The following is a 54390-nucleotide window of genomic DNA, read 5'->3' on the forward strand; positions in this document are numbered from 1 at the left end:
GGTCGCCGACCTGCTCGACTACGAGCGCGCCACCCACGCCCGCGCGCCGTACGTGACGCTGCTGCAGAACCGGCTGGAGAAGCTCAACGCCGACCGGGGGTAGCGGGGCCGGCCGGGGCGCCCCCGACCGCATGGCACCCTCGGTCGCGTGACGAGCCCCTCCAGCGCCGAGTCGCCGTGGCCGGTGCGCACCGTCGCCCGCAAGGTGGCCGAGTGGATCGGCCGGCTCGGCGAGGTCTGGGTCGAGGGCCAGGTGGCGCAGCTGTCCCGCCGCGGCAACGCGGCGACGGTGTTCCTGACCCTGCGCGACCCGGCGGCCGACCTGTCGCTGCCGGTCACCTGCCACCGCGACGTCGCCGACCGGCCCGGCCTGGAGCTCACCGAGGGCGCCCGGGTCGTCGTCCGCGCCCGGCCGGACTACTACGTCGCCCGCGGCACCTTCTCGCTGCGGGCCACCGAGATCCGCGCGGTCGGCCTGGGTGAGCTGCTGGCCCGGATCGAGCGGATCCGCCGGCTGCTGGCCGCCGAGGGGCTGTTCGACACCGCCCGCAAGCGGCCGCTGCCGTTCGCGCCCGCCGTCGTCGGCGTGATCACCGGGCGGGACAGCGCGGCCGAGCGGGACGTCCTGGTCACCGCCCGGCGCCGCTGGCCGGCGGTCCGGTTCGCGATGCACAACTGCGCCGTGCAGGGCCCCACCGCCGCCGAGCAGGTGATCGCCGGGCTGCAGCGGCTGGACGCCGACCCCGCCGTCGAGGTGATCGTCATCGCCCGCGGCGGCGGCTCGGTCGAGGACCTGCTGCCGTTCTCCGACGAGGGGCTGGTGCGGGCGATCGCCGCCAGCCGCACCCCGGTGGTCACCGCGGTCGGCCACGAGACCGACACCACCCTGGTCGACCACGTCGCCGACGTCCGCGCGGCCACGCCGACCGACGCCGCGCACCGCATCGTGCCCGAGATCGGTGAGCAGTCGCGGCTGGTCCAGGGGCTGCGCGCCCGCGCCCGGCACCTGGTCGGCGCCCGGCTCGAGCAGCAGGAGCGGTGGCTGGAGCAGGTGCGCAGCCGCCCGGCGCTGGCCGAGCCGCAGCGGCTGCTGGCGGGGCGGGCCGACGACGTCGCGGCGCTGCGCACCCGCGCCACCCGCACCCTCACCCACCGGGTGGAGGTCGCCGAGCGGGACCTCGAGCACGCCCGCGCCCGGGTGGCCGCCCTCTCCCCCGCCGCCACCCTGCAGCGCGGCTACGCGGTGGTGCAGCGGGCCGACGGCGCGCTGGTGCGCGACCCCGCGGAGGTGGGCGACGACGAGCGCCTGCAGGTGCGGGTCGCCGGTGGCCGGCTGCCCGTCCGGGTCGACAGGCAGGATGGGAACCCGTGAGCACCGCCGAGAGCCCCGCACCGACCCCCGAGCCGACGCAGACCTACGAGCAAGCCCGCGAGGAGCTCGCCGACGTCGTCCGCCGGCTCGAGGCCGGGGGCCTCACGCTCGAGGAGTCGCTGGCGCTGTGGGAGCGCGGCGAGGCGCTGGCCGAGCTGTGCCAGCACTGGCTGGACCGCGCCCGCGAGCGCCTGGCCGCCGCCGCTCCCCAGGAGGAGGGTTCAGGACCCCGCTGAGACCGGCCGGACGGCGCCGGCCAGCGTCTCCAGCTCCCGGTCCGACGCCGAGCCGGTGACCAGCAGCGTGGCCGGCCCGTCGGCGCGGGTCAGCACCGTCTCGCCGCGCGCGCTGGTGCGCCGCTCCCACGCCGTCCCGCCGACGTCGACGCTGCCCTCGCCGGTGGCCCGGGCGAGCACGTCGGTCAGCGCACGGGCCTTGCGGTCGTCGCTGATCACGTAGCCGGCGAAGTCGCCGTCCGGGGTGACCCAGCCGATCTGCAGCGTGACCTGGTCACCGGGCTGCGCGGAGCCGGCGTCGGTCCGGACGCTGGTCGGCCGCCACTCGTCGTCCAGGCCCTGCGGGGCCAGCAGGGGGTACCCGGCGACCTGCGCCGCGGCGCGCACCGACGACTCGGTCTCCACCGTCTTGACCGGGTCCTGGTCGTTGTACTTGAACGCCGACCAGCCCACCAGGACCAGCGAGATGGCCACCAGCGGCACCAGCGACCAGACCATGTTGCGGTAGCTGAACTTGGCCATCCGGTCGACCGCCGGCGCGGGCGGCGGGGTGGCCGGGTCGGCGGCGGCGGTGGTGGCGGTGGTGCCGGCGGACGGGGCGGCGGCGGTCGCGGGCTGCTCGGGAGAGCGCTGACCGCTCGGGCCGGTTTCGGACATGCCCCTAGGATCGCAGCACCGCGCCACCACCCCGTCGACCAGCGCCGGTCGGCGTCGTCAGGAGGTCCCGTGTCACTGCCCGTCCCCGACGGCCCGCCGCCCGCGCGGCCCGCCTCCACCCTGCGCTCCGACCGGCCGGCTCCCGATCGCAACCTCGCGCTCGAGCTGGTCCGGGTCACCGAGGCCGCCGCGATGGCCGCCAGCCGGTGGGTCGGCCGCGGCGACAAGAACAGCGGGGACGGCGCCGCCGTCGACGCGATGCGCGCACTGATGGGCACCGTGCACATGCGCGGCGTCGTCGTCATCGGCGAGGGCGAGAAGGACGAGGCGCCGATGCTCTACAACGGCGAGCACGTCGGCGACGGCTGGGGCAACGACTACGACGTCGCCGTCGACCCGGTCGACGGGACGACGCTGCTGGCCAAGGGCATGCCCAACGCGATCGCGGTGATGGCCGTCGCCGACCGCGGCGCCATGTACGACCCGTCGGCGGTCTTCTACATGGAGAAGATCGCGACCGGCCCGGCCGCCGCCGGGGCCATCGACATCACCGCGCCGGTCGCCGAGAACGTCCGCCGGGTGGCGAAGGCCAAGGGCGGGTCCGTGGGCGAGGTCACCGTCTGCATCCTCGACCGGCCGCGCCACGAGCAGCTGGTGGCCGAGGTCCGGGAGGCCGGCGCCCGCATCCGGTTCATCAGCGACGGCGACGTGGCCGGCGCGATCGCCGCGGCCCGCGAGGGCACCGGCGTCGACCTGCTCATGGGCATCGGCGGCACCCCGGAGGGGATCATCGCGGCCTGCGCGCTCAAGTGCATGGGCGGTGCGCTGCAGGGGCGGCTGTGGCCCCGGGACGCGGCCGAGCGGCAGAAGGCCCTGGACGCCGGCCACGACCTGGACCGGGTGCTCGGCATCGACGACCTGGTCCGCGGCGACGTGTTCTTCGTCGCCACCGGCATCACCGACGGCGAGCTGCTGCGCGGCGTCCAGTACCGGGCCGGCGGCGCGACCACCCAGTCGCTGGTGATGCGCTCCCGCTCGGGGACCATCCGGTCGATCGAGAGCCTGCACTCGCTGGCCAAGCTCGGCCAGTACGCCGCTGTGCCGTTCGGCGACGACGAGGCCTGAGCCTCAGGGCAGCGACGGCGGGGCGGGCGGGGCCGGCGGCACGGGCGGCGGCACCCGCCCGGCCAGCCGGTCCAGCACCGCCCGCCAGCGGCTGGGCGACTCACCCGGCGCCAGGCTGCGCAGCTTGAGGTCGCCGAACACCGACCGGGCGGTGACCACCACCCGCGGCGTGCCGGCCAGCCGCGGCACCGCGGCGAGCTGGACCTTGCGGTCGCCGAACACCGTCCGGCCGGACAGCTCCGCGGCCACCCCCTCGCCGACGATCACCTCGACGTCGCCGAACACGCTGCTCAGCTGCAGCGCGACGACGTCGGCCGCCGTCCGCAGCCCGCGCAGGTCGATCCGCACGTCGCCGAACACGGTGGCGACCCGCTCGGGCACGCCGGTGCTCACCGCCAGCACGACGTCGCCGAAGACGGTGGTCAGCGGGCCGGTCGCGCCGTCGCCGACGAGCTCGGCCGCCGGCCGGCCGACGAGCTCGGGCCGGGGCAGGTCGGCGAGCAGCGCGTCGAGCTCGGCGGTCGTGCCGGCGGCGTAGGCGGCCTCGACACGCTCACCGAACTCGTCGAGGGTCAGCCGCCCCTCGCCGACCGCCGCCTGGAGGCGGCCGACGACCACCTCCCGCTCGGCGTCGGACGCGCGGACGACCGGGGTGGCGGGACGGTCGGGGTGGTCGGCGCTCACCCCCGCAGTCTGCCGGAACCGGACGCCGGGCGGCCCCACCCCCGGCGGTGTCCTGAGGCCGCGTCCTAGGGTCGCCCAAGCAGCACCGACACCACCGACACACCGGGAGCGCACCGTGGCCACCGAGGACTTTCGCGTCGAGCACGACTCCATGGGGGAGGTCCGCGTCCCGTCCTGGGCCAAGTGGCGGGCCCAGACCCAGCGCGCCGTCGAGAACTTCCCCATCTCCGGCACCCCGATCGAGCGGGAACTGATCGCCGCGCTCGCCTCGATCAAGGGCGCCGCCGCGACGGTGAACGCCTCGCTCGGGGTGCTGCCGCAGGAGACCGCCGACGCCATCGTCGCCGCCGCCGCCGAGGTCACCGCCGGCACCTGGGACGAGCACTTCCCGATCGACGTCTTCCAGACCGGGTCGGGCACCTCGAGCAACATGAACACCAACGAGGTCATCGCCACCCTGGCCACCGAGGCCGGCACGCCGGTCCACCCCAACGACCACGTCAACGCCTCGCAGTCGTCGAACGACGTGTTCCCCTCGGCCATCCACGTGGCCGCCACCCGGGCGATCGTCCGCGACCTGGTGCCCGCGCTGCAGCACCTCGAGGCGTCGCTGGAGCGCAAGGCCACCGAGTACGCCGAGGTGGTCAAGAGCGGCCGCACCCACCTGATGGACGCCACCCCGGTCACCCTCGGCCAGGAGTTCGGCGGCTACGCGGCCGCCGTCCGGTACGGCGTCGAGCGGCTGCAGGCCTCGCTCCCCCGCATCGGCGAGCTGCCGCTGGGCGGCACCGCCGTCGGCACCGGCATCAACACCCCGCCCGGCTTCGCCGCCGCCATCATCGACGCGCTCGCCGCCGAGCTGGACCTGCCGCTGTCCGAGGCGCGCAACCACTTCGAGGCGCAGAGCTCCCGGGACGCGCTGGTCGAGGCCTCCGGGCAGCTGAAGACCATCGCCGTCGGGCTGGTCAAGATCGCCAACGACCTGCGCTGGATGGGCTCCGGCCCGCGCACCGGCCTGGGCGAGATCCAGCTGCCCGACCTGCAGCCGGGCAGCTCGATCATGCCCGGCAAGGTGAACCCGGTGATCCCCGAGGCGGTCATCCAGGTGGGCGCCCAGGTCATCGGCAACGACGCGGCGGTCACCTACGCCGGCACGACGGGCGTCTTCGAGCTCAACGTGACCCTGCCGCTGATGGCCCGCAACGTGCTGGAGTCGATCCGGCTGCTGGCCAACGTCAGCCGGCTGCTGGCCGACCGCTGCGTCGACGGCATCGTGGCCAACGTCGAGCAGTGCCGCGAGTACGCGGAGTCCTCGCCGTCGATCGTCACGCCGCTGAACAAGTACATCGGCTACGAGGAGGCCGCGAAGGTCGCCAAGCAGTCGCTGGCCGAGCAGAAGACCATCCGCCAGGTCGTGGTGGAGCGGGGCTACGTCGAGCAGGGCAAGCTCACCGAGGAGCAGCTGGACGCCGCCCTCGACGTGCTCTCCATGACCCACCCCTGAGCGCACCGCCCCGGCCGCCGGTCTCCCGGCGGCCGGGGCGCACCGGTCAGGCCCGGCGGACCTTCTTCTGCCGGGAGCTGTGCAGCGGCCCGTCGGCCAGCACGACCTTCATCGGCACCTTGTAGCCGGCCAGCTGGTCCGCGCAGACCCGCCGGACCCGCTTCTTCACCTCGCCCACCGGCTCGGGCCGGGTCAGCAGGACCTTGGCCACGACGATCTGGCCGAGCAGGTGGTGGGCCTCGCCGTGCACGGCGACGTCCTGGACGTTGTCCACGCCGAGCACCACCCCTTCCACCTCGGCGGGGTAGACCTTCTGCCCGCCGACGTTGATCAGGTCGGTGACCCGGCCGAGGACCCGGAACCAGTCACCGTCGACCTCCACCTGGTCGTGGGTGTCGAACCAGCCGTCGGCGTCGAACTCCGAGGGCGCGTTCAGGTAGCCGACCATGGCGTAGTCGGACCTGATCCACAGCGTTCCGTCGACCACCCGGGTCTGGAAGCCCTCGCCTCCGAGGCGCATCCACAGCGATCCGTCGTCGCGGGACTCCGACCGCAGCACCCCGACCTCGGACAACCCGTAGGTCTGCTGCAGCACGACGTCCGGGAAGGCCTCCCGCACGCGGTCCAGCGTCGCCTGCGGCATGACCTCGGTGCCGTAGGTGATCCGGTCCAACGACGACAGGTCGTGCTGCCGGTGCACGTTCGACGCCATCAGCAGCGTCAGGAAGGACGGGGTGGTGGGCAGCAGCTGCACGCGGTGCCGCTCGATCGCGGCGCAGATCGCGGTGACCGACCGGTCGGCCACCGTCACCACGGTGCCCAGGCTGGAGGTGATGGCCAGCAGCGTGTTGATGCCGCCGAAGTGGTCCATCATCAGGAACGGGATGGCGACCACCGGCTTCCGCTGCCGACGGAACTTCTCGGCGACCCGGTCGAGGTCGTGCAGCATGCCCTTCGGCGTGCCCGTCGACCCCGACGAGAAGAGCACCAGGCCGGGCGCTCCCCGCTTCCGCAGCGCGGTCAGCAAGGGGTTGTCGCTGGGGAGGCCGCGGTGCCGGACCTCCAGCGAGGTCCCCGCGTCGTCCAGCCGGACCGACCACTCGCACCCGGAGACGCCCAGGGCCACCGACTCCTCGACCACCGAGGCCGGGGTCAGCGGGATGACGGTGCACCGGAGCCGGGCCAGCGCGAGGAGGGTGCAGAACGCCTCCGGCGAGTAGTCGCCGGTGAGGGCGACGGTGTCCCCGGCGCGGACGCCGGCCCCCGACAGCCGTTCCTCGAACGCGTCGATGAGCGCGAGGACCGCCCCGTAGGACACCGCCCGCCCCTCGTGGACGAACGCGGTGCCGTGCGGAGCGGTCCGGAACCGCTCGATCAGCCACTCCACGACGACCTCAGGCCCGCGCGGAGAGGAGGTCCCCCAGCACCAGCTTGATCAGCGGGTACGAGGTGATGGAGCCGGCGTCCTCGTCGGGGATCTGGACACCGAACTCCTCCTCGAGCGCGAGGACCAGCATCATGTGCCGCAGGGAGTCCCAGCTCTCCACGGTGTCCATGTCGGTGGCGGGCCCGACGGTGGCGGGGTCCACCTCCAGGACGGTGCCGAGGAGCTCCTGGAGTGCCTTCTCATCCAGCATGTGTCATCTCGATCCACTCGGGGACAGGGGTGGTGAAGTCGGCGGTGCCGACGGAGTAGGTGCGGGCGCCGTCCTCCGACGCCGTGTCCAGCCGCAGGCCCAGCCGGTCGTAGAACTCGGCGACCTGGGCGTTCTTCGCGGTGGGCAGGAAGGACGCGCGCAGCTCGCGCGCGCCGCGGCCCACCGCGTCGGCGACGACGAGCGGCCAGATCGCGGTCTCGATGCCACGGCCCAGCACGCGGCAGCTGAGGAAGAAGCTCTCGACGTCGGCCACGTCGGCGTCCCAGCGCACCACCACTGCGCCGGTCAGGCCGGCGCTGCCGAACCGGTCACCGACCACCAGCGAGTAGACGGTGTGCCGGTCGCTGCCCATCAGCCGCTCGACGTCCGCGACGCCGTACCGGCGGGTGGTCAGGTTGAACTGGTTCGACTTCTGCGACAGCTCGCTGACCCGGGGTGCGTCGGCCCGCTCGTCGCGCCGCAGCTCCACCGTCAGCTGCAGGGAGCGGAGGTAGGACTCGTGGTCCACCGCCTGCGCCTGCAGCGCCTGGGCCCGGGCGCGCCTGCGGTACTGCTCGGTCTTGTCCCGGCTCTCGTCGGTCACCCCGCCCGCGACGAGCAGCTCCGCCAGGCGTCCCAGCACCCGCGGGTAGTCCGACAGGACGGACGGGACCTGGACGGTCGTCACCATCGGGAGCTGCTGGCGCACGGCCTCGCACTCGAAGGACGAGTCGTCCAGGAAGGCGATGCTGTCGAGCCCCACGCCGAGCTCGGCCGCCAGCTCCCGGATGCTGGACGGCTTGTCGGCCCAGCCGACCTTCTTCACCACCAGGTCCTCGTCCCGGAGCACCATCCCCGGGTGCCCGGCGAACACCTCGTCGACGTCCTCGGGGTTGTTCTTGGTGACCAGGCACAGCACGACCCCCTGGCGCCGCAGGCCGGCGATCAGGTGCTGCACCCGCCAGAAGACGTTGCCGGGGTGGTCGTGGGGGTCCAGGGCGATCCCGTGCGGGCCGTCCTCCCCGAGGACCCCGCCCCAGAGCGTGCCGTCGCAGTCCAGCGCGAGGACCTTCAGGTAGTGGGCGCCGAACCCCCGGGCCGCGGCGGTCACCCGGCGCGCGAGCTCGTCGAGGTAGGTGCCGGTGTAGGGCGCCTTGGCCCGGAACCAGAACCGCGGGTCGAAGGCCGCCGCCCGGCCGACCGCGGCCAGCACGTCCTCGGTGTCGAGGAAGCGGGTGTTCGGGAACCGGGCCACCTCCTCCCGGAGGGCGGCGTTGAACCGGTCGACCGCGACGGCCACCACGTCCCGGCCGCTGACGTCCGCCGGTGCGCCGCTGCGGTGGAAGCCGCCGACGAAGACCGCGGCCATGCCGCCGGCCCGCTCGAGGGCCAGCCGGTACCGCAGGCGGACCCGGTCCTCCAGCGCGTCGACCGTCGACTCCGGGAGCCCGGGCAGCTGCGCCTCCAAGGAGGGCAGCAGGTCGTCGAAGAAGGGCAGCAGCACCAGGTGGTCGACGCCGTCGGCCACGAACCGCTCGACGTCCCCGATCGGGTCGTCGTGGTTGCCCTGGAACACCTCCAGCCGAGTCCCCGCCAGCAGGCCGTGCCGCCGCAGGTGGATGCCCAGCAGGTCGACGGTCACCGCCGCCGAGACGCCCAACCGGACCGTCCGCTGGGCGGGCTCCCGCTCCAGCACCGCGAGAGCACGCAGCAGCTGGGGCAGCGTGCTCGTGGGCGACTCCAGCGCGGCGCGCGCCTGGGTCACCGGACCGGCGTCGAGGAGCTCCGCGCTCATCGCATGACCATCCCGCCGTTGACGGCCACGGTGTCGCCGGTGACGAACCCCGCGTCGTCGGACACGAGGTAGGCCACGGCAGCAGCGACGTCGGTCGGTCGGGCGAGCCGGCGCAGGGGCGTCTGGCGGGCCACGATCAGCTGCGCCTTCTCGGGCACGTCACCGATCAGGGAGGTCTCGCACATGCCCGGCGCCACGCAGTTCACCGTGATGCCCCGCGGCCCGAGCTCGGCCGCCATGTACCGCGAGAAGACCTCGAGCGCTCCCTTCGCCATCGCGTAGCCGGTCCAGTGGACCGAGGGTGCGCCGTCGAGCACCTGGGAGGTGATGTTCACGATCCGGCCCCACCCGGTGTCGGCCATCGCCGGGACCACGGCCTGGGTGAGCGCGAAAGCGCTCCTCACCTGCACGTCCAGCTGCGCCTGGACGTCGGCCCAGCGAGTCGCGGCCAGCGGCTTCGGGTCGATCCGCGGCGAGGCGTTGTTGACCAGCACGCCCACCGGACCGAACTCACGCAGGGCGGCCCGGTGCAGCGCCTCGACCCCGGCGTCGTCAGCGATGTCCGCCTGCACGGCCACCGCGCCGACCTCCCCGCCGGACCGGATCTCCGCCGCCAGCTCGGTGGCGCGGTCCCCGCGGGTGCGGTAGTTGACCACCACGTGGTGGCCGTCCGCGGCGAGCCGCCGGCAGACAGCCCGGCCGATGCCGCCGGCGCCCCCCGTCACCACGGCCACCCGCGGGCCGGGGACCCCGGCTCGCGCCGGCTCCGGCGTCGCCACCACCAGGACCTTGACCTTGCCCCGGCCGCTCAGCACGACCTGCTGGTGCTGGTTGACGATGCGGGTGTCGAGCTCGAGCAGGCGGTCCCGGCCGTGCTTGGCCGCCACGGTCGCGCTGACGGTGAGCTCGTCGCCGAGCCGGACGGGGCGGAGGAACTCCAGGTCCTGGCTGACCCAGAGGGCGCCGGGGCCCGGCAGCTGGGTGCCGATGACCGTCGACAGGAAGGACGCCCCGAGCATCCCGTGCACCACGACGTCCTTGAACGCCGTCGTCTCCGCGTACGCCGGGTCCACGTGCAGGGGGTTGTCGTCCCCGGTCATGTCGACGAACCGGCGCACGTCGGCCTCGGTGATCGTCCTGACCAGCGACCGGGTGTCGCCCACCTGGATGGCGTCGAAGTCGGTGAACACGTCAGGCTCCCTGTCCGGTCGGCAGCTGCCAGCGCCACACCGAGGCGCCGAAGGTGAACCCGGCGCCGACGGCCGCCAGCACGACCGTGTCACCGTCGGCCAGCAGGCCGCGCTCGACGGCCTCGCTCAGCGCGATGGCCAGTGACGCGGAGCCGGTGTTCCCGACCCGGTCGACGTTGGTGTAGGTCTGCGACAGGTCGAAGCGCATCTTGCGCACGAGGTACTCGATGAGCCGCAGGTTGGCCTGGTGGAACAGCAGGAAGTCGACCGCGGCCGGTTCGATCCCGCTCTTCTCGCACGCCCGGCGGATCACCGGCGGGAGGTGGGTGATCGCCTGCTTCCAGGTGGCGATCCCGTTCATCTCCATGAGGTCGACGACCGGGTCGAAGGCCCGCCCGGGCGCGGTCCGGAAGGCCGAACCACCCCCGCGCATGCGGACGGCCTCGAAGTTCGAGCTGTCGGTGTGGAACGCCGATCCGCGGATGCCGGCGTCCGCGTCGCCGCTCCGGCTCAGCACGGCCGCCCCGGCCCCGTCGGCGAGGTAGATCGCGGTGTTGACGTCGCGCCGGTCGATGTAGCGGGAGAGGAACTCGACACCGATGACGACCGCGTGCCGCACCGTCGGGTCGACCATCATGCGGTCGGCCGCGATGGTCAGCCCGGTGACGAAACCGGTGCAGTTCGCCTGCACGTCGAACACCTGGGCGCCGGTGGCGCCCAGGTCCCGCTGCACCTGCGCCGACAGCGCCGGGAACACGTAGTCCCCGGAGAACGTGCAGCAGATGACCAGGTCGACCGCCGCCGGGTCGACGCCCGCCATGGCCAGCGCCCGCCGGGCCGCCTGGGCGGCGTAGTCGGCTGCGGAGTCGTCGGGACCGGCGATGTACCGCTGGGTGATGCCGGTCTTCTCGACGATCCACTCCGGGGTGACGTCGAGGTTGCGGCACAGCGTCTCGTTGTCCTCGGCCTGGGCCGGGAGGTGGTGCCCGACGCCGGAGATCACGACGGCCGGCAGCGCCCCGCTCACGGGGCGACCAGCCCGAGGAAGGCGGCCAGCGCCGCGTTGCCGGTGCGCACGGTCTCCCCGTCGGCCGGGTCGCCGTGGCCCGGGTAGACCGTCCGCTCCGCGGTCAGCTCCGGCCACAGGCCCAGGATCGTGCGGCGGAGGGCGTCCTGGTCCTCGCCGGGCAGGGAGTTGAGCCCCACCCCGCGGCGGTAGAGCGTGTCACCGGTGAACCACGCGGTGCCGAGCTCCAGGACGCAGGAACCCGGGGTGTGCCCGGGCGCGCGGCGGAACCGCAGCGGTTGACCGGCGAGGTCGGCGCAGAAGTCGTCGTCCACCCAGGTGACATCGGCAGCCTCGACCCGCTGCGGGATCCGCAGCGCCATCAGCAGGAAGTTGGACGACCGCACGGTCCGTGCATCTGCCCGGTGGACGAAGACCTCGCAGCCGTAGCGCTGCTGGAACCAGGCCGCTCCCCCGGTGTGGTCGAAGTGCCCGTGCGTGCAGAACACCTGGTGGGGCCGCAGCCCCCGCTCGGTGAGCTGGGCGTCGATGGCGGCCGGGTCCAGACCGGGGTCGACGAGGACGCCGCCACCGGGGACGTCCGCCTCGACGAACCAGGCGTTGGACGGGAAGACCCCGCTGGTGACCCGGAGCACCGCGCCACCGCCCCAGTTCCCGGCGACCGTGGCCACGTCAGTTCACCCCGCCCAGGTAGACGGTCTGCGCGGTGACGTACGAGCTGCGCTCGGAGACGAAGAAGTCCAGCACGTTGACGACGTCGGCCGGCTCGGCGAAGCGGGCGAGCGGAAGGCCGGCCACGACCTGGGCGATCTTGTCCTGCGGCAGCTGGGCGAGCATGTCGGTGGGGATGGCGGTGACACCGAGCGTGTTGCAGGTGATGCCCAGGGTCGCGAACTCCTTGGCCATCACGTTGGTCATGGTCGCCAGCCCGGCCTTGGTCGCCGCGTACACCGAGTCGCCGATCGGCTCGAGGCTGACCGCCATCGAGCTGATGTTGACGATGCGCCCCCACCGGCGCCGCCGCATGAGCTTGGCGGCCTCCCGGGAGACGAGGAAGGCGCCCAGGAGGTTGGTGTTCACCATCGCCTGGGCCGCCGCCGGCGGCATGATCATCGCGTACTGCGACGTGAGCACCGCCGCGTTGTTGACCACGATGTCCAGCGAGCCGGTGGCCTGCCGGAGCGCGGCGAACCCCGCCTGGACCGAGGCCGGGTCACCGACGTCCACCCGGACGTGCGTGTAGCCCGGGTCCTCGACGGTGGCCTCGCCGCGGGCGAAGCCGATGACCCGGCCGCCGTGGGCGAGCACGTGCTCGGTCAGCAGGCGCCCCAGTCCCCGTCGGCTGCCCGTGACCAGGGCCACCTTGCCCTCGTACCCGGACGGCGTGGCACCGGCCGGGCTGCTGGCGGCGGTCATGCCGGGTCCGCGAGCAGCTCCACCACGTAGGAGGTCAGCGCCTCGACGTCGGTGAAGGGCGAGACCTCGCGGCTCATGGCCCGGTCGTCGGTCAGCTGGACGGTGCGGCCGGACGCGCTGGAGACCGCCTCCTCGACGTCGACGATGACCGACACGAGAGCGAGCGAGTCCAGCTCGGCGTCGGCGCCGAAGAGCCGGGTCCGCGGTCCGGCCTCGATCCGGTCGGCCGGGTCACGCTCCTCGTTCAGGTTCTCCAGGGCCTCCAGGACGAGCTCCTGGACGGCGGCGTGGTCGAGCATGGTGGTTCCTCCGGTGGGTGGTTCAGCGGCTGCGGGCAGCCGCGATGAGCGCGTCCATGCGCGGCAGGGTCGTCGTCCGGTACTCCTCGGCCAGCAGGCCGAGGAACACGGCGTCCTGGAACTGGCCGTCCAGGAAGAGGTGGTTGCGGAGGAGGCCCTCCTCGCGCATGCCCATGAACTTCTGCCACTTGACCATCAGGGTGTTCCGGGCGGCGACGATGCCGCACACCCGGACCAGACCGAGGTCGTCGAAGGCCAGCCGGTAGACCAGCTTCATGGCCTCCACGGCGGCCGGGATGCCGTGGACGGCCTCCTCGTCGCCGATCAGGAAGCGGCCGGGTTCACCGCGCCGGTTGACCAGGTCGACGTCGACCAGCGAGACCATGCCGACGGGGTGGCCGTCGGTGCGCTGGATGACGAAGTTGTGCTCCGTGGCCGGGCGGGTCGCGATCCAGTCGGCCTGCTGCCCGACGGTGCGGGCGCCGGCGTTCAGGAAGCGCGCGCGGTCCGCGCTGCGCCAGCGGAAGGTCAGCTCCGCGTCGGTGACGGCGAGCGGGCGGAGGTCGACGAACTCCCCGCGGAGCACGGTGCGGTCGGCGGCTGAGGGCTGCGGCATCAGTTCAGCAGACGACGAACGCCGCGGCCTCGGGCACGGGCGCACCCGGTGACGGAGGACGGTAGGCGGCACCCACGAACGACTGCTCGAGGGTGAAGCCCGCCTCCTCCAGCTGCGCCCGGACGTCGTCGGCGGTCCGGTACAGGTAGATGTGGTCGGCGTGGGCGGCGTTGACCGCCGCGGTGATGAACGCCTTGCCGCCCGGCGCCAGCGCTGCGCGCAGGCCGCGCAGGAAGGTCACGGGGTCCTCCAGGTGCTCCAGCACCTCGACGCACACGAGCCACTGCGCAGCCGGCTCGGTCGGTGTCGCGGTGACGTCCCGGAGCTCGGTCCGGTACCGCTCCGCGACACCCAGCGCCGCGAGGTGGGCCTCGGTGAAGACCACCGACGACGGGCTGATGTCGATCCCGGTGCCCCGCACCTCCGGCAACCGGCGGAGCAGCAGCCCGGAGTAGAGGCCGGTGCCGATGCCGACCTCGACGAAGGACGACGCACCCGCGACCCGCATGGACGACACGAAGGCGCTGTCGAAGAACTGGACCTGGCGGTAGTGGTGCGGCCAGACGAAGTGCGAGAGCAGGAGGCCGGGGAGGTACTCCTGCAGCATGTGCTGCTCGTTGAAGTAGACCTCGCTGGCCGCCTGGTCGTACGTCTTGGCCCGGTAGCTGCCCGTCGCGACGAAGGCTGCCTGCAACCGCATCGACTGCATGGCGAACGCCGCGTACCCCTTGGCGGCCGCCTCGACCGCAGCAGCGGTCGGGAAGAGCGCACCGACGACGGTCTCGAACTCGTCGGCCCACGGCTCCCCGAAGAGCTCTGCGCAGCGGTCCACGACGTCGGCCGCGAAGCGGTGCCGGTCCCGGAGGGTGCCGGCCAGACCGGCGACGAGGGGGTGCCGGTCGGGGTCGAGTCGGAACGGGGTCACCGCGGCGGCTGGAGGAGCGAGTGGCACCCGGCCATTAGAGGCGAGGAGCCGGGCTGGTCGGGGAGGACGCGGTGTGGGACGTACGTGTCCGTCCCGCGACCGCGCACCGTGCGCACGTGTCCCACCCGCCACTGCCGGCCACCCGAGCCGGCCGCCGGCGACGTGCCGGCGGCCGGTGGGACTGCCGATGACGGAGGGGTGACTCTCACCGAGCGGCGCTCCCTCGGCCCCGGCCGGCGCGCGACGGACTGGAACCCGCACCCCGTGGGGCACGGGGCCGGCTGCCGCATCGTCGACCTGCCCAGGATCACCGACCCCCGGGGCAACCTGACGGCGATCGAGGGCGGCAACCAGGTGCCCTTCGACATCGCGCGGGTCTACTACCTCTACGACGTGCCCGGCGGCGAGTCCCGCGGCGGGCACGCGCACCGGGAGCTGCAGCAGCTGATCGTCGCCGCGTCCGGCAGCTTCGACGTCCTCGTGGACGACGGGACCGACACCGCGCGCTTCCACCTCAACCGCTCGTACCACGGCCTGCTCGTCCCCCGGCTGACCTGGCGCGAGCTGGGCAACTTCTCCTCCGGCAGCGTCTGCCTGGTGCTCGCGTCGCAGGCCTACGCGGAGGACGACTACTACCGCGACTACGACGACTTCCTGACCGCCCGCCGGGCCGCCGACGGGGTGGCCCGGTGACCGCCGCGGCCACCCGCGTGCGGGTGCCCTTCCTCGACCTGCGTGCCGCGCACGCCGAGGTGCGGGAGGAGCTGGCCGAGGCCGCGCTGCGCGTCATCGACAGCGAGCGCGTGCTGCTCGGCCCCGAGCTCGCGGCCTTCGAGGACCGCTGGGGCGCCACGACGGGTGCCGCCCACGCCGTCGGGGTCAACAGCGGGCTGGACGCGCTCGTCCTCGGGCTGCGGGCCCTGGGGGTCGGCCCAGGGGACGAGGTGCTCGTCCCGGCGCACACCTTCGTCGCCACCTGGCTGGCCGTGGCCCACGTCGGCGCCGTGCCGGTCCCGGTGGACAACGAGCCGGGCACGGGCGCCTGGTCGGCCGACGCCGTCGAGGCGGCCGTCGGGCCGCGGACCCGGGCCCTGCTCCCCGTGCACCTCTACGGGCACCCGGCCGACCTGGCGGGCCTGACGGCCGTCGCCGAGCGGTACGGCCTGGTCGTGCTCGACGATGCCGCGCAGGCACACGGCGCGCGGTACCGGGGTCGCCCGGTGGGCGGTCTGACGCACGCCACCGCCTGGAGCTTCTACCCCGGCAAGAACCTGGGGGCGCTGGGCGACGGCGGCGCCGTCACCACCCAGGATCCCGAGGTGGCCCAGCGGCTGCGGTCGCTGCGCAACTACGGGTCCACCCAGAAGTACGTCCACGACGAGATCGGCTGGAACAGCCGGCTCGACGAGCTGCAGGCCGCTCTGCTGTCGGTGAAGCTCCGCCGGCTCGCCGAGTGGAACGCCCGGCGGGCCGAGGTCGCCCGCCGGTACGACGCCGGGCTGGCCGGCACCGACCTCGTGCTGCCGGTCACCGATGCCGGGACCGAGCCGGTCTGGCACCTCTACGTGGTGCGCACGCCGGAGCGCGACGCGCTGCGCGACCACCTCGCCGCGGCCGGCGTCGAGACCCTCGTGCACTACCCCCTCCCGCCGCACCGCCAGCGGGCATTCGCGGGCACGCCGCTCGCCGCCGCTCACCTGCCCGTGGCCGACCAGCTCGCCGGCGAGGTGCTGAGCCTCCCGATGGGGCCGCACCTCACCCCCAGCGAGCAGGACGCCGTGATCGACGCCGTCAGGAGCTTCCGACCGTGACCGAGCCGCTCGTCAGCGTCCTCGTCCCCACCTACAACGGCGAGAAGCACCTGTCGGCGGCGCTGCGCTCCGCGGTGACCCAGAGCCACCGGCAGCTGGAGATCCTGGTCGCCGACGACGGCTCCACCGACCGCACGCCGGAGCTGCTCGTCAAGGCGGCGGCCGCCGACGACCGGATCCGCGTGATCCGCCACGAGACGAACGTCGGCGCGTACGAGAACCTGCGCGGCCTGCTGGCCGAGGCGCGCGGCGACTACGTGAAGTACCTGCTGCACGACGACGTCCTGGCCACCGACTGCGTGCGGGAGCTGGTCCGCGGGCTGCAGGGGGCGCCCGAGGCCTCGCTCGCCTTCTCCCGCCGGTCACTGATCGACCAGGACGGCCGGCCGGTGCCCGGTCACGAGTTCCCGGCGCTGCTGGACCGGCCCGGCCTGATCGACGGCCGGCAGCTCGGCGACACCGTGCTGGAGACCTGCACGAACGTCATCGGGGAGTTCACGACGGCGATGTGGCGCCGGGATGCCGTCGAGGCCGGCAGCGCCTGGAACGTCGACGAGCGCCGCATCGACGTCGTGACCGACGTCAAGGTGTGGCTGCAGCTGCTGGCCACGGGACCGGCCTTCTACACCCCGCGGACGCTCAGCCGATTCCGGGTGCACCCGGGCCAGAACACCTGGAACCCCTGGACCCTGGCCCGCGGCGAGCGGGACTGGGTCCGGATGATCGACTGGGGGACCCGCCTCGGGTTCCTCGCCGACCCCGCGCAGCGCCGCAGGGCCTACGTCACCCTGGTCAACCACGCGGCCGCCCGTCTCGCGGACCTGGTCGACGGCCCGGAGCACGGCCCCTCCCTGGAGGCCCTGCACCTGGGCACCGCGGCGCTGGTGGAGCTCGGCGCCGGCCGCAGCCCGGACGCGGGCGAGCCGCTGTGGCGGCGCGCCCACGAGCCGGCCTTCATCGGACGGCTCACCCAGCAGCTGGACGTCTGGTCCCGCACCTACCCGATCGCCCTGGCCGCTCCGGCCGTCGACGCCGCGGCGGTCGAGGCGGCGGTGGACGCGCTGCGCCAGGTGGTCGCGGGCGGCGTGGCCGAGAAGCTGGTGCTCGCCGTACCCGGTGACCGGCTGCAGCAGGCTGTCCCCCTCATCGAGCGGGCGCTCGCCCAGGGCCCGGACATCGACGTCGAACTCGTGCCCAGCGACACCCCGGCCGGGCTGCTGCGCGACCCGTGGCTCGCGGTGGCCCCCCGCGCGGACCGCTGGCACGGTGACCGCGCGACCGCCGTCTGGACCTACTGAGGCACCCGGATGAGGCGACTCGACCGCGAAGTCGCGCCCCTGCCCAGCCATCCGGTCGACGGGGGCAGTAGCGTCCGGGGTTGATGAGCGAGACAGCCAGCACCCCAGACGTGGCCCTGCGCTACCCCGGCGGCGAGCTCCCCCTGCGGGTCGTTCCTGCCACCGAGGGTGCCGAGGGCATCGACACCGGCAAGCTCCTGTCCACGACCGGCAAGGTCGCGCTGGACATCGGCTTCGTCAACACCGCCTCCTGCACCTCGGAGATCACCTACATCGACGGTGACGCCGGGATCCTGAGGTACCGCGGGTACCCGATCGACCAGCTGGCCGGCAAGGCCAGCTTCCTCGAGGTCTCCTACCTGCTGATCTACGGCGAGCTGCCGACGGCGGACCAGCTGGCGGCGTTCGACCAGCGGATCCGCCGGCACACGCTGCTGCACGAGGACCTCAAGGGGTTCTTCGGCGGCTTCCCGCGGGACGCGCACCCGATGCCGGTGCTGTCCTCGGCGGTCAGCGCGCTGTCGACCTTCTACCAGGACTCGCTGGACCCCTTCAACCAGGAGCAGGTCGAGCTCTCGACGGTCCGGCTGCTGGCCAAGCTGCCGACGATCGCGGCCTACGCGTACAAGAAGTCCGTCGGCCAGCCGATGCTGTACCCGGACAACTCGCTGGGCCTGGTCGAGAACTTCCTGCGGATGACCTTCGGGTTCCCGGCCGAGCCGTACGAGGCCGACCCGGAGCTGGTCAAGGCGCTGGACATGCTCTTCGTCCTGCACGCCGACCACGAGCAGAACTGCTCGACCTCCACGGTGCGCCTGGTGGGCAGCTCGCACGCCAACCTGTTCGCGTCGGTCTCCGCCGGCATCAACGCGCTGTTCGGCCCGCTGCACGGCGGCGCCAACCAGTCGGTGCTGGAGATGCTCGAGGCCATCAAGCGCGACGGCGGTGACATCGACCGCTTCGTCGCCCGGGTCAAGGACAAGGAGCCCGGCGTCAAGCTGATGGGCTTCGGCCACCGGGTCTACAAGAACTACGACCCGCGCGCGGCGATCGTGAAGCAGACCGCCGACACCGTGCTCGACAAGCTCGGCGGCAACAACGAGCTGCTCGACCTGGCCCGCCAGCTCGAGGAGATCGCGCTGTCGGACGACTACTTCGTGCAGCGCAAGCTCTACCCGAACGTCGACTTCTACACCGGGCTGATCTACCGGGCGATGGGCTTCCCCACCCGGATGTTCACGGTGCTGTTCGCGCTCGGCCGGCTCCCCGGCTGGATCGCCCAGTGGCGCGAGATGATCGCCGACCCGACGACCAAGATCGGCCGCCCGCGGCAGGTCTACACCGGCGAGGCCGAGCGCTCCTTCGTGGAGATCGGCGACCGCTGACCCGCTGGACAGCAGTGGCCCAGGACCCCCGCGGTCCTGGGCCACTGGCGTTCCCGGGCCCCGTCACCCCCGCACCCCTGCTCCTCACCCCCCGGGGTGAGGGCCACCCCCCGATGGGGTGGCGGCTCTTCACCCCCTCCCGGGGCAGGTCGATGGGATCGGGACACCGTTCCGCCCGGACCGGTGCCCGGACCCAGGGGGAACGACCGTGCCCGCACCGACCGCGCAGCCCGCTGCGCCGCGGTCCCGGGCGCAGTCCCCCACCGGCCGGCCCGCCGCCCCGGCCCGCCGCCCGGCCGCGGGCGCGCGCACGACCGCCCCCCGGGTCACCGCACCGCGCACCACCGCCGCGCCGCGCCCGGGGACGACGCGGACGACCACGACCCGGACTGCGACGACCCGGACGACGACGACCCGGACGGCGACGGCGCGGACGTCGACCGGCCGCCCGCCCGGCACCCGGCCCCGCCCCGCCGCCCGCCGCCGGCCCGCCCGGCGGCAGCGCACCCCGCTGCGGGTGCCGCTGCTCCGGTTCGCCCGCCGCGCCGGGATCGTCCTCGGCGCGGTGCTCACCGTCTCGGCCGTGCTGGCAGTGCTCGTGCAGCCGCCCACCGGCGCCGTCTCCTCCCCCGCGGCCACCGACCTCACCGCCCGCGCGCAGGCCGCCGCGACCGCGCTCGCCACGGACGCCGCCCGCTACCGCGCCGCCCTCGACGCCGCGGCCCGCTTCGACACCCAGGTCCGCACCGCCCGCGAGTCCGGCGACCGGGCCGCCGAGACGGCCGCCACGCAACGGCAGGCCGTCGGGGCGTACGCGTCGGCCGCCTACCGCCGCAGCGCCGCCCAGCGGTTCCCGGTCGGCACGCTGTCGGTGCGCTCCCCCGGCACCGCCCCCGAGGCGCTGCACCAGCAGGCCGTCGCCGACGAGCTGACCCAGCGGCAGGACGCCGCCGTCGCCCGCGCCGCCGCGGCCGCCGTCGAGGCCGCGTCCTACACCGACGCCGCCGAGACCGCCGCGACCCACGCCGCCGAGTCGCGGCAGCGGGCCGCCGCCCTGCTCACCGGCATCCGCGACCGGGTGGCCGGCCTCGACCCGGCCGTCGTCACCCGCTGGGCCCAGCTCGGCGGCGCCGGGCAGGTGTCCGCCGCGCAGCAGGCCGCGAACACCGCCGCCCTGGCCGGCTGGCAGGGCTACCTGGCCCAGCTCGCCGACGCCGGCATCACCCCGCCGCCCGCGGCCGCGCTGGCCGACCTCACCGCGCTGCCCACCGGGCTGGCGCCGCTGCGCACCGCGGCCGGCTCCGCCGTGCCGGGCGTCGCTGCGGCCTACGTCGCCGGGCAGACCCTCACCGTGCTGCCGGCGGAGACGGTGGTGGCCGTGAGCGCCGCCTTCGCGCAGCTGGGCAAGGCCTACGTGGCCGGCCAGACCGGTCCGACCGCCTACGACTGCGCCGGCCTGACCGCCGACGTCTTCACCCAGGCCGGTGTCGGGCTGCCCCGCACTCTCGCCGGTCAGTGGCAGGCCGGCACCCCGGTGTCCGCCGGCGAGCTGCAGGTCGGCGACCTGGTGTTCAGCACCGAGGCCGGCACCGGGCTGGACGACGTCGGCCTGTACCTGGGCGGCACGGCCGTGCTCGCCGCGTCGGCCGGCCAGTACCAGGTGGCCGTGCGGCAGGTGGCCGACCTGGGCACCGCCGTCCGGGTCACCACACCCCCGGCCTCCCCCGCGCCGGTCCCGCCCGGCAGCCAGCAGGCCGACTGCGGCGCTCCCCCGCCGCCGGCCACCCCGGTGGTCACGAAGAACGGCGCCTGGGGCGGGTACCGCAACGGCCGGATCCCGGTCGAGGACCTGTGCCGCCTCGGTGGCGGGCAGTGGCTGCGCTGCGACGCCGCGGCGGCCTACACCGCGATGTCCGACGCCTACCGGCAGGCCTTCGGCACCCCGCTGTGCATCACCGACTCCTACCGCTCGTACGCCGCCCAGGTCGACGCGCACAAGCGGAAGCCGCGGATCACGGCGGTGCCGGGCACGTCCAACCACGGGTGGGGCCTGGCGGTCGACCTGTGCGGCGGCATCAACGCCTTCGGCACCCCGCAGACGGCGTGGATGGCCGCGAACGCCGGGCAGTTCGGCTGGGTGCACCCCGGCTGGGCGCAGCTGACCGGGCAGAACCCGGAGCCGTGGCACTGGGAGTTCGGCTCCCTCGACTGACGGTCAGACCCAGCCGAGGTCGGGGAGCGCCGTCCACGGGAGCGTCCGGCAGGGCTCGGTGCCCTCGGCGGCGAGCCGCCGGGCGACCCCGGCGTCGGCGCAGGCGACCGGCCGCCGGGGCGTGACCACCACGTGCACGTCGCGCAGCCGGAGGCCCGCCCCGGCCATCTCGCGGAGCAGCTCCTCCGGGCGCACGAGCACGGCGGTGTCCAGGCCCGGGGTGTCCGGGTGCGTCCAGACGCCGACCGGCCCGGTGACCCGCAGCCGGCCGGGCACGGTGAACGACCTGCCCAGCGCCGCCGAGCGGGTCCGGTGCACCAGGGCGGTGGTCGCCGCGGCGGTCGGCCGCCACGGCACGGTCAGCCCGTCCCGGACGACGACGACCTGCCAGCCGAGCTCGGTGTGCCGGCGGTCGGCCCAGTCGAGGACGGCGATCCCGGCCTCGGCGGCCGCGGCGTCGGGCACCGGGCGGTGGGCCAGCCACGAGGTCAGCGCGGCGGTGACGGCGTCGGGGGTGGCCGCGACGTGCGCCCGGGTCATCTCCAGCGCCAGCTCGGCCAGCAGCACCCGGGTGGACCGGCCGCCCTCCTCGAGCACCAGCAGCGGGCCGCGGCCGGCGTCCTCGAGGCCCAGCTGCAGCCCGGCGGGGACCGGCCCGAGCTGCTCGACGGCGTCCCGGACGTCGCCGACCCGGACCTCGGTGCGGACCAGCCGCTGGAGCAGCCCCGCCGGGGCGCCGAAGCGTCCCTCGCTCACGCGCTCCGCCCGCCGGTCAGCGCGGTCCGCGCCTGCGGGGCGAGGTCGGCCAGCGAGAGGACGCTGGCCAGCTCGACCGCCGACAGCCGGACCGGGACGACGTCGGCGCCCCAGCCGGTGGCCCGGCGCACCCGCGCGACCGGCGCAGGCCAGACGACCTCGCGCGCGGCGGCGACGTGCAGCTCGGTGAGGACGTCGCCCAGGTGGATGGCGGCGACCGGGTGGACCGGCGCGCCGTCGAGCGCCGCCTGCACGGCCCGCTCGACCTCGGCGCGGTCGGGGCCGCTGAGCCAGTGCGGTACGAGCACGGCCTGGGTCGGGTCGTCCATCGCCGCGGTCACCGGGTGGCCCCGCCGGCCGGCTGCGAGCCGGCCGGGACGCGTCCCGCGCGGTGGCGGAGGGGGGCGACGACGATCACGTCCGAGATATCGGCAGGCAGCAGGCCCGGTGGACCCGGCGCGGGCACAGAATCCCTGGGTGCGCGCTGCGGGCCGGCGCGCCCGGGGAACGCGACGACCCGCCGGGCCCGGAACGGGCCCGACGGGTCGGGTCGACGTGCTGCCGCCGGGTCAGCCGGCGAGCTCGGTGAGGCGCTCCTTGAGGGCACGCTCGGCGCGGTCGGCGTGCACGTTCATGTTGCGCACCGAGGTGCCCAGGTCCGCCGACAGCTGGGTCTTGGTCTGGCCGCCCCAGGTGGTCAGGTACCAGGTCGCCCAGCCCAGCACGTTCGGCTGCGCGGCCCGCTGGTCGCGGCGGGCGGTGGGGTCGGGCGCGCAGGCGGCGGTGAGGGCGTGGGACAGCAGGGTCTGCTCGGCCTCGCCCATGATCTCGTCGGGCACCTCGGCGCTGTCGGGGAGCACGAACTCCACGGTCTCGGTCCCGCCGTCCAGCGACTGCAGGTTGCGCAGCCCGTTGAGGGTGGCGACGGTCTGCGAGTTGCGGCGCAGGGTGGCCACGCTCTGCCCCATGTAGGCGGCGAGCTCCTTCTCGCTGGGCCGGCGCTGGTGCTCGGCGGTGAAGGCCGCGATCGCCTTCTGCTGCTTGTTCTCGGTGTCGGCGGCGGTGCGCCCGTAGGCGTTGCGACCCAGGTCGTGCACCCACTTCGACAGCTGGGTGGCGAGGAAGGCGCCGAACGGCACGCCCTTGCCCTCGTCGTACTGCGCGACGGCCTTGAGCACCCACTCGGCGACCTGCTGGTCGATGTCGTCGTTGTCGGGCAGGTGCAGCCGGATCGTGCTCATGTTGCGCTGCAGCCGCTTGAGGCTGACCCGGCAGTAGTGCCGGCAGAGGTCGGAGAGGAAGGCCGCCGGCAGGTCGCGCGGCGAGCGGCGGCGGACGTCGGTCTCCGGCCGGAGGCCCACGGTCGCGTACCCGTGCTCGGCGCACCAGCCGCGCACCGCGGCGGCGAGCGCGTCCGCGGTCCCGGGCGCCCCGTCGACCCGGTACAGGCCGTCGCCCTCGTCGTAGGTGACGGTGACGTCGCCGGGCAGGGCGGCGCGGAAGCCGGCCAGCGGCAGCTCCCGGTCGGTGCGGAAGTGCACCCGGTCGCGGGGGGTGATGGGGGCCAGAGCCCAGCCGTCGGCCTCCGGGATGCCCCCGAAGACGAGGGGCTCGCGGATGCGGGTCGGCTCGGCGGTCTGGCCGTTGGTGCGGTCGGACACCGGGTCCTCCTGAGGGGAAGTGCAGGTGGGCGAGGTGGGTGGTGGCGGCGACGGGGTCGCCGGAGGACCGGCGCGCAGGACGGCCGGCATCGGCCGGCGGGGCCGGCGGCGCGGGAGGGTGGAGCGGGTCGCGTTACGCGGGGACGGGCACGTCGCCGCGGCGCGGCGCGGGCACGAGAACCCCGGCGGCGAGCGGAGCGGACGCGTCGACCGGCTGGCGGGGGCTGGGGATCCGCGGCTGCGGCGCGCGGGGGGACGGCGCGGCGAACGCGGCGAGCACCCCGGCGGCGGCGCCGCGCTCGGCCTCGGCCGGCTCGGCGACGTAGACCGGCATGTGGTCGTAGAGCTGGGTGAACAGCCCGTCGACGAAGGCGTAGGCGGCCTGCGCCTCGGCGGAGAACTTGGCGATCTGGTCGCGCGGGCCGAGCTCGACGCCGACGGTCACCCGGACCACCCGGTCGTCCTTGCTCAGGCCGGTGAGGGCGAAGCTCACGCCGGGGTGCTGGGCGGCCAGCGCGGAGAGCGCGGCCAGGCACCGGCGGGTCGCCGAGCGGCGCGGCCGCAGCTGCACGTGGACGACGACGGTGTCGGCGGCGGCCGGCTCGAAGCGGCCGCCACCGAGACCACCGTCGGCGTCCAGGTCGGCGACGTCGACGTCGTCGAACAGCCGCAGGTCGACCGCGTCGGCCGCGACCGGCTCGGTGACGACCGAGCGGTCAGCCGTGCGGACGGACCGGGCGTTGACTGCGGTGCGTGCCATCGTGCTCTCCCCCTGAAACGTGCGGTGTGGGGGAAATCTTGGGCAGCAGCCGCAATGTCGACGGCAGGACTCGCCGTCCTGTGACTAGTGAGGCGGACGGGTTTCGCAGATGTTGAGGCGAATCGCCCACATCTTTGTAGATGTCTTTTACGCGGACCGGTCCGTCCCAGGAGTGAAGGCGGAGAGGGCACCGAGCGCGTCCGCGGCGACCTCCGCCGCGAGGGCGCGCGCCTCCGCGATCTGGCGGTAGACCTCCTCGCGGTGGATGGTCACCTCGCGGGGGGCCTTGAAGCCCAGCCGCACCGTCCCGCCGCGGACCTCCACGACGTAGACCTCGATGTCCTCACCGATCCGGATGCTCTCGCCGACGCTGCGGGTGAGAGTGAGCATGGGTTACCCCTCCTGGGTGTTGGTCGCCATCCGTGGCACCCCGCCGTCGGCGGGACACGGGGGGCACCGGTTCCCCGGTGCACACCCCGTGGTGGTTCTCGGCAGGTCCGGGCGCCGACCGGAGCACCCGGGACCCGCCGTCAGCGCAGGAAGTCCAGCAGGGTCGGCTGCAGGGCCTGGGCGGTGGCCTGCAGCGCGGCCTGGTAGCCGGTCTTCTGCATGTTCAGCTCCATGATGGTCTTCGGCATGTCGATGTCCTCGACGTCGGTCTGCCGGGCGGTGAGGCTCAGCTGCCGGGACTGGTTGATCGTGCCGGCCTTCTCGATGCGCGCCTGCCGGGCACCGAGGTCGGCCACGGCGTCGCTCATCCGGGAGAAGGCGGCGTCCAGCGCGTCCAGGTCCGCGGTCAGCGAGGTCGCGTCGCCCGCCGCGACGTGCGTGGCGATGTCGCCGACCACGTCGAACAGGTTCGAGCCGTTCGGGCCGAAGGCTTCCGGCCCGGTCACGTCGACCCGCACCTGCTCGACGTCGGAGACCTGCCGGGTCACCGGGTACACCGGCACGGTGGCCGTCCCGCCCACGCCGACGTAGCCCCCGGCGGCGTCGTAGGCCGTCCGGCCGGCCGTCACGCCGCCGAAGATCGGCCGTCCCTGCACGACGGTGTTCGCCTGGCCGAGCAGGCTCTCCCGCAGCTGCCGCACCTCGGCCGCGATCGCGCCCTGGGACTCGCTCGACAGCGCGCCGGTGTTGAGCGCCTGGACCGTGAGGTCCCGGATGCGCTGGGTCTGCGTCATCATGTTCTGCAGCGCGGTGTCCGCGGAGTCCAGGAACGTCGTCGCGTCGGAGATGTTGCGGGCCTGCTGGTCGGTGCTGGCGAGGTCGGCGCGCGTCAGCATCGCGGCGTTGGTCCCGGTCGGCGAGTCCGAGGGCCGGCTGATCTTCTTGCCCGAGGTGAGCTGCTCCTGCAGCCGGTTCACCGCCGACAGGTTGGCGTTCAGCCCCTGCAGGCTGGTCAGGCTGATCGCGCGCTGGGTGATCCGCATCATCGTCAGCCCACCATGCCGATCAGGGTCTGCAGGGTCTGGTCGATGGCCGAGACCATCTTCGCCGCGGCCGCGTAGGCGTGCTGGTACTTGAGCATGTTGGTCATCTCCTCGTCGATCGAGACGCCGGAGACCGACTCCCGGGAGGCGTCCACCTGCGTGCTGATGACGGACTGCGTCTTGAGGTTGCTGGTCGCGACCGAGGCCTCGACGCCCAGGCCGACGATCATCTTGCGGTAGGTCGCGTCGGCCCCCGCGGGGTCGAGCCGGAGCTGGTAGATCGCGCCGGCGTTCAGCCGGTCGGAGGAGACCGCACCGCCGGTCGCCGTCGACGACAGCCCGGCCGCGGCCAGCTTGCCCGGGTCGGTGACGGCGACCTGGATGTTCTTCGCGGTGATCGGGCCGGCGCCGGTGCTCGGCACGAACAGCGGTCCCCCCGCCGCCCCGGACGCGTCGAACCCCGCCTGGTGGAGCGGGTTGACCTGCCCGGCCAGCTGCGCGGCGATGCCGTCCAGCGCGGCGCGGAAGCGCGGGATGAGGTCGGTCATGGTGACCAGGTCGCCCTCGGCGGTCCCGCTGGGGCGGATCTGCGTGCCACCCGGGGAGGTGACGATCCGCGGCGGGTCGCCCGCCACGGTCGCCGAGGTGGCCGCGCCCTGCAGGGTCAGCTGGATCGTCGAGGTCCCGTCGACCAGCGTGGCGCCGGGCACCGACACGGTCAGCGTGCCGTCGTCCCGCAGCGCCGAGGTCGCCCCGACCTGCTCGGACAGCTTCATGACCAGCGCGTCGCGCCGGTCCGCGAGCTCGTTGACCGGCAGGCCGCCCGAGAGGCCGCGCTTGATCGCCTGGTTGAGGTCGGCGATCGACGTGGCCGCCGCGTTGACGTCGGCGACCAGGGTGCCGAGGCTGTCCCGGGTCTGCTGCCACTGCTGGTCGAGCGTCCGGTCGGTGGTGTGCAGGCTGTCCACCACGGTGCGGGTCCGCTCCAGCACCTGGGCCCGCGCCCCGGAGCCCTGCTGGTCGGTCTCCTTCGCCAGGTCCGCCCAGCCGGCCCACATGGTGTCCAGCTGCGACTGCAGCCCGGTGTCACCCGGCTCGCGGAACGCGTCCTCGATCTGGCCGAGCGCGTCCTGGGTGACCGTCAGGCTGGCGGCCGCCGCGTGCTCGTTCTGCGCCCGCCCCTCCAGGAACCTGTCGCGGATGCGGATCACGGTGTCGGCCGAGACGCCGCCGCCGACCTTGTCGCCGACGGAGAAGACGGCCGGCACCGTCGAACCGCCCACCGACTGCAGCTCCGCGCGCTGGCGGCTGTAGCCGTCGGTGTTCACGTTGGCGATGTTCTGCCCGGTGACGTCCAGGCCGCGCTGCTGGGCGAACAGCGCCGAGGTGGCGGCGTTCAGCCCGGAGAACGTGCTCACTGGTGCTGCTCTCCCGTTCCGGGGGTGCGCGTCACAGCGCACCGTCCAAGGTCACCGAGCGGTAGGCGTTGCCCGCCGCCCGGCCGCTGTGGGTGTACGTGCCCGCCGACGGGGTGCGCGCGGTCAGCAGCGCGTCGCCGATGGCCGCCAGGCCGCCCTCGATCAGCTCGCGGTTGGCGTCGGACAGCCCGCGCAGCTCGCTGACCAGGGTCAGCAGCGCCTCGTGGTGCTTGCCGTACAGGTCCGACCACGGCGCCGGCGCCGAGTCGGCGAGCTGGCGCAGCGAGGGGTTGGCGTCCAGCCCCAGCCGGGTGGCGATCTGCTCCGTGGCCGCTGCCCGCTCCACCTCGAGGGTGCGCAGCTGCTCGAGCACCACCTCGATCTCGTGGGCGATGCGCGCCAGCCAGCGCGTCTTGCCGGTGAGGATCAGGTACTGCTTCTCCTCGGCCTTGAACAGGAGCAGGTCGAGCAGCTCCTGCTCCCGCCACAGCAGGGTCGACAGGTGCTGGTGGTCCATGTCCCGGCCCCCTTCCCTCGTCGTCTCGCTCGCTCGCACCGGCCGGTCGGCGGTGTCCGTCGCTGTCGGCTTCGGCAGCCGCGGGCGGCCGGTCAAGCCGAGATCGCTCAAGTCGTCGGAGATTCCTGCCGATGGCGGGTCCCGTGCCGCCCGCAACCCGCCGAGAAGAACTGCTGTGAGACCTGTTGCCCGTACCGCGGGAACCCAGCGCCTCTCCTCCGACGTCGACGCGCTGGTCACCACCCACCTGCCGTTGGCCCAGTTCGCCGTGAACGCGGTGGCCTCGCGGATCTCCCTGCCGCCGCACGTGAGCCGGGACGACCTGCTGTCCTGCGCGCACGTCGCGCTGGTGGAGGTGGCCGGCCGGTACTCCCCCGACGCCGGCGCCACCTTCGCGACCTACGCGCTGCCCCGCCTGCAGGGCGCCGTCCTGGACGAGCTGCGCTCCGGTGACTGGGCCAGCCGCTCGGTCCGGGCCGCCGCCCGGCGCACCGACGCCGCGGCCGACGCGCTGACCATCAGCCTCGGCCGCCCGCCGACCCGCGAAGAGCTGGCCGAGAGCCTGGGCGTGCCCCGCAGCGAGCTGGACTCGCTGCAGGTCGACGTGCACCGGGCGGTGATGGTCAGCATCGACGCCGAGACCGGCACCGACGGCGGCTCGATCGACCTCCCGGACACCGGCGAGTCGCCCGAGCGCGCCCTGCTGCGCGGGGAGCGGGCCCGCCACCTGCACGAGGCGATCCGGGCGCTGCCCGACCGGCTCGACGAGGTGGTGGAGCGGAACTTCTTCGGCAACGAGTCGCTGACCGAGATCGCCGAGGACCTCGGGGTCACGCTGTCCCGGGTCTCGCAGATGCGGGCCCGGGCGCTGACCCTGCTGCACGCGGCGATGAGCGAGGTCTGGGACGGCCGCGCGGTGCCCGCCGAGGGCGGCGTCCGGGCCCGCAACCAGCAGCGCGCCTACGTCGAGCGGGTGTCGGCACGGCAGGCGGTCGCCCGGACGGCGCCGGCCCCGGCGGCCGTCGTGCCGGCACCGCGCGGCCGCGCCCGCGGGGCGTGGCACCTGGCCGGCCCGGACCCCGCGCGGGGCACCCACGCCCAACCCGCCTGAGGGACCGGCGGAAAAGTTCTGCGGTTCGGGTCAAGGAACCACCTCGACCGGCCGTTACCGAGAGAGCAACACCCCGCAGCACGGATGCAGCGGGCGACCAGCACCAGCCCATAACCACGGAGGAACACAGTGGGTCTCAGCGTCAACACCAACGTCGCGGCACTGAACGCGTACCGCAACCTCAGCAGCACCCAGAACAGCATGAACAAGTCGCTGGAGAAGCTGTCCAGCGGCTTCCGCATCAACCGGGCCGCCGACGACGCCGCCGGCCTGGCGATCTCCGAGGGCCTGCGCTCGCAGATCGGTGGCCTGAAGGTCGCCGTCCGCAACTCGCAGGACGGCATCTCGGTCGTCCAGACCGCGGAAGGCGCCCTCACCGAGACGCACTCCATCCTGCAGCGCATGCGTGACCTCGCGGTGCAGGCCGCCAACGACGGTGCCCTGAAGGACACCGACAAGGCCAAGGCGGACAAGGAGTTCCAGCAGCTCTCCAAGGAGCTGGACGACATCTCGGGCAAGACGACCTTCAACGGCACCAAGCTGCTGGACGGCAGCGCCTCGGCCAAGGCCTTCCAGGTCGGCTCGAACGCCGGTGAGACCTTGACCGTCAACATCGGCAACATGGGCGCCAGCGCCCTGGGCGCCAGCGGCGCGATCGGCACGGCGTCCGGCGCCAGCGCCGCCATCACCGCCCTGGACACCGCGATCGGCAAGGTCTCCGACCAGCGCGCCGACCTCGGTGCGGTGCAGAACCGGCTCGAGCACAAGATCAACAACCTGAACGCCACGGTGGAGAACCTCACCTCCTCGGAGTCGCGGATCCGCGACACCGACATGGCCGAGGAGATGAGCAACTTCACCCGGACGCAGGTCCTCAGCCAGGCCGGCACCGCGATGCTGGCCCAGGCGAACCAGTCCACGCAGGGCATCCTCAAGCTGCTGGGCTGATCTCCGCCGCTCCGCTGAGCACCACCCGGTGAGGGGGGAGGCCCCGGCCTCCCCCCTCACTGCGTCACCGCCCCCGACCCGAGACCGGAGAGATCGACATGGCAGGCATGAGCGTGAGCTCCGGGCTCATCTCGGGGATCAACTACGACGACATGATCACCCAGCTGATGAAGATCGAGGCGAACCCGCAGACGCTGCTGAAGGGCCGGCTGTCCGCCGCCCAGAAGGACGCGGCCGCCTTCCGCGACATCAACACCTCGTTCGCCGGGCTCCTGACGGCCGCGCAGGCCCTGACCGCCGACGCCGGCATCGCCTCGGCGCGCAGCGCCACCAGCAGCAGCACCGCGGTCACCGCGAGCGCCGGCACCACCGCGGTGCCCGGCAGCTCCGTGACCTTCACCGTCGACAAGCTCGCCACCGCCCAGACCTCGGTCAGCACGGCCACCTGGAGCTCGCGCACCGCCGACGTGCGCACCCAGCAGCCCGGCTGGCCGCTGACCGTGCTCGACGAGAACGGCGCCACCGTCGGCTCGATCGACGTGCCGGCCGGCGCGACCCTCAACGACGCCGCCGACGCCATCAACAAGAGCGGCTTCGGGCTGAGCGCGACCGTGCTCCAGCTGAGCCCGACTCAGTTCAAGCTGCAGGTCGGCAGCACCACCACGGGCGCGGACAGCAAGTTCCGGCTGCAGGCCCCGGGTGAGGACGCCACCACCGCCGGCTCCGCGTTCGCCACCACCGACCCCACCGACGCGCAGATCACCATCGGCGGCTCGCTGGTGGCGACCTCGCCGTCCAACACCTTCAGCGAACTCGCGACCGGCCTGTCGGTCACCGTCTCGGCCACGAGCGCGACCCCCTCCACGGTCACGGTCGGCACGGACACCAAGGCGGTCACCGACAAGGTGCAGGCGCTGGTGACCGCGGCCAACGCCGTGCTGGACAAGATCGGTCAGTACACCGACACGACCGCGGGCAGCACCGCCGTCCTCAAGGGGAACTTCGACCTGACGAACCTGGCCAACCAGGTGCTGCAGACCGTCTCCACCGCCGTGACCGGCGGCGGCGCGACCAGCGGCACCAACGGCTCGGTGTCCTCGGCCGGCATCCAGCTCACCCGGGAGGGCCGGCTCGCCTTCGACGCGTCGGTGTTCCAGGCCAAGCTGGCCGCCGACCCGGCCGTGGTGCAGCGGCTGCTGGGCGGGTCCGTGGACGCCGGCACCGACGGCAGGACCGGCAGCGTCGACGACGCGGTCGCCACCGACGGCCTGGCCGCCCGGCTGCAGGTGCTCGCCCAGCGGGCCAGCGACAGCACCTCCGGCCTGCTGACCTCGCTCGCCAAGGGCCAGGACAGCATCGGCAGCGACCTGCAGGACCAGATCGACTCCTGGGACCTCCGGTTGCAGCTGCGCAAGGACTCCCTCACCGCCCAGTTCAGCGCCATGGAGACGGTGCTGGGCACCCTGCAGAGCCAGGGCAACTGGCTGGCCGGCCAGATCAACTCGCTGCCCAGCTGGTCCTCCTCCAAGTCCTGACCGAACAGCCACCGCAGGAGATCTTCCCCATGACTGCTCCCTCGCTCCGCGCCCGTTACCTCGGCGCGTCGGTCAGCACCGCCTCCCCCCAGCAGCTGCTCGTCATGCTCTACGACCGGCTGGCCCTGGACCTCGAGCGGGCCGAGGCCGCGCTGGTGGCCGGCCGCCGGGACGAGGCCCGCGAGCCGCTGCTGCACGCCCAGGAGATCGTCATCGAGCTGCGCGGCAGCCTGAAGGTCGAGATCTGGGACGGCGGCCCCCGCCTCGCCGCGCTGTACGGCTGGCTGCTCGGCGAGCTGATCACCGCCAACACCAAGGGCGACGTCCGCCGGGTCGCCGACTGCCGCCGGATCGTCGAGCCGCTGCGCGACGCGTGGCGCGGGGCCGCCGCCCAGCTGGCCGCGGGCACGGCATGACCCGGCCCGGCGACGAGCCGGCCTCCCCCACCTGGCCGGCGGTGCTCGACGAGCTCGAGAACCACGTGGTCGACGCCGAGCAGATGCTCGCCCGCAACCGCGCCGAGGAGATCGCCACCTGGGGTCGCCGGTCCACCGACTGGGTGCCCCCGAGCTCCCTCGGCCCGCTGCCGGACGACCTGCGCGAGCGGGCGGCCCAGCTGCTGCAGCACCAGCTCGCCGTCGCGGAGGCGCTGGTCGAGCGGATCACCCAGTCGCAGAAGCAGCGCGACGTGGCGGCCCGGATGTCCTACGCACCGACCCGCCCGGTGGCCTCCTACATCGACCGGGCCCTCTGACCCCGTCCCAGCCACACCCCCGAGCCCGTCCGGCCGGAGCACCCGCTCCGGCCGGGCGGGCTCGTCGCATGTCGGGCAACCCGGTGCACACGAACGGGTGCACATGGTCACGATCACCGCCCAGGGTGCCGATGACTGGAGAGCACGGACAGCACCATCTGCCACGGATCGGCGGAGCTCACACGCACAGGGGTCCCCTGTGCGTGCGTCCTGCGACATCCGGAGGTCCTCGTGCCCCGTCGCGCGCCCGAGACGAGTGCTCGGTGATCGGCGACACCACCATGTCGGCCCTGCACGCGTCCCTCAGCGGACTCGCGCAGCGCCAGCGCGTCACCGCCGACAACATCGCCAACATCAACACCCCCGGCTACCTGGCCGGCCGGGTCGACTTCGAGTCGGCCCTGAAGAACGAGCTGGCCGACGGCGAGACGCCGGTGGCCGGCCGGTCGGCGGAGCTGCGCTCCTCCGACCCGACGAACACCAACGGCAACAACGTGAACCTCGACACCGAGACGGTCATCCAGACCGAGACCGGGCTCCGCTACCAGCTGGCGCTCAACGCCCTCAACGGCAAGTACGCCCAGCTGCGGTCCGCCCTGAGGACTTCCTGACATGGCCCTCTTCGACAGCATCAGCATCTCCGGGACCGGCCTCTACGCCCACCGCAAGTGGCTGGACGCCGTCTCGGACAACATCGCCAACATCAACACGACGAACGCCCCGGGCGAGGACGCCTTCCGGGCCCGGATGGTCGACGTGCAGGCCTTCAACTACGGCGGCGAGGGCGGCGTCCGGGTCGCCGGCGCGAAGTTCGGCAGCGCCGAGGGCCGGATGGTCTACGAGCCGGACAACGCCGACGCGGACGCCGACGGCTACGTGCGCTACCCCGACATCGACCTGGGCGACCAGATGACCCAGCTGATGATGGCCCAGCGCGGCTACCAGGCGAACATCTCGTCGATCAAGGCGGCCACCGAGGCCTACCAGTCGGCGCTGCAGCTCGGGAAGGGCTGACGATGACCTCACCGATCACCGGCATCGGCTTCGCGCCGGGCCTGTCCGCCATCGGCGACACCAGCGGGATCGGCAGCCTCTCGGCGGCCGGCCCCGCGGCGACCACCGGCACGGGCGACGGCGGGTTCGCCGACGTCCTGACCGGTCAGATCGACGCGCTCAACGGGATGCACGGCACCGCCGACACCCTGGCGCGGGCCGCCGCGACCGGCGACCTGCAGGACGCGCACGACTACATGATCGCCAGCACTGAGGCGTCCCTGGCCACCGACACCGTGGTGACCCTGAAGAACCAGGCGGTCGCGGCCTTCACCGAGATCATGAGGATGAACGTCTGATGCCCGCCGCCCTCGCAGGACCGCTCGCCAAGGTCCGCGCCACGCTGCAGACCATCTCCCTCGGGCAGAAGGTCGTCATCGGCCTGCTCCTCGCCGGGCTGGTCCTCGGGGGCGTGTTCTTCACCCAGTGGGTCACCAAGCCGACGATGGCCCCGCTGTTCTCCAACCTGGCCGCCAGCGACGCCTCGGCGATCGTCGACCAGCTCAACACCGACGGGGTGGCCTACGAGCTCACCGACGGCGGTTCGACGATCATGGTCGCGCAGGACAAGGTCAACGCCGAGCGGCTGTCGATGAGCGGCCAGGGCCTGCCGGCCAGCAACGACACCGGCTACGCGCTGCTGGACCAGTCGGGCATCACCACCAGCGAGTTCCAGCAGCAGGTCACCTACCAGCGGGCCATCGAGGGCGAGCTGGCCAGCACCCTGAAGGCGCTGGACGGCGTCAACAACGCGGTCGTGCACGTCGCGCTTCCCAAGGACGACGTCTTCGCCACCGACGAGGGCAAGGCCACGGCGTCGGTGCTGCTGGACGTCAGGCCCGGCACCAAGCTCAGCGGCGAGCAGGTGCAGGCGGTCACCCACCTGGTCTCCTCCAGCATCGAGAAGATGGACCCGGCCGACGTCACCGTCGCCGACCAGACCGGCGCGGTGCTGTCGGCCGCCGGCTCCGGCGTGACCTCCGCCGCGACCGACCAGCAGTCGGCCCAGGAGCAGGAGTTCGAGGCCGGGCTCGCCGGCAAGGCCCAGGCCATCCTCGACCGCGTCGTGGGCACCGGGAACTCGGTCGCCTCGGTGCGCGCCGACCTGGACTTCGACAAGACGAACACCACGTCGGAGACCTACAACTACGTCAACGGCACCCCCCCGCTGTCCTCCAGCACCACCAAGGAGGACTACACCGGCTCCGGCAACGCGGTCGGCGGGATCCTGGGCGCCGAGGACACCGGCGGGACGGGCACCGGCGGCGACTCCACGTACGGCAAGGAGTCGACGACCGACAACAACGCCGTCGGCAAGACCACCCAGACCGTCGACGGCGCCCCGGGCGCGGTCAAGCGGCTCACCGTCTCGGTCGTCATGGACAACCAGAAGGCCGGCGCGCTCAACCAGCAGCAGATCCAGGACCTGATCGGCAACGCCGTCGGCCTGGACGTCGCCCGCGGGGACGCGATCACCGTCGCGGCCATGCCGTTCGACACCACGGCCGCCAAGCAGGCCGCCGCCGACCTCGCCGCGGCCGCCGCCGCCGAGAAGAACGCCCAGATGTGGAAGATGATCAAGACCGGCGGCATCGCGGCCGCGATCGGTCTGGTCGTCCTCATCGCCTGGTTGCGCTCGCGCCGGCGCCGCGAGGAGGAGTACGAGGAGCTGGAGGCGGTCGACGAGCCGCTGCAGCTGGACCCGCTGCAGGTGCAGAGCGTCCGCGACGTCGTCGTCGACGACCGCGAGGCCGAGCTCATGGCCGCCCAGCGGGAGAAGGTCCGCGGCGAGATCTCCGCGATGGTCAGCGACAAGCCCGACGAGGTCGCGACCATGCTGCGCAGCTGGTTCGCCGACGCCAAGTGACGACTCCGCAACGGTTCCCCCGCAGGGCCGGCCGGGTGTGCCCGGTCGGCGTCCGGACTGCCGAGAGGTAGGACATGAGCATCGCGAGCGTCGAGCAGCTCGTCGGCATCGCACCGGCGGCCGGGACGGCCGTGGCCCCCGTGGGGTCGGCCCTCCCGGCGCGCAAGGAGATGCCCGGACTGCGCAAGGCGGCCCTCTTCCTGGCCCAGCTGTCCAAGGAGGACGCCGGCGCCATCCTGTCCCGGCTGCGCCCCTCCGAGGTCGAGAAGCTGACCCAGGAGCTGATGCGGCTGTCCGGCGTGGAGCCCGAGGACGTCGACGACGTGCTCAACGAGTTCCACACGATGATGCGGGCCAGCCAGTTCGTCGGCACCGGCGGTCTGGAGTGGGCCCGCGAGGTGCTGGCCGCGGGCCTCGGCGAGGAGAAGGCGGACGGCATCCTGTCCCGCCTCAACGTCGTCTACACCGAGCTGCCCTTCGCCTCGCTGCGCAACAGCGACGTGCGGCAGCTGGTCACCTTCCTCAAGGACGAGCACCCGCAGGTCATCGCGCTGGTGCTCGCGCACCTGCCGGCCGCGCAGTCGGCCGAGGTGCTGTCGAACTTCGCACCCGACCAGCAGGCCGACGTCGCCTACCGGATCGCGGTCATGGACCGCACCTCGCCGGAGATGGTCCGGATGGTCGAGGAGGAGCTCGGCCGCCGGATGGGCTCGCTGCTGGCCTACCAGGACATGTCGACCGTCGGCGGCGTCGAGACCCTCGTCGAGATCATCAACCGCTCCGCCCGGCCCACCGAGCGCTCCATCCTCGAGTGGCTGGAGAAGAGCGACCCAGAGCTCGCCGAGCGGATCCGCTCGCAGATGTTCGTCTTCGAGGACATCGTCACGATCGACGACCGGTCGCTGCAGCTGGTGCTGCGCGACGTGGAGACCAACGACCTGGCCACCGCCCTCAAGGGCGTCCGGCAGGACGTGCGGGACAAGGTCGTGCGGAACCTCTCCGAGCGGGCGGGCGAGAACCTGCTCGAGGAGATGGAGCTCATGGGCCCGGTCCGCGCCCGCACCGTCGAGGAGTCGCAGGCCAAGGTCGTCAGCGTCATCCGCACGCTCGAGGAGCAGGGTGTGCTGACCATCGCCCGGGGCGGTGAGGACGATTTCGTCGCCTGACGTCAGCCACGGGGGCATCGCAGCGAGGAACGAGCGAGGAGCGGACCGGGGCGCGCAGTCAGGCCAGATGAGATCGCCTGACGCCAGCCGCCCGGCCCGCAGCGGGGTGCTGCTGCGCGGCGAGTCCGCCGCGGCGGCCGCGCCGTGGCGGCGCACCCCGCGGCCGGCGCCGGACGCCCAGCCGTACTCCGCGGTGGTGCTCGCCTCGCCGGCGGAGACGGTCGCCGTGCCGGTGCCCCGGCCGGCCCCGCCGGCCGGCGAGCCGCAGCGGGTGGAGCCGGCGCCGTACACCGGCCCGGAGCGGCGCCGCGGTGGCGGCCCCCGGCTCGGCGAGGTCTACGCCGAGCAGCTCGAGGCGCTGCGCGAGGAGGCGCGGCGCGACGGCTGGGCCGCCGGGCACGCCGAGGGCATCGTCGCCGCCGAGCAGGTGGTGGCCGCCGCCGAGCAGGCCGCGGAGCAGCGGCTCGCCGAGGCGCAGGCCCGGTGGGAGCGCCGGCTGGCGTCGGCCACCGCCGCGATGGCCGCCGCCGCCACCCGGCTGGAGGAGGTCACCGCCCCGGCGTCCGACGAGCTGCGCGACTCGGTGCTCGACGCGGTGGTCACCCTGGTCGAGGAGCTGCTCGGCCGGGAGCTGGCGCTCGCCGCGACCCCGGGGCTGGACGCGCTGCGCCGGGCGCTGAGCCTGAGCCCCACCGACGTGCCGGTCGTCGTCCGGCTGCACCCCGACGACCTGGCCGAGCTGCCCGACGGGGCGCTCGCCGGGCTGCCCGGCTCGGTCACCGTGGTGGCCGACCCGGGCGTCGAGCGGGCCGGCGCGGTCGCCGAGGCCGGCGCCCGCCGGGTCGACGCCCAGCTGTCCGCGGCGCTGCAGCGCGCGGTCGCGGTGCTGCGCTCGTGACCGCGGGCCTGGAGCTGCTCGAGGTCGCCCGGCGGGCCGCGCGGCCGCTGGTGACCGGCGTGGTCACCGGCGCGATGGGGCTGACCCTCACCGTCGAGGGCATCACCGCCGCGGTCGGCGACCTGGTCGAGGTCGCCGGCCCGCGGCCGCTGGTCGCCGAGGTGGTCGCGATCAGCCGGGAACGGCTGACCTGCATGCCGCTGGGCGACCTGTCCGGCGTGCACGCCGGCGCCGCGGTGCGCCCGACCGGCCGCCCGCTGCAGGTGCCGGTCGGCGAGGCGCTGCTGGGCCGGGTGCTCGACGGCCTGGGCCGGCCGATGGACGGCGGGCCGTCGCTGGCCGGCCTGGTCGACACCGTCGACCTCACCAGCGAGACCCCCAACGCGCTGACCCGCGCCCGGGTGAGCCGCCCGCTGGCCACCGGCGTGCGGGCGCTGGACACCATGGCGCCGGTCGGCCGCGGCCAGCGGATGGGCATCTTCGCCGGTTCCGGTGTCGGCAAGTCGACGCTGCTCTCGCAGATCACCCGGGGCACCGACGCCGACATCCGGGTCATCGGCCTCATCGGCGAGCGCGGCCGCGAGGTCCGCGAGTTCATCGAGGAGGACCTCGGCCCCGAGGGGCTGGCCCGCTCGGTCGTCGTCGTCGCCACCTCCGACCAGCCGCCGCTGGTGCGCCTGAAGGCCGCGTTCGTCGCCACCCGCATCGCCGAGGCGTTCCGCGACCGCGGTGCCGACGTGCTGCTGATGATGGACTCGATCACCCGCACCGCGATGGCCCAGCGGGAGGTGGGCCTGTCCGCGGGCGAGCCGCCGGCGACCCGCGGCTACCCGCCGAGCGTCTTCGCGATGCTGCCCAGGCTGCTGGAGAAGGCAGGCACCAGCACCACCGGCTCGATCACCGGCCTCTACACCGTGCTGGTGGACGGCGACGACCACAACGAGCCGATCGCCGACGCCGCCCGCTCGATCCTCGACGGCCACGTGGTGCTCACCCGCAAGCTCGCCACGGCCGGCCACTTCCCGGCCCTCGACGTGCTGGAGTCGATCTCCCGGGTGGCCACCGCGGTGACGGAGCCCGCGCAGATGACCGACGCCCGCGAGCTGCGCCGGATGCTCGGCGCGCTGCGCGACGTGCGCGAGCTGATCGAGATCGGCGCCTACCAGACCGGCACCGACCCGCTGGTCGACCGGGCCCGCCGGCTGCAGCCGGACATCGACGCGTTCCTCCGCCAGGCGACCGCCGACCACACCACCCCGGCGGAGGCGTGGGCGCGGCTGCACGCCCTGGTGACCGCGGCGTGAAGCAGGCACGGTTCCGCCTGGAACCGGTGCTCCGGCTGCGGCAGACCGAGCAGCAGGCCGCGGCGCTCGCCGCCGCGGAGGCGGCCCGCCGGGCGGCTGCCGCCGCCGAGCACGCGGCGGAGCAGGCCACCGCGCTGGCCGCCCGGCGGCCCCCCGCCAGCAGCACCGGGGCGGAGTTCCTCGCGGCGATGGTCGCATCGGCGTCCGCGGCTGCCGATGTGGCAGATGCACGGGCGTTCGCCGTCGCGCAGGCCGAGCAGGCCGAGGCGGTGCGCGCCCAGTGGACGGCGGCCGCCCAGCGCACCAAGGGGCTGGAACGCCTGCGGGAGCGCCACCTGGCGCAGCTGCAGGCCGCCGCCGACGCGGTCGAGGCCCGGACGGTCGACGACCTGGTCACCGGTCAGCACGGCCGGGCCCGCGACGGAGAGGAGGGGACGTGGAGGGACTGAGCGCCGTGCAGGCGCGCATCGGCGAGATCTCCAGCCGGATCGCCGCGCTGCAGCCGCGCAGCACCACCGCCACCCCTGCCGCGACCGGCAGCGCCTGGGCCGGCGCGGCGGCCGCCGCGGGGCTGGGCGGCACCGCCGCCGCCACCGGCGCCGGGACGACGGCTCCCGGCAGCGGCTCGGCCGTCGTCGCGGCGGCGCAGAAGTACCTCGGCGTCCCCTACGCGTGGGGCGGCACCGACCCGAGCACGGGGCTGGACTGCTCCGGGCTCACCCAGCGCGTCTACGCCGACCTGGGCATCAGCATCCCGCGCACCTCGTCGCAGCAGGCCACCGCCGGCCGCGCGGTCGCGTCGCTGGCCCAGGCGCAGCCCGGCGACCTGGTCTTCTTCGACCACTCCTCGTCCCGGCCCGGGATCGACCACGTGGGCATCTACCTCGGCGGCGGCAAGATGATCGCCGCTCCGCAGGAGGGCCAGGCCGTGCAGGTGCAGGACGTCGGCTCGCCGACCCTCATCCGCCGGGTGCTGCCCGACGCCGCGGCCGCGACCGGCGCCGTGGGCACCGGCGGCGGCAGCGGCCTCGCCGGGGTGCCGTACGCGGACCTGTTCACCCAGGCCGGCGCGAAGCACGGCATCTCCGCCGCGCTGCTGGCGGGGGTGGCCAAGACCGAGTCCGGCTTCAACAGCTCGGCCGTCTCGTCGGCCGGGGCCCGCGGGCTGATGCAGTTCATGCCCGCCACGGCCGCCGGCCTCGGGGTCGACACCAGCGACCCGGCCTCGTCGATCGACGGCGCCGCCCGCTACCTGAGCAGCCTGGTCGGCCGGTTCGGCTCGACCGACCTGGCGCTGGCCGCCTACAACGCCGGGCCGGGCACCGTCGAGCGCACCGGCGGGGTCCCCGCCGCGGCGCAGGGCTACGTCCAGAAGGTGCTGACCGCCGCGGAGGCCTACGCATGACCACCCCCCTCACGCTGCCCCTCGCCGCCGGCGCCCTCGCGCCGGCGGGCAGCCGACCGACCGCCGGCGACGGCGGGCCCGGCTTCGCCAGCGCCCTCGACGACGCCCTGGGCGGCGGCCGGCGCACCGCGGCCCGGCCCGCGCCGCGGCCCGACCGCCCCGACCGCCCGACCGACGACGCGGCCCCGGAGCCGGCCGGCCCGGCGGCGACCGGCCCGCGTCCGGCCGGTGCGCCCGCCCGCGCCACCGACGAACCGGCGGCGGACGACGAGACCGGCACCCCCGCGCCCGACGCGGCCCCGGTGGTCCCGGCCGGCGCGTGGGCGCTGCTGACCGCCGTCGGCCTGCCGCCGGCCGTTCCGGCCGACCCGGCCGTCGCGGCGGGCACCCCGGCCGCCGCCGTGCCCGCGACCGGCCCGCTGCCCGGCGCCGCCCTGCCGGCCGGAGCCGCTCCCCCGGCGACGGCCGTCCCCGTCCCGCCCGGCGGTGCGCTGCCGGCCGCGGCGCCGGCCGACGGCACCCCGGCCCCGGTTCCCGTCGCGGTGCCCGCCCCCGCGGCGGACCTGCCCGGCCTGACCGTCGTCCCGGCGGCCGCGCAGGCTCCGGCGACCTCCGCCTCGACGTCGGCCGCCGCTCCCGCCCTCGCCGACCCGGTGCCCGCCGCGGTCGCCGCCGCCCTGCCGGCCCCGGCCGCCGCGCCGGCCCAGCCCGCCGACGCGGCCACGGCCCCGGTCGACGGCAGCACGGCGCCCGTCGTCCCGACCTCGGCCGACGCCGGCGCCGGCGCCGACGACGCGGCCGGCGACACCCCCGACGGGCCGGCCACCCCGCTGCCCGTCCCGGTCGCGGACACCGCGCCTCCCGGCGACCTCGCCACCGTGCTCGCCGCGGCCCCGTTGCCGGGCACCCCCACGGTGACCGCTCCGGCGACGCCGGCCCCGGCGCCCCCGGTCCCGGTCGCCGCCCAGCTCGGCCAGCAGCTCGCCGTCCTCACCCGCGCTCCCGACGGCGCCTCGACGATCACCGTGGTCCTCAACCCCGAGTCGCTCGGCCCGGTGTCGATCTCGGTCACCGTCACCGACGGGCAGGTCGACCTGACCCTGCACGGTGCCCACCAGCACGGCCGGGACGCCCTCCTGGAGGCGCTGCCGGAGCTGCGCCGCGACCTCCTGTCCGCCGGGCTGGACCTGGCCAAGCTCGAGGTCGGCCGCGACGCCGGCACCGACCTCGGCGGCCGGGCCGACCGCCAGCAGACCGCCGACCCCACCGCCGGCAACGGCCAGCAGGGCCAGCGCGGCGCCCGTCCCGAGGGCCCGGCGCGCAGCTGGACCGACCCCACCGACGCCGCACCGACCAGCCCCGTCCCGGGGACCGACCCGTCCACGTCACCCGGCGTGGACCTCCGAGTCTGAGACGGAGCACCGATCGATGACCGACCCGATCTCCTTCAACCTGCCGGCCGGGGCGACCTACGGCTCGTCCCCCACCGCGGACCGCCCCGACCAGATGGGGAAGGACACCTTCCTCAAGCTGCTGGTCGCCCAGATGAAGTACCAGGACCCCAGCAACCCGGCCGACAGCAGCCAGATGATGAGCCAGACGGCCGTCTTCAGCCAGGTCGAGAAGCTGGAGACCCTCGCCAAGCAGAACGCCAGCCTGCTGGCGATGCAGCAGTCGCAGAGCGCGGTGGCCCTGGTGGGGCAGACCGTCTCCTACACCCAGACCGACGGGACGACGAAGTCCGGCGTCGTGCAGGCGGTGAAGCTGTCGAGCTCCGACGGGACCATCCAGACGGTCATCGGTGGCGTCGACGTCGACATGGCCCGGATCACCCTGGTCGGCTCCTCCGCCTGACCTCCCCGGTCCCCTCCCCCGGCCACCCGGCCGCCCCCACTTCCCCAGAGGAGTCCCCGTGCTGCGTTCCCTCTTCTCGGCCATCTCCGGCCTGCAGGCCCACCAGACCAAGCTCGACGTGGTCGGCAACAACATCGCCAACGTGAACACCGTCGGCTTCAAGTCCAGCACCACCGTCTTCGAGGACACCCTGTCGCAGGTGATGCGCAACGGCTCCTCGCCCAACGGGCCGGACGGCGGCACCAACCCGGCGCAGATCGGCCTCGGCGTCCAGGTCAGCGGCATCACGACCAACTGGAAGCAGGGCTCGACCCAGGCCACCGGCCGGTCGACGGACTTCCTGATCTCCGGTGACGGCTTCTTCGTCACCCGGTCGGGGAACGAGCAGCTCTACACCCGCGCCGGGTCGTTCGACACCGACGCCACCGGCAAGCTGGTCACCCCGGACGGCTCGGTGCTGCAGGGCTGGATGGCCGTCGACGGCGCCGTCGACGTCAACCAGCCGCTGGAGTCGCTGAGCATCCCGTTCGGCAGCGTCATGGCGCCGTCGATGACGACGAACAACAAGCTGAGCGGCAACCTGTCCTCGGACAACCCGCAGACCACCCAGATCCAGGTCCAGACCTACGACTCGCTGGGCAACGCGCACCAGATGAGCTACGTCTTCGTGCCGGACGCGGGCACCCCCGCGAACCCGGCCGCCGTCCCGCCGGTCGCCGCGGTGCCCCCCGTCCCCGGCCGCTGGACGCTCACCGTCCGCGACGAGAACAACGCCGTGCTCGGCAGCCAGACGCTGGACTACAGCCCCACCACCGGCAAGCTCGTGCCGCCGGCCACCGGGCACCTGACCTACACCCCGACCGGCACCAACTGGCCGGCCACCGCCTCGATCGACATCGACCTGACCGGGGTGACCCAGTTCGGCGGCAAGAGCACCGTCTCCGCGGTCGACCCGGACTCGGGCAAGGGCTCCGCCCTGGGCACGCTGACCGGCTTCCAGCTGTCCGGCGACGGCACGGTCATCGGCCTGTACTCGAACAACATGCGCCAGACCATCGGCCAGATCGCGCTGGCCAGCTTCGCCAACCCCAGCGGTCTGGAGAAGGCCGGCAACAGCTCGTTCCGGGCCGGCGACAACTCCGGCATCCCGCAGGTCGGGCGCCCGGGCACCGGTGGCCGCGGCGACCTGACCGCCGGCGCGCTGGAGATGTCCAACGTCGACCTGGCGCAGGAGTTCACCGGCCTGATCATCGCCCAGCGCGGCTTCCAGGCGAACAGCAAGGTGATCACCACCTCCGACGAGGTCCTCGAGCAGCTGGTGAACCTCAAGCGCTGATGACCGGCTGAGCGGCCCGGTCACCCCGCGGGGCGACCGGGCCGCTCAGCTCAAGCCGGCCCGTCCCCGGGCCGATGACATCCCTGGGCGCCGCGCCGGCCCGCCGGTGCGCGCCCCACCTGAACTGAGGAGACACCCGTGATCCGCCTGACACGCCTGAACGGGGATCACTTCGTGTTGAACGCCGACCTGGTGCAACGCGTCGAAGGTCACCCGGACACCGTCGTCACGCTGCAGGACGACACCAAGTACCTCGTCGCCGAGAGCGTGGACCAGGTGGTCCGCGGCATCCGCGACTGGCGCGCGAGCATCCAGGCGGTGGCCTTCCAGATGGACCGAGGCGAGTACCGGGCGCAGTCCCCGGCCGCCGAGAGCGACGCGGGGGCGGACACCGCCTCCGTGGTCCGCTTCCCGACCCGTGAGGAGCGCTGACGCGTGGATCCGGCAACTCTGATCGGCATCGCCGTGGCGCTGGGCGCCATCCTGCTGACGATGATCCTCGAGGGGTCGTCGCCGATGGCGATCATCCTGATCCCGCCGCTGGTCCTGGTCTTCGGCGGCACGCTCGGCGCGGCCCTCAGCGGCATCGCCATGAGCGACGCCAAGAAGCTCGGCACCTGGTTCAAGATGGCGCTCATGCCCCCGGCGGTGCCGTCGGTCAGCGAGCGCATCCAGACGCTGGTCAGCCTGGCGGAGAAGGCCCGCAAGGAGGGCCTGCTGGCCCTGGAGGCCGAGGTCAAGTCCATCGACGACCCGTTCCTCAAGCGCGGTCTGCAGATGAGCATCGACGGCACCGACCCGGAGGACCTGCGGGCCATCCTCGAGGGCGAGATCGCGGCCAAGAAGGCCGAGGACAAGGTCGGCTCCAAGTTCTTCGCCAGCATGGGCGGCTACGCGCCGACCATCGGCATCATCGGGACGGTCATCGGGCTGATCCACGTGATGGAGAACCTGCAGGACCCGGAGGCGATCGGCCCCATGATCGCCGGCGCGTTCGTCGCGACGCTGTGGGGTGTGCTGTCGGGCAACGTGTTCTGGCTGCCGATGGGCGCCAAGATCGCCCGCACCAGCGACCTGCAGGCCGCCCAGATGGAGCTGCTCGTCGAGGGCATCGCGGAGATCCAGGCCGGCACCAGCCCGCGCACCGTCCGCGCCAAGCTGTCCTCGCTCCTGCCGCCGAGCGAGCAGGAGAAGGACGCGGCATGAGGCGCGTCCCATGAGCAAGTCCTCCGGGCACGGCCACGGCACCAAGGCGCGCCGGCCGAAGAAGCACGAGGAGGAGGAGCACGAGAACCACGAGCGGTGGCTCGTCTCCTACGCCGACATGCTCACCCTGCTGTTCGCGCTGTTCGTCGTGCTGTACGCGCTGAGCCAGGTGGACGTCACCAAGTTCAACGCGTTCTCGCAGGGCCTCAAGGAGGGCTTCGGCGCACCGGTCACGATCCTGGACAGCGGCGCCGCCGTCGACGGGCCGACCGAGAGCCCGCTCAAGCCGGTCCAGCTCGCCCAGGAGGCGGCGGCCGACGGCCAGCAGCAGTCCGAGGAGCAGCAGCAGGCGGTCGAGGACTACGCGGCGCAGCAGGCCCAGCAGACCGCCGCGGAGGCCAAGGCCGCCTACGACCAGCTCGACGCGGCCCGCGACGCCATCCAGCAGGCGCTGGCCGCAGCCGGTGAGTCCGACGCGGCGAAGATGGTGATCAACGAGAAGGGCCTGGTCGTGCACGTGGTCTCCGACCCGGTGCTGTTCGCCCCCGAGTCCGCCGTGCTGCTGCCCCAGGGCCGCACCGTCGTCAAGGCGATGGCGCCGGCGCTCCAGGGGCTGCCGAACCGGATCGACGTCGAGGGGCACGCCAACTCGCTGCCGGTCACCCGGGGCGGCCCCTGGCCGTCGAACTGGGAGCTTTCGGCGACCCGCGCGACGACGGTGCTGCGCGAGCTGAGGTCCGACGGCGTCCCGGAGAAGCGGATGTCGGCCACCGGCTACAGCGACACCCAGCCGCTGGTCGCCGCCGGCACCAAGAACGCCAACGAGATCAACCGGCGGGTCGACGTCGTCGTCCTGTCCACCGCATCGGCCCAGGCGAACGCCCAGCTGCCCAGCCTCGAAGCCGCCGACCAAGGGAGCAAGTGATGGCAAAGAAGAAGAAGGCCGCCCCCGCCGCCGCCGAGGACGGCGAGGAGGCCAAGGGCGGCAAGAAGAAGCTGATGATCATCGCGCTGGTCGCGGTGCTCGCGATCGGCGCCGGCGCCTACTTCTTCGTGTTCAGCGGCGGCAGCTCGGAGGCCGAGCCCGCCCCCGAGCCGGGCAGCGTGCTGAAGATCGACCCGGTCGCGATCAACCTGGCCGGCGGCAGCTACCTGAAGCTCGGCATGACCCTGCAGTTCACCGCCGCGCACGACGCCGCCGCCACCGGCGAGCACGGCTCGGACCCCGACGGCTCCCCCGCGCTGGACATCGCCATCGCCCAGTTCTCCGGGGCGAAGCTGGCCGACGTCCAGACCAACCGCGAGGCGATGAAGGCCGCGCTGGAGAAGGCGATCGTCAAGGCCTACCACGAGGACGTCATGAAGATCTACTACACGGAGTACGTGACCCAGTAGTCGAAGGACCCCCGTGCCCCCCGCCGCTCGCGAGCTCGCGGCGGGACCCTGCACGGGGGCCGCACGGTCACGTACCGCCTGACACACCAGTCCCGTCGGCACCCGGCGCACCCGCAGTTGCGGCTGCGCCGGGTCCGGCGGTCACGGGGTCCCCCTCCCCGGCCGATGAGGGTGTCGTGAGCCTGTCCGACACCGTGGCCGAGACCGCGGCCGACGCCCGGGCGGCCGCCCCTGCGTCCGCGCCGTCGTCCACCGCAGGGACCGGTCGGCGCCGCGGCGTCCCGCGCACCTACGACTTCCGCCGCCCGACGAAGCTCTCCCGCGAGCACGTCCGGATCCTGCAGAACTCCCAGGAGAACTTCGCCCGCCAGGCGACGACCACCCTGACCTCGCTGCTGCGCACCGGTGCGCGCATCGAGCTCGAGGGCATCGAGCAGTTCTCCTACGACGACTACCTGGCCACCCTTCCCACCTCGTGCTTCTGCGTGACGTTCACGCTGGAGCCGCTGGCCGGCAAGGGCATGCTCGCCTACCCGCTGGACATGGCGATGGCGATGGTCGACCACATGCTGGGTGGCTCCGGCAGCTCCGAGCAGCCCAACCGCCCGATGACGGCGATGGAGATGGCGATCACCAGCCACCTCCTGGAGCGCCTGCTCGAGGAGCTGTCGGTCGCCGTCGCGCCGATCACCTCGATCGCGCCCGTGGTCGACAGCGTCGAGTACAACCCGCAGCTCGCCCAGGCCGCCGCCGGCTCGGAGACCGTCATGGTCATCCGGCTGTCGATGCGGATCGGCAACCGCGAGCCCGAGGCGACGCTGGTGCTGCCGTTCTCCTCCTTCGCGCCGGCGCTGAACAACGCCGCGTCCCCCCAGCTGTCGGAGTCCGCGCTGCGCAAGCGGCAGCGGGCGGCCGAGGCGCTGACCGAGCGCCTGGCGCAGGTGCCGGTCGACGTCAGCGTGCGGTTCAACCCGCTCGAGGTGCCCTCGGGCGACCTGCTCAGCCTCGCCGTCGGTGACGTGCTGCTGCTGCGCCACGCGCGGGACAGCCCGCTGGAGGTCACGACCAACGGCGTCACGTTCGCGCACTCGATCGCGAGCAACCACCGGCGCCGGCTGGCCGCCGAGATCGTCCCCGACCCGAACGGTGGAAAGGACCACGCATGACCACCGCCCACGGAACCGACCGCTCCGCGGACTCCGAGACCATCGCCGCCGCCGTCCTGGCCGCCGCCTCCGCCGCGGGCGCGCTGCTCCCCGCGTCCACCCCGCTGCTGGCCGGTGAGCCGAGCGGCGACCCCGACGTGCTGGCGCTGCCGGCCGGCGGTGCGTCCGCGGTGACCGCCCGGCTGGCCGGCGAGGTCAGCGGCGACGTCGTCGTCGTCCTGTCCGCGGAGATCGTCGAGTCGCTGACCAACTCCCCCGTCGGCCCGATGGACGTCGCGTCCGCGCTGCGCCCGGCGCTGGAGGCGGCCGCCGCCGCGCTGGGCCGGGTGCGGGTCTCCGCCGAGCGGGTGGAGGACGCCGTCTCGGCGCTGGACGGGCTGCGCGACAAGGGCGTCTTCCTGGCCGTGCCGCTGCTCGGCGGCGGGGTCGTCCAGGCCACCCTGGCGATGCAGGTGACGCTGCCCGAGACCCGCGAGCAGCGCGGCAGCCTCGACCTGCTCCGCAACGTCGCCATGGAGGTGACGGTCGAGATCGGCCGCACCCGGATGACGGTGCAGGAGCTGCTCAGCCTCTACCCGGGCGAGGTCATCGAGCTCGACCGGGCCGCCAGCGCCCCCGCCGACCTGCTGGTCAACGGCACGCTCATCGCCCGCGGCGAGATCGTCGTCGTCGACGAGGACTTCGGCCTGCGGATCAGCGAGATCGTCACCGACGCCGCCGAGTTCGGGCACCCGGACCAATGAGCTGGATGGTCCTCCGCCTGGTGCTGAGCCTGGCCTTCGTCGGGGCCGTGCTCTGGTTCGCCGCCCGGGTCGCGAAGAAGCGCGGCCTCGGCGGGGCGAGCGAGGTGATCGAGGTGGTGGCGCGGCAGCGGATGGGCCGCACCAGCACCGTCTCGGTCCTCCGGGTGGCCGGCCGCGTGCTCGTCGTCGGTGCCACCGACGCGCAGATCAGCATCCTGGCCGAGCTCGAGGACGACGAGCTGCGGGCGGCGCTCGCCGAGCGGGCGCAGCCCGCCGCGGACGCCGACCCCGGCACCGCGGACGCCGAGGGTGCCCCCCGGCCGACCGCGCTCCCGCTCCCCCGCGCCGGCTCCGGCGCCCTGGCGGGCTCCGTGCTGGACAAGGGCACCTGGACGTCGATGGTCCAGGAGCTGCGCGAGCGGACGGTGCGGCGGCCGTGACCGGGTTCCTCCGCCCGGCGCCGGCCGCGTGGTCGCCCGCCCGGCTGCGGCCGTCCCGCCGCACGACCGTGCTGCTGCTGCTCGCCCTCGTCGGCGCGGTGGTGGCGGTGGTCGTGCTGGCCGGCCCAGCGCACGCTGCCCCGACCGCGCCCACGGCGCCGACCGCCCCGACGGCCCCGGTCGCCCCGACCGGCGGCGCGGGCAACGTCGACATCAACGTCGGCGGCAACAGCCCGAGCACCGCGGTCACGCTGATCCTGGCGATCACCGCGCTGTCGATCGCGCCGTCCGCGCTGCTGCTGGTGACCTCGTTCACCAAGATCCTCGTCGTCCTCGGGCTCACCCGGAACGCGCTGGGGCTCAACACCTCGCCGCCGAACCAGGTGCTCACCGGCATCGCGCTGTTCCTGACCATCTTCGTGATGGGCCCGGTGTTCAGCGACATCAACAAGGACGCCGTCCAGCCCTACCTCGACGGGCAGATGACCGCCTCGCAGGCCTACGACGTCGGCGAGAAGCCGCTCAAGGACTTCCTGCTCGACAACACCCGCGACGACGAGCTCAAGCTCATGGTCAAGCTGTCGGGCGAGGAGCGGCCGGCCGACAAGGAGTCGGTGAGCATGCTGACCCTGGTGCCGGCGTTCGTGCTCTCCGAGCTCAAGAGCGCCTTCATCATCGGCCTGGTCGTGTTCATCCCGTTCCTGGTGCTGGACATGCTGGTCAGCGCCGCGCTGATGTCGATGGGCATGATGATGGTGCCCCCCGCGGTGGTGTCGCTGCCGTTCAAGCTGCTGCTGTTCGTCATGGTCGACGGCTGGTCGCTGATCACCACGGCCCTCGTCGGGTCGTACACCTAGTGGGGGCGCCGGCGTGACTGACACCGCGAGGACGACGGGCTTGCGAGCATCGCAGGGAGCGCCGGCGACCGAGGAGCGGAACGAGCCCGGAGTCGAGCATGACTGACACCGACGTCACCGAGCTCGCGACGCAGACGATGCTGGTCGCGGCGAAGGTGGCCGCCCCGATCCTGCTGACCGCGCTGCTGGTCGGCTTCATGATCTCGCTGTTCCAGGCGGCGACGCAGATCCAGGAGCCGACGCTGTCGTTCGTGCCCAAGGTGATCGCCTGCGGCATCGCCATGCTGGTCACGGGCAACTGGGCGCTGGGTGAGCTGATCTCCTTCACCCACCAGCTGTTCGACACGCTGCCGCGGCTGCTCGGCAAGGGCTGAGCCGGGTGGACCTCTCGGTCCCGTCGGCGACCCTGGCCGCGCTGCTGCTGGGGAGCGTGCGGGCGACGGGCTTCGTGCTGATGTGCCCCCCGTTCAACAACGCCGCCATCCCGCGCGCGGCGAAGGGAGCGCTGGCGATGGCGCTGGCCCTGGTCGCCTTCCCGCACCTGACGGCGGACATGCCCGCGGTCACCGCGGGCTTCCTGGTGGTCTCCGCGGTCACCGAGGCGGTCATCGGCGCGGCGCTGGGCTTCCTGGTGCAGCTGCTGTTCGGCGCCGTCCAGCTGGCCGGCAACATCATCGACGTGACCGGCGGCTTCTCGCTGCAGCCGGCCTACGACCCGATGGCGCAGACCACCAACGCGACGATCGGCCGCACCTTCTACCTGCTGGCCACCACGCTGCTGTTCACCAGTGGCGGGCACCTGCTGCTGGTGCGCGGTTTCGTCACCTCGTACCAGGCCCTGCCGCTGGGCGGTTCGGTCGACACCGGCCAGCTGGCGCACGCGATCATCACCGCGACGTCGAGGATGTTCCTGGCCGCGCTCCAGATCGGCGGCCCGCTGGTCGCCGTGCTGCTGCTGGCCGACATCGCCCTGGGCCTGCTGTCGAAGGCGGCCCCGTCGCTGAACGTCTTCAGCCTCGGCCCGCCGTTCAAGATCATGATCACCCTGCTGCTGCTCGGCTTCACCTTCCCGCTGCTGCCGCCGGCCGTCGACGGCCTGCTGGACACCGCGCTGCGGGCGATCACCTCGCTGGGGAGCGGCTGACGTGGCGAAGGACGGTCCGGGTGGTGAGAAGACAGAGAAGCCCACACCGCAGAAGCTGAAGAAAGCCCGCAAGGACGGGCAGATCCCGCGCACGCAGGAGCTGGGCACCTGGGTGGGCGTCGCGGCCGCGAGCGTGCTGCTGCCGATGCTGGTGCGCAAGGGCTTCGAGGAGGTCACCGAGCTGTTCGTGCAGATCGGGGCGGTCGCCGAGCACCCCGAGACCGCGGCCGCGCAGGCGCTGTTCGGGCAGGCGTTCGCCGCCTTCGCGACGACGGCGCTGCCGATGGCGCTGGCCATGATGCTGATCGGCACGCTCTCCTCCGCGGCTCAGGGCGGCATCGTGGTGAGCGCGAAGGGCCTCAAGCCGTCGCTGAAGAAGTTCAACCCGGCGAGCGGGCTGAAGCGGATGTTCGGCACCCAGGGCGCGTGGGAGGCGACCAAGGCGGTCATCAAGACCGCCGCGCTGGCCGCCGCGATCTGGGCGACGTCCAGCCGGGCGCAGGAGCTGGTGGCCTCCTCCGGCGCGCTGCCGCTGTCGGAGGTCGTGGACGCGTTCTGCGGCGCCGCGGTGCTGATGTTCCGGGTGGTCGCGGGGACCGGCCTGGTGATCGCCGTCGCCGACTACGTGGTGAACCGCAAGAAGATCATGAAGCAGCTCAAGATGAGCCGCTACGAGATCCAGCAGGAGCACAAGAACTCCGAGGGCGATCCGCACGTCAAGGCCCACCGCCGGTCCGCGCAGCTGGCGATGTCGCGCAACCGGATGATGGCCGCCGTCCCGGAGGCCGACGTCCTGCTGGTCAACCCCACCCACGTGGCGGTGGCGCTGAAGTACGAGCCGGCCAAGGGCGCCCCGCGGGTGGTCGCCAAGGGCGCCGGCGAGGTGGCGGCCAAGCTCCGCGAGCTCGCCGCCGAGCACCGGGTGCCGCTGGTGCAGGACGTGCCGCTCGCCCGTGCGCTGCACGCCTCGTGCGAGATCGACCAGGAGGTGCCGCCGCAGCTGTTCACCGCGGTGGCCAGGGTGCTCGCGTTCGTCATGCACCTGTCCTCGCGCGGGGTGCGCGGGGGGTTCCACCGCCCCGGTTTCGAGGCCCCCGACGTCGCCGACCTGCCCAAGGCCGGCCGCCGGCGCCGCCCGGCCGCAGCCGCCTGACGGGGGTCCCGGGGTCAGGTGTGACTGGCGGGACGACACCCGGACCGCTCGGTACCCGACGCGCCCACGGCTGCCGAGAACGGTGGTGAGGTGGACGTCCGGCCACCCGTCCGGGACAGGCGCAGCAGCAACAGGATCGAGGTCCGCGTGGGCAAGGTGACGAAGGCCGCGGTCCCGATCGGGATCGTCTCCATCGTCCTCATGCTGGTCGTGCCGCTCCCGGCCGCCGTCCTGGACCTGCTGCTCGGCTTCAACATCACCGCGGCCCTGCTGATCCTGCTGGTGTCGATGCAGATCAAGCGGCCGCTGGACTTCGCCGTCTTCCCGTCGCTGATCCTCATCGCGACGCTGGCCCGGCTCTCGCTGAACGTCTCCTCGACCCGGCTGGTGCTCACCGACGGGTACGCCGGGCACGTCATCGACGCGTTCGGCCACTTCGTCGTCGGCGGCTCGCTCATCGTCGGCCTGGTGATCTTCGTGATCCTCACGATCATCCAGTTCGTGGTCATCACCAACGGTGCCGGCCGCGTCGCCGAGGTCGGCGCCCGCTTCACCCTCGACGCGATGCCCGGCAAGCAGATGGCGATCGACGCCGACCTCAACGCCGGCCTGATCGACGAGACCACCGCGCGCCGCCGGCGCCAGGAGGTCACCTCCGAGGCCGACTTCTACGGCTCGATGGACGGCGCCAGCAAGTTCGTCAAGGGCGACGCCATCGCGGCGATCATCATCACGCTGATCAACCTCATCGGCGGCTTCGCGATCGGCATGCTGCAGAAGGGCATGTCCCCCGGGGACGCCGTCTCGACGTACTCGCTGCTGTCGGTCGGCGACGGCCTGGTGTCCCAGATCCCGGCGCTGCTGATCTCCACCGCCACCGGCCTGATCGTCACCCGATCGGCCTCCGACGGGGACATGGGCCGCGACCTGGTGTCGCAGCTCAGCCAGTTCAAGCAGCCCATCCGGGTCGCCGGTGGCGCCGCGCTGGCGTTGTGCCTGATCCCGGGCCTGCCGAAGCTGCCGTTCCTGATCGTGGGCGGGCTGTTCCTGCTGCTGGCGACCAAGGTGCGGGAGAAGCCGGCCGCGGACGCCGCCGACTCGGCGCCGGCTGGACCGGAGGAGCCGGCCCCGGACTCCCCGGAGGCCATCGTCGACCGGATGCGGGTCGACCCGCTGGAGCTGGAGGTCGCCTTCGACCTGGTGGAGCTGGTCGACACCAGCCGCGGCGGCGACCTGCTCGACCGGGTCAAGGCGCTGCGCCGGAAGGTCGCCATGGAGACCGGCCTGGTCATCCCGCTGGTGCGCACCCGGGACAACCTCGACCTGCCCGCGTCGCAGTACGTGGTCTGGCTCAACGGCGTCCCGGCCGCGCGGGGCACCGCCCCGGCCGGCACCGTGCTGGCCATCGGCGACCACCTCGACGGCCTGCCGGGCAAGCCGACCCGGGAGCCGGTGTTCGGCCTGCCGGCCAAGTGGATCCCCACCGAGCTGCAGCGGCAGGCGGAGATGGCCGGCGCCACCGTCGTCGACCGCTCGTCGGTGATCACCACCCACCTGGCCGAGGTCGTCCGGCAGAACGCCTCGTCGCTGCTGGGCCGCGAGGACGTCAAGGTGCTCGTCGAGATGGTGCGCCGCAGCCACCCCGTCGTGGTCGACGAGCTGACCCCGGCGCTGCTCACCCTCGGCGAGGTGCAGCGGGTGCTGCAGGCGCTGCTGGACGAGGGCGTCTCGATCCGCGACCTGGTGCGCATCTTCGAGGCCCTGTCGCTGCGGGCCAAGGTGTCCACCGACCTCGACGGCCTGGTCGAGGCCGCGCGGTCGGCGCTCGGCGCGGCGATCAGCCAGCCCTACGTCACCCCCGACGAGCGGCTGCACGTGATCACGCTGGAGCCCGGCTTCGAGCAGCGGCTGCTGGAGTCGATCCGGCCGACCGAGGCCGGCCAGGTGCTGGCGCTGGACGGCCACACCGTCGACCTCCTGGTCCGCGGCTGCACCGAGCTGCTCGACGAGGCCGAGCGGATGAACTTCTCCCCCGTGCTGGTCTGCTCCCCGCAGGTCCGCGCCGCCCTGTCCCGCCTGGTCCGCCAGGTCCTGCCCCGGCTGTCGGTCATCTCGTACAACGAGGTGTCGCGCACGGCCCAGATCGAGTCCCTGGGAGTGGTGAGCGGTGCGGTCGCAATCCGTTGAGGCGCCCTCGCGCGAGGAGGCCATCGCCGCGGCCAAGGAGCAGTTCGGGCCGACGGCGAAGGTCGTCGGCGTCCGCCGGCTCCGGTCCGGCGGGGTCATGGGCTTCTTCAGCACCGAGCGGTTCGTCGCCGAGGTCGAGGTGCCCGACGCGCCCGCCGCGCCGGCTGCGACCGACCGGCCGCGCGGCTCCCGGGTGATCGCCGAGGAGTCCGTCGAGGACCGCCTCGCCCAGCTCGCCGACCTGATGGCACCGGCCGGCGGCGGCGCCCCGCTGTCGCTGTACGGCCCCGGCGGCGCGCCGCGCGCGGCCGCTGCGGACGACGCCCCGGCCCGCCGCCCGCAGTCCCGCGGCGCCGGGACCAGCGCCCGCCCGCAGCCCGTCCGCCCGCAGACCGGTGGCGCGTTCGCCGGCGACCTGCCCGAGGGGCTGCCCGACGGCCTCGCCGAGGTGCTCGCCAGCGCCCAGGCGGCGTCCGCCGCCCGCCGCGCCGGCACCACCCGGACCGCTGCGTCCGGTGCGGCCGCCGCCCGGCCCGCCCGTGAGCCGCGGCCGGCCGCCCCCGCGGCGGCGGCGTCGAAGGCCGCTCCCGCCGTCGACAAGGGCGTCGCCGCGAAGCCGTTCGCCCCCGCCCGCCACCGGCCGACGCTGGTGCACGACCTCGTCGAGGACCCGCGGCCGGAGGCGCCCACCGAGGTGTCCGCCGGGCCCTCGCCGTTCACCGCGGCGCTGGCCCGGATGGTCGGCAACGACCGCCAGGTCACCGCAGCCGTGGCCGAGGCCGTCGAGCAGTCGCTGGCCGCCGAGCAGGCCGCGGTCGCGGAGGCAGAGATCCCCGAGGTCGAGGTCATCCCCGAGCCCGAGCCCGAGGTCACCCCCGAGCCCGAGGTCGTCGCCGAGGTCGAGGTCACCGCCGAGCCCGAGGTCATCGCCGAGCCCGAGGTCACCCCCGAGCCCGAGGTCATCCCCGAGCCCGAGGTCGTCGCCGAGGTCGAGGTCGTCCCCGAGCCCGAGGTCGTCGCCGAGGTCGAGGTCACCGCCGAGCCCGAGGTCATCCCCGAGCCCGAGGTCGTCGCCGAGGTCGAGGTCGTCCCCGAGCCCGAGGTCGTCGCCGAGGTCGAGGTCACCGCCGAGCC

Annotated in this window: 60 protein-coding genes (1 of these 60 cut by a window edge); 40 read left to right on the plus strand and 20 right to left on the minus strand. The window is 73.8% G+C overall.

Annotation, left to right across the window (positions count from 1 at the left end; all coding sequences use genetic code 11):
• The 3 genes in view from AB0J00_RS13310 to AB0J00_RS13320 are tightly spaced (at most 45 nt apart) and all read left to right on the plus strand, a layout consistent with a single transcriptional unit that may run on beyond the window.
• On the plus strand, window positions 1–103 hold the 3' portion of the coding sequence (locus tag AB0J00_RS13310) for a lipid droplet-associated protein (protein ID WP_357744971.1). 854 nt of this gene lie to the left of the window's left edge; 103 of the gene's 957 nt are visible here — the last part of the coding sequence; its start codon lies beyond the left edge, outside the window; it ends in the stop codon at window positions 101–103.
• A 45-nt stretch (window positions 104–148) separates the two neighbouring features.
• Complete coding sequence (gene xseA / locus AB0J00_RS13315; protein ID WP_357744974.1) at window positions 149–1372, plus strand: exodeoxyribonuclease VII large subunit; 1224 nt, start codon at window positions 149–151, stop codon at window positions 1370–1372.
• A complete protein-coding gene (locus tag AB0J00_RS13320) occupies window positions 1369–1608 on the plus strand; it encodes an exodeoxyribonuclease VII small subunit (protein WP_357744977.1) in 240 nt (79 codons plus the stop codon). Before xseA ends, AB0J00_RS13320 begins: the two co-directional genes overlap by 4 nt.
• On the opposite strand, the gene AB0J00_RS13325 is transcribed toward AB0J00_RS13320, so the two are convergent.
• Entirely contained in the window at window positions 1594–2265 is a 672-nt protein-coding gene (locus tag AB0J00_RS13325; protein WP_357744979.1) for a DUF4245 domain-containing protein, read from the minus strand. The two genes, AB0J00_RS13320 and AB0J00_RS13325, sit on opposite strands and share 15 nt — an antisense overlap.
• Before the next feature lie 69 nt (window positions 2266–2334).
• On the opposite strand from AB0J00_RS13325, the gene glpX reads away from it, so the two are divergent.
• Window positions 2335–3390: a class II fructose-bisphosphatase gene (gene glpX / locus AB0J00_RS13330; protein ID WP_357744982.1), complete on the plus strand. Its 1056-nt coding sequence runs from the start codon at window positions 2335–2337 to the stop codon at window positions 3388–3390.
• Window positions 3391–3393: 3 nt separating this feature from the next.
• Here glpX and AB0J00_RS13335 read toward each other — a convergent pair whose 3' ends face one another.
• Window positions 3394–4074 (minus strand): DUF1707 domain-containing protein, encoded by a 681-nt coding sequence (locus AB0J00_RS13335; RefSeq protein WP_357744984.1) that lies wholly within the window; start codon window positions 4072–4074, stop codon window positions 3394–3396.
• A gap of 115 nt (window positions 4075–4189) precedes the next feature.
• On the opposite strand from AB0J00_RS13335, the gene AB0J00_RS13340 reads away from it, so the two are divergent.
• The gene (locus tag AB0J00_RS13340) at window positions 4190–5578 is read left to right on the plus strand and encodes a class II fumarate hydratase (protein WP_357744986.1); all 1389 of its coding nucleotides are present in this window, start codon (window positions 4190–4192) and stop codon (window positions 5576–5578) included.
• 46 nt (window positions 5579–5624) lie between these two features.
• Here AB0J00_RS13340 and AB0J00_RS13345 read toward each other — a convergent pair whose 3' ends face one another.
• The 10 genes from AB0J00_RS13345 to AB0J00_RS13390 are packed head-to-tail and all read right to left on the minus strand — an operon-like array spanning window position 5625 to window position 14483.
• A complete protein-coding gene (locus tag AB0J00_RS13345) occupies window positions 5625–6965 on the minus strand; it encodes a class I adenylate-forming enzyme family protein (RefSeq protein WP_357744988.1) in 1341 nt (446 codons plus the stop codon).
• Window positions 6966–6972: 7 nt separating this feature from the next.
• A complete protein-coding gene (locus tag AB0J00_RS13350) occupies window positions 6973–7215 on the minus strand; it encodes an acyl carrier protein (RefSeq protein ID WP_357744992.1) in 243 nt (80 codons plus the stop codon).
• Window positions 7205–9010 (minus strand): HAD-IIIC family phosphatase, encoded by a 1806-nt coding sequence (locus AB0J00_RS13355; protein WP_357744995.1) that lies wholly within the window; start codon window positions 9008–9010, stop codon window positions 7205–7207. The genes AB0J00_RS13350 and AB0J00_RS13355 overlap by 11 nt, the downstream gene beginning before the upstream one ends.
• Window positions 9007–10200, minus strand: coding sequence for an SDR family oxidoreductase (locus AB0J00_RS13360; protein WP_357744998.1), 1194 nt, complete (start codon window positions 10198–10200; stop codon window positions 9007–9009). The genes AB0J00_RS13355 and AB0J00_RS13360 overlap by 4 nt, the downstream gene beginning before the upstream one ends.
• Before the next feature lies 1 nt (window position 10201).
• On the minus strand, window positions 10202–11227 hold the full coding sequence (locus AB0J00_RS13365) for a ketoacyl-ACP synthase III (protein WP_357745001.1): 1026 nt from the start codon (window positions 11225–11227) through the stop codon (window positions 10202–10204).
• Window positions 11224–11898 (minus strand): MBL fold metallo-hydrolase, encoded by a 675-nt coding sequence (locus AB0J00_RS13370; RefSeq protein WP_357745003.1) that lies wholly within the window; start codon window positions 11896–11898, stop codon window positions 11224–11226. Before AB0J00_RS13370 ends, AB0J00_RS13365 begins: the two co-directional genes overlap by 4 nt.
• 1 nt (window position 11899) lies before the next feature.
• Window positions 11900–12643 (minus strand): SDR family NAD(P)-dependent oxidoreductase, encoded by a 744-nt coding sequence (locus tag AB0J00_RS13375; RefSeq protein ID WP_357745006.1) that lies wholly within the window; start codon window positions 12641–12643, stop codon window positions 11900–11902.
• The gene (locus AB0J00_RS13380) at window positions 12640–12942 is read right to left on the minus strand and encodes a hypothetical protein (RefSeq protein ID WP_357745008.1); all 303 of its coding nucleotides are present in this window, start codon (window positions 12940–12942) and stop codon (window positions 12640–12642) included. Before AB0J00_RS13380 ends, AB0J00_RS13375 begins: the two co-directional genes overlap by 4 nt.
• Before the next feature lie 22 nt (window positions 12943–12964).
• Window positions 12965–13558, minus strand: a complete 594-nt coding sequence (locus tag AB0J00_RS13385; RefSeq protein ID WP_357745011.1) for a GNAT family N-acetyltransferase — start codon at window positions 13556–13558, stop codon at window positions 12965–12967.
• Between the two features lie 4 nt (window positions 13559–13562).
• Window positions 13563–14483 (minus strand): class I SAM-dependent methyltransferase, encoded by a 921-nt coding sequence (locus tag AB0J00_RS13390; protein WP_357745014.1) that lies wholly within the window; start codon window positions 14481–14483, stop codon window positions 13563–13565.
• Between the two features lie 198 nt (window positions 14484–14681).
• Between AB0J00_RS13390 and AB0J00_RS13395 the strand changes: the two genes are divergently transcribed.
• The 5 genes from AB0J00_RS13395 to AB0J00_RS13415 all read left to right on the plus strand — a co-directional run bounded on the left by AB0J00_RS13395 (window position 14682) and on the right by AB0J00_RS13415 (window position 21189).
• A complete protein-coding gene (locus AB0J00_RS13395; RefSeq protein WP_357745017.1) occupies window positions 14682–15176 on the plus strand; it encodes an FdtA/QdtA family cupin domain-containing protein in 495 nt (164 codons plus the stop codon).
• Window positions 15173–16294, plus strand: coding sequence for a DegT/DnrJ/EryC1/StrS family aminotransferase (locus AB0J00_RS13400; RefSeq protein WP_357745019.1), 1122 nt, complete (start codon window positions 15173–15175; stop codon window positions 16292–16294). The genes AB0J00_RS13395 and AB0J00_RS13400 overlap by 4 nt, the downstream gene beginning before the upstream one ends.
• Window positions 16291–17592 (plus strand): glycosyltransferase family 2 protein, encoded by a 1302-nt coding sequence (locus AB0J00_RS13405; protein WP_357745022.1) that lies wholly within the window; start codon window positions 16291–16293, stop codon window positions 17590–17592. The genes AB0J00_RS13400 and AB0J00_RS13405 overlap by 4 nt, the downstream gene beginning before the upstream one ends.
• A gap of 83 nt (window positions 17593–17675) precedes the next feature.
• Window positions 17676–18977, plus strand: a complete 1302-nt coding sequence (locus AB0J00_RS13410) for a citrate synthase (protein ID WP_357745025.1) — start codon at window positions 17676–17678, stop codon at window positions 18975–18977.
• 208 nt (window positions 18978–19185) lie between these two features.
• Window positions 19186–21189, plus strand: coding sequence for an NlpC/P60 family protein (locus AB0J00_RS13415; protein ID WP_357745028.1), 2004 nt, complete (start codon window positions 19186–19188; stop codon window positions 21187–21189).
• Between the two features lie 3 nt (window positions 21190–21192).
• On the opposite strand, the gene AB0J00_RS13420 is transcribed toward AB0J00_RS13415, so the two are convergent.
• The 8 genes from AB0J00_RS13420 to AB0J00_RS13455 all read right to left on the minus strand — a co-directional run bounded on the left by AB0J00_RS13420 (window position 21193) and on the right by AB0J00_RS13455 (window position 27734).
• The gene (locus AB0J00_RS13420) at window positions 21193–21945 is read right to left on the minus strand and encodes a hypothetical protein (RefSeq protein WP_357745031.1); all 753 of its coding nucleotides are present in this window, start codon (window positions 21943–21945) and stop codon (window positions 21193–21195) included.
• Window positions 21942–22274, minus strand: a complete 333-nt coding sequence (locus tag AB0J00_RS13425; protein WP_357745034.1) for a hypothetical protein — start codon at window positions 22272–22274, stop codon at window positions 21942–21944. Before AB0J00_RS13425 ends, AB0J00_RS13420 begins: the two co-directional genes overlap by 4 nt.
• 240 nt (window positions 22275–22514) lie before the next feature.
• Window positions 22515–23606: a flagellar biosynthesis protein FliA gene (locus tag AB0J00_RS13430; RefSeq protein WP_357745037.1), complete on the minus strand. Its 1092-nt coding sequence runs from the start codon at window positions 23604–23606 to the stop codon at window positions 22515–22517.
• Window positions 23607–23739: 133 nt separating this feature from the next.
• Window positions 23740–24366 carry a hypothetical protein gene (locus tag AB0J00_RS13435; RefSeq protein WP_357745040.1) on the minus strand — a complete coding sequence of 209 codons (627 nt, stop codon included), beginning with the start codon at window positions 24364–24366 and terminating at the stop codon, window positions 23740–23742.
• A gap of 147 nt (window positions 24367–24513) precedes the next feature.
• A complete protein-coding gene (csrA, locus tag AB0J00_RS13440) occupies window positions 24514–24756 on the minus strand; it encodes a carbon storage regulator CsrA (RefSeq protein WP_357745043.1) in 243 nt (80 codons plus the stop codon).
• 140 nt (window positions 24757–24896) lie between these two features.
• Complete coding sequence (gene flgL / locus AB0J00_RS13445) at window positions 24897–25802, minus strand: flagellar hook-associated protein FlgL (protein ID WP_357745046.1); 906 nt, start codon at window positions 25800–25802, stop codon at window positions 24897–24899.
• A gap of 2 nt (window positions 25803–25804) precedes the next feature.
• The gene (gene flgK, locus AB0J00_RS13450; RefSeq protein ID WP_357745049.1) at window positions 25805–27217 is read right to left on the minus strand and encodes a flagellar hook-associated protein FlgK; all 1413 of its coding nucleotides are present in this window, start codon (window positions 27215–27217) and stop codon (window positions 25805–25807) included.
• 31 nt (window positions 27218–27248) lie between these two features.
• On the minus strand, window positions 27249–27734 hold the full coding sequence (locus AB0J00_RS13455; protein WP_357745052.1) for a flagellar protein FlgN: 486 nt from the start codon (window positions 27732–27734) through the stop codon (window positions 27249–27251).
• Window positions 27735–27909: 175 nt separating this feature from the next.
• Between AB0J00_RS13455 and AB0J00_RS13460 the strand changes: the two genes are divergently transcribed.
• From AB0J00_RS13460 to AB0J00_RS13605, 30 genes are all read left to right on the plus strand, one after another.
• Window positions 27910–28845 (plus strand): sigma-70 family RNA polymerase sigma factor, encoded by a 936-nt coding sequence (locus AB0J00_RS13460; RefSeq protein WP_357745055.1) that lies wholly within the window; start codon window positions 27910–27912, stop codon window positions 28843–28845.
• A gap of 129 nt (window positions 28846–28974) precedes the next feature.
• Window positions 28975–29793: a flagellin gene (locus AB0J00_RS13465; protein WP_357745058.1), complete on the plus strand. Its 819-nt coding sequence runs from the start codon at window positions 28975–28977 to the stop codon at window positions 29791–29793.
• A 107-nt stretch (window positions 29794–29900) separates the two neighbouring features.
• Window positions 29901–31328, plus strand: coding sequence for a flagellar filament capping protein FliD (gene fliD / locus AB0J00_RS13470; protein WP_357745061.1), 1428 nt, complete (start codon window positions 29901–29903; stop codon window positions 31326–31328).
• A gap of 29 nt (window positions 31329–31357) precedes the next feature.
• A complete protein-coding gene (gene fliS, locus AB0J00_RS13475; RefSeq protein ID WP_357745064.1) occupies window positions 31358–31744 on the plus strand; it encodes a flagellar export chaperone FliS in 387 nt (128 codons plus the stop codon).
• A complete protein-coding gene (locus AB0J00_RS13480) occupies window positions 31741–32082 on the plus strand; it encodes a hypothetical protein (protein ID WP_357745067.1) in 342 nt (113 codons plus the stop codon). Before fliS ends, AB0J00_RS13480 begins: the two co-directional genes overlap by 4 nt.
• 263 nt (window positions 32083–32345) lie before the next feature.
• The gene (locus AB0J00_RS13485) at window positions 32346–32693 is read left to right on the plus strand and encodes a flagellar basal body protein (protein WP_357745070.1); all 348 of its coding nucleotides are present in this window, start codon (window positions 32346–32348) and stop codon (window positions 32691–32693) included.
• A gap of 1 nt (window position 32694) precedes the next feature.
• Entirely contained in the window at window positions 32695–33096 is a 402-nt protein-coding gene (locus tag AB0J00_RS13490; protein WP_357745073.1) for a flagellar basal body rod C-terminal domain-containing protein, read from the plus strand.
• Window positions 33097–33098: 2 nt separating this feature from the next.
• Window positions 33099–33434 carry a flagellar hook-basal body complex protein FliE gene (locus AB0J00_RS13495; RefSeq protein WP_357745076.1) on the plus strand — a complete coding sequence of 112 codons (336 nt, stop codon included), beginning with the start codon at window positions 33099–33101 and terminating at the stop codon, window positions 33432–33434.
• Window positions 33434–35002, plus strand: a complete 1569-nt coding sequence (gene fliF / locus AB0J00_RS13500) for a flagellar basal-body MS-ring/collar protein FliF (protein WP_357745079.1) — start codon at window positions 33434–33436, stop codon at window positions 35000–35002. The genes AB0J00_RS13495 and fliF overlap by 1 nt, the downstream gene beginning before the upstream one ends.
• Window positions 35003–35076: 74 nt before the next feature.
• A complete protein-coding gene (gene fliG, locus AB0J00_RS13505) occupies window positions 35077–36168 on the plus strand; it encodes a flagellar motor switch protein FliG (RefSeq protein WP_357745081.1) in 1092 nt (363 codons plus the stop codon).
• A gap of 67 nt (window positions 36169–36235) precedes the next feature.
• Window positions 36236–37066 carry a FliH/SctL family protein gene (locus tag AB0J00_RS13510; protein ID WP_357745084.1) on the plus strand — a complete coding sequence of 277 codons (831 nt, stop codon included), beginning with the start codon at window positions 36236–36238 and terminating at the stop codon, window positions 37064–37066.
• On the plus strand, window positions 37063–38370 hold the full coding sequence (locus AB0J00_RS13515; protein WP_357745086.1) for a FliI/YscN family ATPase: 1308 nt from the start codon (window positions 37063–37065) through the stop codon (window positions 38368–38370). The genes AB0J00_RS13510 and AB0J00_RS13515 overlap by 4 nt, the downstream gene beginning before the upstream one ends.
• Window positions 38367–38819, plus strand: coding sequence for a flagellar export protein FliJ (locus AB0J00_RS13520; RefSeq protein WP_357745088.1), 453 nt, complete (start codon window positions 38367–38369; stop codon window positions 38817–38819). Before AB0J00_RS13515 ends, AB0J00_RS13520 begins: the two co-directional genes overlap by 4 nt.
• Complete coding sequence (locus tag AB0J00_RS13525; protein ID WP_357745091.1) at window positions 38807–39775, plus strand: NlpC/P60 family protein; 969 nt, start codon at window positions 38807–38809, stop codon at window positions 39773–39775. Before AB0J00_RS13520 ends, AB0J00_RS13525 begins: the two co-directional genes overlap by 13 nt.
• Entirely contained in the window at window positions 39772–41187 is a 1416-nt protein-coding gene (locus AB0J00_RS13530) for a flagellar hook-length control protein FliK (protein WP_357745094.1), read from the plus strand. The genes AB0J00_RS13525 and AB0J00_RS13530 overlap by 4 nt, the downstream gene beginning before the upstream one ends.
• Before the next feature lie 16 nt (window positions 41188–41203).
• The gene (locus AB0J00_RS13535) at window positions 41204–41629 is read left to right on the plus strand and encodes a flagellar hook capping FlgD N-terminal domain-containing protein (protein ID WP_357745095.1); all 426 of its coding nucleotides are present in this window, start codon (window positions 41204–41206) and stop codon (window positions 41627–41629) included.
• A gap of 58 nt (window positions 41630–41687) precedes the next feature.
• Window positions 41688–42965: a flagellar hook protein FlgE gene (locus AB0J00_RS13540; protein WP_357745097.1), complete on the plus strand. Its 1278-nt coding sequence runs from the start codon at window positions 41688–41690 to the stop codon at window positions 42963–42965.
• 138 nt (window positions 42966–43103) lie between these two features.
• On the plus strand, window positions 43104–43397 hold the full coding sequence (locus AB0J00_RS13545; RefSeq protein WP_357745100.1) for a flagellar FlbD family protein: 294 nt from the start codon (window positions 43104–43106) through the stop codon (window positions 43395–43397).
• 3 nt (window positions 43398–43400) lie between these two features.
• Window positions 43401–44171 carry a motility protein A gene (locus tag AB0J00_RS13550; RefSeq protein WP_357745103.1) on the plus strand — a complete coding sequence of 257 codons (771 nt, stop codon included), beginning with the start codon at window positions 43401–43403 and terminating at the stop codon, window positions 44169–44171.
• A gap of 10 nt (window positions 44172–44181) precedes the next feature.
• Entirely contained in the window at window positions 44182–45096 is a 915-nt protein-coding gene (locus AB0J00_RS13555) for a flagellar motor protein MotB (RefSeq protein WP_357745106.1), read from the plus strand.
• Complete coding sequence (locus AB0J00_RS13560; RefSeq protein ID WP_357745109.1) at window positions 45096–45566, plus strand: flagellar basal body-associated FliL family protein; 471 nt, start codon at window positions 45096–45098, stop codon at window positions 45564–45566. Before AB0J00_RS13555 ends, AB0J00_RS13560 begins: the two co-directional genes overlap by 1 nt.
• Window positions 45567–45742: 176 nt before the next feature.
• The gene (locus AB0J00_RS13565; protein ID WP_357745111.1) at window positions 45743–46732 is read left to right on the plus strand and encodes a FliM/FliN family flagellar motor switch protein; all 990 of its coding nucleotides are present in this window, start codon (window positions 45743–45745) and stop codon (window positions 46730–46732) included.
• On the plus strand, window positions 46729–47475 hold the full coding sequence (fliN, locus tag AB0J00_RS13570) for a flagellar motor switch protein FliN (protein WP_357745114.1): 747 nt from the start codon (window positions 46729–46731) through the stop codon (window positions 47473–47475). Before AB0J00_RS13565 ends, fliN begins: the two co-directional genes overlap by 4 nt.
• A 5-nt stretch (window positions 47476–47480) precedes the next feature.
• A complete protein-coding gene (locus AB0J00_RS13575; RefSeq protein WP_357745116.1) occupies window positions 47481–47915 on the plus strand; it encodes a flagellar biosynthetic protein FliO in 435 nt (144 codons plus the stop codon).
• Window positions 47912–48772 (plus strand): flagellar type III secretion system pore protein FliP, encoded by an 861-nt coding sequence (gene fliP / locus AB0J00_RS13580; protein WP_357745120.1) that lies wholly within the window; start codon window positions 47912–47914, stop codon window positions 48770–48772. The genes AB0J00_RS13575 and fliP overlap by 4 nt, the downstream gene beginning before the upstream one ends.
• Before the next feature lie 98 nt (window positions 48773–48870).
• Complete coding sequence (gene fliQ / locus AB0J00_RS13585) at window positions 48871–49146, plus strand: flagellar biosynthesis protein FliQ (RefSeq protein ID WP_357745123.1); 276 nt, start codon at window positions 48871–48873, stop codon at window positions 49144–49146.
• Window positions 49147–49151: 5 nt separating this feature from the next.
• A complete protein-coding gene (gene fliR / locus AB0J00_RS13590; protein WP_357745126.1) occupies window positions 49152–49916 on the plus strand; it encodes a flagellar biosynthetic protein FliR in 765 nt (254 codons plus the stop codon).
• Window position 49917: 1 nt separating this feature from the next.
• The gene (locus AB0J00_RS13595; RefSeq protein ID WP_357745129.1) at window positions 49918–51069 is read left to right on the plus strand and encodes an EscU/YscU/HrcU family type III secretion system export apparatus switch protein; all 1152 of its coding nucleotides are present in this window, start codon (window positions 49918–49920) and stop codon (window positions 51067–51069) included.
• A gap of 147 nt (window positions 51070–51216) precedes the next feature.
• Complete coding sequence (gene flhA, locus AB0J00_RS13600) at window positions 51217–53256, plus strand: flagellar biosynthesis protein FlhA (protein ID WP_357745132.1); 2040 nt, start codon at window positions 51217–51219, stop codon at window positions 53254–53256.
• The coding region (locus AB0J00_RS13605; protein ID WP_357745135.1) for a hypothetical protein at window positions 53237–54390 on the plus strand (1154 nt) is incomplete at its 3' end. The genes flhA and AB0J00_RS13605, both read left to right, overlap by 20 nt.

It is taken from the genome of Modestobacter sp. NPDC049651 (genome assembly GCF_040659695.1).
GTDB lineage: Bacteria > Actinomycetota > Actinomycetes > Mycobacteriales > Geodermatophilaceae > Modestobacter.

Bases quoted from the DNA above. Each gene is read 5' to 3' on its own strand.
- AB0J00_RS13325 (WP_357744979.1), bottom strand. From the start codon at position 2,265: ATGTCCGAAACCGGCCCGAGCGGTCAGCGCTCTCCCGAGCAGCCCGCG.
- AB0J00_RS13350 (WP_357744992.1), bottom strand. From the start codon at position 7,215: ATGCTGGATGAGAAGGCACTCCAGGAGCTCCTCGGCACCGTCCTGGAG.
- AB0J00_RS13355 (WP_357744995.1), bottom strand. From the start codon at position 9,010: ATGAGCGCGGAGCTCCTCGACGCCGGTCCGGTGACCCAGGCGCGCGCC.
- AB0J00_RS13375 (WP_357745006.1), bottom strand. From the start codon at position 12,643: ATGACCGCCGCCAGCAGCCCGGCCGGTGCCACGCCGTCCGGGTACGAG.
- AB0J00_RS13380 (WP_357745008.1), bottom strand. From the start codon at position 12,942: ATGCTCGACCACGCCGCCGTCCAGGAGCTCGTCCTGGAGGCCCTGGAG.
- AB0J00_RS13385 (WP_357745011.1), bottom strand. From the start codon at position 13,558: ATGCCGCAGCCCTCAGCCGCCGACCGCACCGTGCTCCGCGGGGAGTTC.
- AB0J00_RS13410 (WP_357745025.1), top strand. From the start codon at position 17,676: ATGAGCGAGACAGCCAGCACCCCAGACGTGGCCCTGCGCTACCCCGGC.
- AB0J00_RS13425 (WP_357745034.1), bottom strand. From the start codon at position 22,274: ATGGACGACCCGACCCAGGCCGTGCTCGTACCGCACTGGCTCAGCGGC.
- AB0J00_RS13435 (WP_357745040.1), bottom strand. From the start codon at position 24,366: ATGGCACGCACCGCAGTCAACGCCCGGTCCGTCCGCACGGCTGACCGC.
- csrA (WP_357745043.1), bottom strand. From the start codon at position 24,756: ATGCTCACTCTCACCCGCAGCGTCGGCGAGAGCATCCGGATCGGTGAG.
- flgL (WP_357745046.1), bottom strand. From the start codon at position 25,802: ATGATGCGGATCACCCAGCGCGCGATCAGCCTGACCAGCCTGCAGGGG.
- AB0J00_RS13455 (WP_357745052.1), bottom strand. From the start codon at position 27,734: ATGGACCACCAGCACCTGTCGACCCTGCTGTGGCGGGAGCAGGAGCTG.
- fliD (WP_357745061.1), top strand. From the start codon at position 29,901: ATGAGCGTGAGCTCCGGGCTCATCTCGGGGATCAACTACGACGACATG.
- fliS (WP_357745064.1), top strand. From the start codon at position 31,358: ATGACTGCTCCCTCGCTCCGCGCCCGTTACCTCGGCGCGTCGGTCAGC.
- AB0J00_RS13480 (WP_357745067.1), top strand. From the start codon at position 31,741: ATGACCCGGCCCGGCGACGAGCCGGCCTCCCCCACCTGGCCGGCGGTG.
- AB0J00_RS13490 (WP_357745073.1), top strand. From the start codon at position 32,695: ATGGCCCTCTTCGACAGCATCAGCATCTCCGGGACCGGCCTCTACGCC.
- AB0J00_RS13495 (WP_357745076.1), top strand. From the start codon at position 33,099: ATGACCTCACCGATCACCGGCATCGGCTTCGCGCCGGGCCTGTCCGCC.
- fliF (WP_357745079.1), top strand. From the start codon at position 33,434: ATGCCCGCCGCCCTCGCAGGACCGCTCGCCAAGGTCCGCGCCACGCTG.
- fliG (WP_357745081.1), top strand. From the start codon at position 35,077: ATGAGCATCGCGAGCGTCGAGCAGCTCGTCGGCATCGCACCGGCGGCC.
- AB0J00_RS13510 (WP_357745084.1), top strand. From the start codon at position 36,236: ATGAGATCGCCTGACGCCAGCCGCCCGGCCCGCAGCGGGGTGCTGCTG.
- AB0J00_RS13530 (WP_357745094.1), top strand. From the start codon at position 39,772: ATGACCACCCCCCTCACGCTGCCCCTCGCCGCCGGCGCCCTCGCGCCG.
- AB0J00_RS13535 (WP_357745095.1), top strand. From the start codon at position 41,204: ATGACCGACCCGATCTCCTTCAACCTGCCGGCCGGGGCGACCTACGGC.
- AB0J00_RS13555 (WP_357745106.1), top strand. From the start codon at position 44,182: ATGAGCAAGTCCTCCGGGCACGGCCACGGCACCAAGGCGCGCCGGCCG.
- AB0J00_RS13560 (WP_357745109.1), top strand. From the start codon at position 45,096: ATGGCAAAGAAGAAGAAGGCCGCCCCCGCCGCCGCCGAGGACGGCGAG.
- fliN (WP_357745114.1), top strand. From the start codon at position 46,729: ATGACCACCGCCCACGGAACCGACCGCTCCGCGGACTCCGAGACCATC.
- AB0J00_RS13575 (WP_357745116.1), top strand. From the start codon at position 47,481: ATGGTCCTCCGCCTGGTGCTGAGCCTGGCCTTCGTCGGGGCCGTGCTC.
- fliQ (WP_357745123.1), top strand. From the start codon at position 48,871: ATGACTGACACCGACGTCACCGAGCTCGCGACGCAGACGATGCTGGTC.